This window comes from Streptomyces sp. NBC_00258, from assembly GCF_036182465.1.
GTDB lineage: Bacteria > Actinomycetota > Actinomycetes > Streptomycetales > Streptomycetaceae > Streptomyces.
This window is the reverse complement of record NZ_CP108081.1, coordinates 11,590,026-11,647,696: the sequence shown is the minus strand read 5'-3', so window position 1 is coordinate 11,647,696 and position 57,671 is coordinate 11,590,026. Positions and strand designations below refer to the sequence as shown.

At 69.0% G+C, this 57,671-nt stretch carries 38 protein-coding genes and 5 pseudogenes (1 of these 43 only partly in view); 23 read left to right on the top strand and 20 right to left on the bottom strand.

From position 1 onward, the window contains the following. Window positions 1–517, bottom strand: the 5' portion of a protein-coding gene (locus OG718_RS51655; protein ID WP_328848018.1) for a hypothetical protein. The gene continues 68 nt to the left of window position 1, outside the view; only the first 517 of its 585 coding nucleotides appear in the window; it begins with the start codon at window positions 515–517; the stop codon falls past the left edge of the window. Between the two features lie 468 nt (window positions 518–985). On the opposite strand from OG718_RS51655, the gene OG718_RS51650 reads away from it, so the two are divergent. The 5 genes from OG718_RS51650 (at window position 986) to OG718_RS51630 (ending at window position 17,721) form a co-directional block, all read left to right on the top strand. Continuing rightward, window positions 986–2,191 carry a glycosyltransferase gene (locus tag OG718_RS51650; RefSeq protein WP_328847569.1) on the top strand — a complete coding sequence of 402 codons (1,206 nt, stop codon included), beginning with the start codon at window positions 986–988 and terminating at the stop codon, window positions 2,189–2,191. A 673-nt stretch (window positions 2,192–2,864) separates the two neighbouring features. After that, window positions 2,865–6,866: a non-ribosomal peptide synthetase gene (locus tag OG718_RS51645; protein WP_328847568.1), complete on the top strand. Its 4,002-nt coding sequence runs from the start codon at window positions 2,865–2,867 to the stop codon at window positions 6,864–6,866. After that, entirely contained in the window at window positions 6,863–16,216 is a 9,354-nt protein-coding gene (locus OG718_RS51640) for a non-ribosomal peptide synthetase (RefSeq protein ID WP_328847567.1), read from the top strand. Before OG718_RS51645 ends, OG718_RS51640 begins: the two co-directional genes overlap by 4 nt. A 25-nt stretch (window positions 16,217–16,241) precedes the next feature. Beyond that, complete coding sequence (locus OG718_RS51635; protein WP_143643286.1) at window positions 16,242–17,114, top strand: TauD/TfdA dioxygenase family protein; 873 nt, start codon at window positions 16,242–16,244, stop codon at window positions 17,112–17,114. A 205-nt stretch (window positions 17,115–17,319) separates the two neighbouring features. Next, entirely contained in the window at window positions 17,320–17,721 is a 402-nt protein-coding gene (locus OG718_RS51630) for a DUF6233 domain-containing protein (protein WP_328847566.1), read from the top strand. A gap of 120 nt (window positions 17,722–17,841) precedes the next feature. Here the strand turns inward: OG718_RS51630 and OG718_RS51625 are convergent, their stop codons facing one another. From OG718_RS51625 to OG718_RS54545, 6 genes and pseudogenes are all read right to left on the bottom strand, one after another. Further along, entirely contained in the window at window positions 17,842–18,990 is a 1,149-nt protein-coding gene (locus OG718_RS51625) for an amidohydrolase family protein (RefSeq protein WP_328847565.1), read from the bottom strand. A 65-nt stretch (window positions 18,991–19,055) separates the two neighbouring features. Then, a complete protein-coding gene (locus OG718_RS51620; RefSeq protein WP_328847564.1) occupies window positions 19,056–19,316 on the bottom strand; it encodes a hypothetical protein in 261 nt (86 codons plus the stop codon). 86 nt (window positions 19,317–19,402) lie between these two features. Continuing rightward, entirely contained in the window at window positions 19,403–19,636 is a 234-nt protein-coding gene (locus tag OG718_RS51615) for an aromatic-ring hydroxylase C-terminal domain-containing protein (RefSeq protein ID WP_328847563.1), read from the bottom strand. Window positions 19,637–19,883: 247 nt separating this feature from the next. After that, window positions 19,884–20,141: pseudogene (locus tag OG718_RS54555) on the bottom strand (FAD-dependent monooxygenase); the annotation flags it as partial. After that, window positions 20,071–20,235: pseudogene (locus tag OG718_RS54550) on the bottom strand (FAD-dependent oxidoreductase); the annotation flags it as partial. The pseudogenes OG718_RS54550 and OG718_RS54555, both read right to left, overlap by 71 nt. Window positions 20,236–20,240: 5 nt before the next feature. Beyond that, window positions 20,241–20,672 carry an FAD-dependent monooxygenase gene (locus OG718_RS54545; protein ID WP_443055310.1) on the bottom strand — a complete coding sequence of 144 codons (432 nt, stop codon included), beginning with the start codon at window positions 20,670–20,672 and terminating at the stop codon, window positions 20,241–20,243. 563 nt (window positions 20,673–21,235) lie between these two features. Between OG718_RS54545 and OG718_RS51605 the strand changes: the two genes are divergently transcribed. After that, entirely contained in the window at window positions 21,236–21,601 is a 366-nt protein-coding gene (locus tag OG718_RS51605; RefSeq protein ID WP_443055309.1) for a VOC family protein, read from the top strand. Between the two features lie 148 nt (window positions 21,602–21,749). On the opposite strand, the pseudogene OG718_RS51600 reads toward OG718_RS51605, so the two are convergent. Both OG718_RS51600 and OG718_RS51595 read right to left on the bottom strand, forming a co-directional pair. After that, window positions 21,750–22,424 (bottom strand): annotated as a pseudogene (locus OG718_RS51600) (IS701 family transposase); the annotation flags it as partial. A 128-nt stretch (window positions 22,425–22,552) separates the two neighbouring features. Beyond that, on the bottom strand, window positions 22,553–23,707 hold the full coding sequence (locus OG718_RS51595; RefSeq protein ID WP_328847562.1) for a serine hydrolase domain-containing protein: 1,155 nt from the start codon (window positions 23,705–23,707) through the stop codon (window positions 22,553–22,555). A 307-nt stretch (window positions 23,708–24,014) separates the two neighbouring features. Here OG718_RS51595 and OG718_RS54540 point away from each other — a divergent pair. The 4 genes and pseudogenes from OG718_RS54540 to OG718_RS51580 form a co-directional block, all read left to right on the top strand. Further along, window positions 24,015–24,269, top strand: a pseudogene (locus OG718_RS54540) (MarR family transcriptional regulator); the annotation flags it as partial. 613 nt (window positions 24,270–24,882) lie between these two features. Further along, a complete protein-coding gene (locus tag OG718_RS51590) occupies window positions 24,883–25,839 on the top strand; it encodes an ATP-binding cassette domain-containing protein (protein ID WP_328847561.1) in 957 nt (318 codons plus the stop codon). Then, on the top strand, window positions 25,836–26,630 hold the full coding sequence (locus OG718_RS51585; protein ID WP_306942888.1) for an ABC transporter permease: 795 nt from the start codon (window positions 25,836–25,838) through the stop codon (window positions 26,628–26,630). Before OG718_RS51590 ends, OG718_RS51585 begins: the two co-directional genes overlap by 4 nt. A gap of 12 nt (window positions 26,631–26,642) precedes the next feature. Beyond that, window positions 26,643–27,476, top strand: a complete 834-nt coding sequence (locus OG718_RS51580) for a MerR family transcriptional regulator (RefSeq protein WP_328847559.1) — start codon at window positions 26,643–26,645, stop codon at window positions 27,474–27,476. A gap of 83 nt (window positions 27,477–27,559) precedes the next feature. Here the strand turns inward: OG718_RS51580 and OG718_RS51575 are convergent. Further along, window positions 27,560–27,706: pseudogene (locus OG718_RS51575) on the bottom strand (ATP-binding protein); the annotation flags it as partial. Window positions 27,707–27,852: 146 nt separating this feature from the next. Here OG718_RS51575 and OG718_RS51570 point away from each other — a divergent pair. From OG718_RS51570 to OG718_RS51555, 4 genes are all read left to right on the top strand, one after another. Then, entirely contained in the window at window positions 27,853–28,917 is a 1,065-nt protein-coding gene (locus tag OG718_RS51570) for a tyrosine-type recombinase/integrase (RefSeq protein WP_328847558.1), read from the top strand. Next, window positions 28,914–29,228 (top strand): helix-turn-helix domain-containing protein, encoded by a 315-nt coding sequence (locus OG718_RS51565; RefSeq protein WP_328847557.1) that lies wholly within the window; start codon window positions 28,914–28,916, stop codon window positions 29,226–29,228. The genes OG718_RS51570 and OG718_RS51565 overlap by 4 nt, the downstream gene beginning before the upstream one ends. Before the next feature lie 412 nt (window positions 29,229–29,640). After that, entirely contained in the window at window positions 29,641–30,888 is a 1,248-nt protein-coding gene (locus OG718_RS51560) for a tyrosine-type recombinase/integrase (protein WP_328847556.1), read from the top strand. Between the two features lies 1 nt (window position 30,889). Continuing rightward, on the top strand, window positions 30,890–31,282 hold the full coding sequence (locus OG718_RS51555) for a hypothetical protein (RefSeq protein ID WP_328847555.1): 393 nt from the start codon (window positions 30,890–30,892) through the stop codon (window positions 31,280–31,282). A 35-nt stretch (window positions 31,283–31,317) separates the two neighbouring features. Here OG718_RS51555 and OG718_RS51550 read toward each other — a convergent pair whose 3' ends face one another. From OG718_RS51550 to OG718_RS51530, 5 genes are all read right to left on the bottom strand, one after another. Beyond that, window positions 31,318–31,620: a hypothetical protein gene (locus tag OG718_RS51550; protein ID WP_328847554.1), complete on the bottom strand. Its 303-nt coding sequence runs from the start codon at window positions 31,618–31,620 to the stop codon at window positions 31,318–31,320. Window positions 31,621–31,623: 3 nt separating this feature from the next. Further along, window positions 31,624–32,160 (bottom strand): hypothetical protein, encoded by a 537-nt coding sequence (locus OG718_RS51545; RefSeq protein ID WP_328847553.1) that lies wholly within the window; start codon window positions 32,158–32,160, stop codon window positions 31,624–31,626. Then, window positions 32,157–32,954 carry an ATP-binding protein gene (locus tag OG718_RS51540; protein WP_328847552.1) on the bottom strand — a complete coding sequence of 266 codons (798 nt, stop codon included), beginning with the start codon at window positions 32,952–32,954 and terminating at the stop codon, window positions 32,157–32,159. The genes OG718_RS51545 and OG718_RS51540 overlap by 4 nt, the downstream gene beginning before the upstream one ends. Beyond that, the gene (locus tag OG718_RS51535; protein ID WP_328847551.1) at window positions 32,927–34,120 is read right to left on the bottom strand and encodes a Mu transposase domain-containing protein; all 1,194 of its coding nucleotides are present in this window, start codon (window positions 34,118–34,120) and stop codon (window positions 32,927–32,929) included. Before OG718_RS51535 ends, OG718_RS51540 begins: the two co-directional genes overlap by 28 nt. 352 nt (window positions 34,121–34,472) lie before the next feature. Then, a complete protein-coding gene (locus tag OG718_RS51530; RefSeq protein WP_230529430.1) occupies window positions 34,473–34,958 on the bottom strand; it encodes an ester cyclase in 486 nt (161 codons plus the stop codon). Between the two features lie 33 nt (window positions 34,959–34,991). On the opposite strand from OG718_RS51530, the gene OG718_RS51525 reads away from it, so the two are divergent. Together OG718_RS51525 and OG718_RS51520 are read left to right on the top strand one after the other, a co-directional pair. After that, entirely contained in the window at window positions 34,992–35,570 is a 579-nt protein-coding gene (locus tag OG718_RS51525) for a PadR family transcriptional regulator (RefSeq protein ID WP_328847550.1), read from the top strand. Between the two features lie 20 nt (window positions 35,571–35,590). Further along, complete coding sequence (locus OG718_RS51520; protein WP_328847548.1) at window positions 35,591–36,574, top strand: NADPH:quinone reductase; 984 nt, start codon at window positions 35,591–35,593, stop codon at window positions 36,572–36,574. An 856-nt stretch (window positions 36,575–37,430) separates the two neighbouring features. Here the strand turns inward: OG718_RS51520 and OG718_RS51515 are convergent. Next, entirely contained in the window at window positions 37,431–38,459 is a 1,029-nt protein-coding gene (locus OG718_RS51515) for a LacI family DNA-binding transcriptional regulator (protein WP_143643299.1), read from the bottom strand. A gap of 821 nt (window positions 38,460–39,280) precedes the next feature. Between OG718_RS51515 and OG718_RS51510 the strand changes: the two genes are divergently transcribed. The 4 genes from OG718_RS51510 to OG718_RS51495 all read left to right on the top strand — a co-directional run bounded on the left by OG718_RS51510 (window position 39,281) and on the right by OG718_RS51495 (window position 44,917). After that, a complete protein-coding gene (locus OG718_RS51510; protein WP_306942870.1) occupies window positions 39,281–40,591 on the top strand; it encodes an extracellular solute-binding protein in 1,311 nt (436 codons plus the stop codon). Further along, window positions 40,588–41,490 carry a carbohydrate ABC transporter permease gene (locus tag OG718_RS51505; protein ID WP_143643301.1) on the top strand — a complete coding sequence of 301 codons (903 nt, stop codon included), beginning with the start codon at window positions 40,588–40,590 and terminating at the stop codon, window positions 41,488–41,490. The genes OG718_RS51510 and OG718_RS51505 overlap by 4 nt, the downstream gene beginning before the upstream one ends. 1 nt (window position 41,491) lies before the next feature. After that, the gene (locus tag OG718_RS51500; protein WP_328847547.1) at window positions 41,492–42,388 is read left to right on the top strand and encodes a carbohydrate ABC transporter permease; all 897 of its coding nucleotides are present in this window, start codon (window positions 41,492–41,494) and stop codon (window positions 42,386–42,388) included. Between the two features lie 147 nt (window positions 42,389–42,535). Continuing rightward, window positions 42,536–44,917, top strand: coding sequence for a glycoside hydrolase family 3 N-terminal domain-containing protein (locus tag OG718_RS51495; protein ID WP_328847546.1), 2,382 nt, complete (start codon window positions 42,536–42,538; stop codon window positions 44,915–44,917). A gap of 349 nt (window positions 44,918–45,266) precedes the next feature. Here the strand turns inward: OG718_RS51495 and OG718_RS51490 are convergent, their stop codons facing one another. Then, on the bottom strand, window positions 45,267–46,454 hold the full coding sequence (locus OG718_RS51490) for a fumarylacetoacetate hydrolase family protein (RefSeq protein ID WP_328847545.1): 1,188 nt from the start codon (window positions 46,452–46,454) through the stop codon (window positions 45,267–45,269). Between the two features lie 44 nt (window positions 46,455–46,498). Then, on the bottom strand, window positions 46,499–48,235 hold the full coding sequence (locus tag OG718_RS51485; RefSeq protein ID WP_328847544.1) for an IlvD/Edd family dehydratase: 1,737 nt from the start codon (window positions 48,233–48,235) through the stop codon (window positions 46,499–46,501). Between the two features lie 129 nt (window positions 48,236–48,364). Here OG718_RS51485 and OG718_RS51480 point away from each other — a divergent pair, with 129 nt between their 5' ends. Continuing rightward, window positions 48,365–49,084, top strand: a complete 720-nt coding sequence (locus OG718_RS51480) for a FadR/GntR family transcriptional regulator (RefSeq protein WP_328847989.1) — start codon at window positions 48,365–48,367, stop codon at window positions 49,082–49,084. Between the two features lie 188 nt (window positions 49,085–49,272). Here the strand turns inward: OG718_RS51480 and OG718_RS51475 are convergent, their stop codons facing one another. Next, the gene (locus OG718_RS51475) at window positions 49,273–51,630 is read right to left on the bottom strand and encodes an alpha-L-fucosidase (protein WP_328847543.1); all 2,358 of its coding nucleotides are present in this window, start codon (window positions 51,628–51,630) and stop codon (window positions 49,273–49,275) included. A gap of 533 nt (window positions 51,631–52,163) precedes the next feature. Here OG718_RS51475 and OG718_RS51470 point away from each other — a divergent pair. Both OG718_RS51470 and OG718_RS51465 read left to right on the top strand, forming a co-directional pair. Continuing rightward, window positions 52,164–54,344 (top strand): protein kinase domain-containing protein, encoded by a 2,181-nt coding sequence (locus OG718_RS51470; RefSeq protein WP_328847542.1) that lies wholly within the window; start codon window positions 52,164–52,166, stop codon window positions 54,342–54,344. Window positions 54,345–54,441: 97 nt separating this feature from the next. After that, on the top strand, window positions 54,442–56,673 hold the full coding sequence (locus tag OG718_RS51465) for a protein kinase domain-containing protein (RefSeq protein WP_328847541.1): 2,232 nt from the start codon (window positions 54,442–54,444) through the stop codon (window positions 56,671–56,673). Window positions 56,674–56,898: 225 nt separating this feature from the next. On the opposite strand, the gene OG718_RS51460 is transcribed toward OG718_RS51465, so the two are convergent. Continuing rightward, window positions 56,899–57,642 (bottom strand): NADPH-dependent F420 reductase, encoded by a 744-nt coding sequence (locus tag OG718_RS51460; protein WP_328847540.1) that lies wholly within the window; start codon window positions 57,640–57,642, stop codon window positions 56,899–56,901. Window positions 57,643–57,671 lie beyond the last annotated feature (29 nt).

Below are 57,671 nucleotides of genomic sequence, written 5' to 3'. Positions count from 1 at the left end.
TGGACGTTCCCATGCCCATGACGTCGGGCAGCTTGTGTGCCTCGCTCTCAGTGACGGCCACCATCCCCCAGAACGCGTTGAAGCCCGAGGGATCCGCCGGCTTGTCGGTGGCCGCCCCCACGGTCAGGACGCCTCCCGCCTCGGCCACGGCCAACGCGCCCATCTGCCGCAGCATGTCGTGATCCCGCTCCTCGGCGGCCACTACGCTCCAGCCCGTCACCTCCACCTGCCGTAAGGCGTCGAGGAGCTTGCCTGGCGTGTCCGACCCCGCGACAACGATGTCAGGCAGCACGAGAGCCACCGGCCCCTGCGTCATCGGCAGGGCGGACCGGATCGCCCCGTCGAGACCAGGTCCGAACGATTCGCCCTGGTAGACGAAGATCATCTGGAAGGTGTCGGCATAGCGAGCGAGATAACTCACCGTGTCCAGCTTGTGTGTTCCGAACACGACGACCAGGCGCACATTGAGTCCGCTCTTGGCGAGTTCGACGACGGCTTCCAGACTGCGGTCCAGCACGGTGACCCCAGGAGCCAGACAATGCAATTCCTTCGAGTAAGGCGCACCGAAACGGGTTCCGTTTCCGGCGCAGGGCAGGATGACCGAAACATCAGGTACGGGTGTGGACGAACTCTGCATCGCGTAGCACTCCGGTTGTGTGGACGATGGGGGATCTTGCACACCTCGGCGAGCACAGACTGCCCAGAGCCGGCCGACGCCGAACCTCCGACCCCACGCGCACCGTAGCCACTGAGAGGACTGTTCCCGGTAACTCCCGAAGGATCAAGTCTGCTGCCAAATAGGCGAATTGGCCGACGCGACCAAGCGCGATGACGCAAGGCAACCGGCGCCTGCCCTGGCCGACACGCGGCCTACACTGCTGCCGATCATTCCTGACGACCGATGTATCGCCGCCGCCGGCCATCACCCCAAGCCCGGGCGGAAGCAACACAAGCGCACGGAAGACTCGACGAAAGAGGACGCTGAATGCGGGTGCTGTTGTCTACATACGGGACACGTGGCGACGTCGAACCGCTGGTGGCACTCGCGGTGCGGCTGCGGGCGCTCGGCGCGGCTGTGAGGATGTGCGCCCCGCCGGACGAGGAGTTCGCCAAGCGGCTCGCGGGTATCGGAGTGCAGTTGGTGCCGGTCGGGCCACCCGTCAGGGAGTTGATGCGCGGGAAGAGCCTGCCCTCGGCAACAGACCTCGCCCGCTACAGGAACGAGTTGGTCGAGACACAGTTCGACACCTTCCCAGCCGCGTTCGATGGATGTGACGTGGTGGTGGCCGCAGGTCTGGGGCAGGTCGCCGCGCGATCCGTGGCCGAGGCCGCGGGTATCCCCTACGTGTTCGTGAGCTACGCGGCGGTCCACCTGCCGTCGCCGCACCACGCGCCACCGCCGCGGCCGGGCTGGCCGGAGCCTGAGGTCGCGGACAATCGGACACTGTGGGAGTTGGACGCCCAGAACGTCAACGCGCAGTTCGGCGAGGCACTCAACAGTCACCGGGCAGCCCTCGGTCTGCCGCTGGTGGACAACGTGCGCGATCACATCCTCACCGACCGTCCATGGCTGGCGGCGGACCCGGTCGTGGGAGCGTGGCGGGAGACCCCCGGCCTCGACGTCGCTCAGACTGGCGCATGGACCCTCGCGGACGAACGGCCCCTCCCGACGGACCTGGCGAGGTTCCTGCACGCGGGCACCCCGCCGGTCTATGTGGGCTTTGGCAGCATGTCCCCGGCCGAAGGCATCGGCGGCATGGCCGTCGAGGCGATCCGCGCACAGGGGCACCGCGTGCTCGTGTCCCGCGGTTGGGCCGACCTGGATCTCGTCGACGACGGGGACGACTGCTTCGCCATCGGCGAGGTCAACCACCAGAACCTGTTCGGCAGGGTGGCCGCGGTGGTCCACCACGGTGGCGCGGGTACGACACTGACGGCGGCCCGGGCGGGCGCACCACAAGTGGTGATACCTCTCCAGCTGTCGGACAACCCGTACTGGGCCGGCCGGGTGGCGGCACTGGACCTCGGTGCGGCCCTCGATGCTCCGACCACGACCGTCGGATCTCTGGGCATCGCGCTCAAGACCGCCCTGTCACCCGAGACCCGGGCGCGTGCCAAGTCCCTGGGAAGCCGGCTCCGCACCGACGGGGCAGAGTTGGCCGCGCGCTGGTTGGTCGACGGGGCGCGGTGAACGACGCCCGCCCGTAGCGCTCGGGAGCGCTCGGGCCGGTCCGAGCGCAGGGGCCCCGGCCGGGGTGAACCCGTCCGGGGCTTCGGCAAGCGAGGACCGCGGCCCAGTGGTTGATGGTGCTGCGGCTGACACCGCACCCTCGGTTGCTGGCTTCGGGCTCATGGATCACGGCGTGTACGTAGGCAATGCGGGCAAGGACGGGACATTGAACCGGGGATGGCCTTCTGTCTCCGGATACGCCGTCCCCGACGGGGAGAGCGCGCCACGACCGAAGTGAACCATTGGCCCCGCGTGGTCCGTTATCTTCAGGCAAGCCCCTTAATGTCGCACGCCGAGCGCAAACAGTATTTCATCATTCAATGGGTGTGGCATTGGTCACGGTTGACCACTCAATCGAAGCGCATTTAGCATCAACGGGAATTAGCCACCATGCGGGTGGCCGAATAAACAGAAACGTCCGCAATCGCCACTCTGCAGGTACCCCGCTCAACTTTATAGAGCTTCTCCCGCACTCCTCGCCGCCCGCACGGCAGTGCAACAACAGCGTTGACCAGGCCGGATAGCCGCTCGTCTCCAGCTGAGGTCCGGCCGAAGGCCCTAGGCCTGCAGGCATTGCTTTCAGATTGCGTTTTACCCGTTTTTCGCCGCGTTCTCTTCTCGTGAAGGGTAACCCGTGTTATTACCCCGAATCGCAGTCAGTAATCATTCCGGCGAAGAGTTAAAGCCCGCGCCTTTGTCACTGGCGCAGGAGCGTCTGTGGGTCATGGCACGCATGGACGGCGACGCCAGCGCCGCCTACAACGAGCCGATGCCCTTCGACATCCGGGGACCGCTCGACCGGGACCTGCTCATCACGGCGCTGCATGTGCTCGCGGCCCGCCACGAGGCTCTGCGCACCCGGCTGGTCCCCTCCGAGGGTTCGGCTCTTCAAGTCGTCGATCCGCCGAACACGGGGTTCCCGGTGGTCTTCGAGGATCTGACGGGACTGCCGGACGGGGCGGAACGGTTCAGACGACTACGGTCGGAGGTGGAGGGCGCCCCGTTCCGCCTGGGCGAGGAACCCATGGCGCGCGGCTGCCTGATAGCGCTCCAACCGGACCATCACGTACTGGTCCTGGTGGCACATCACATCATCTTCGACGGCTGGTCCCGGTCCCTGCTGCTGAAGGAACTGGGCCTGGTCTACTCCGCGCTTCAGCGGGGGCAGGACGACTCGCTCCCCGAACTGACCTGGCAGTACAGTGATTACACGCGCTGGCAGTGGGAGTGGATGTCGGGAGACGAGCCCGCCTCGCACGCCGACTACTGGACCACCGCACTGGCCGATATCCCGGCCGTGATCTCCCTTCCCACCGATCGGCCCCGCCCGCCCGAGCAGGGCTTCCACGGCGATCGGTTGCCCGTGACCGTCGACGAGGACCTGACACGAGCCCTGCGCGCGCTGGCCGCAGACAACGATGTCTCCCTCTACGCGACCGTCCTCACCGGCTGGTCCGTGCTGCTGTCCCTGCTCTCCGGGCAGGACGACATCGTTGTCGGCGCCCCCACGTCGAACCGCCGACGCGGCGACATCGAGGGCCTGATCGGCTTCTTCGTCAACACCCTCGCCCTGCGCGCGGACCTCTCCGGCTCCCTCAGCGTCAAGGACGCCCTGAAGCAGGTGAACCAGCGGATCCGTGACGCCCTCAAACACGTCGACCTCCCCTTCGAGCGAGTCGTCGAACTGGTCAACCCACCGCGGAGCCCCGCCTACACGGCCCTGTTCCAGACCATGTTCGCCTGGGTCCCCTCCATGCGGCAGGAACTCGAACTCCCCGGACTGGAGGTCGAGTTACGGAAAGACGCCGCCCACGTACCCGCGAAGTTCGACATGGTCCTGGCCCTGGCCGACGAGGGCCGGCACCTCACCGGGGAGATCGACTACGCGGTGGCGCTCTTCGACCGGACGACGGTCGAACGGTACATACGTCAGTTCCTGCGCGTGCTGCGTCTGATGACCGAACAGCCCGATGCCGAGATCGCCGACCTGACGCTGCTCGACGAGGACGAGCAGCGGGCACTCCTCGCCACCTTCAGCACAGGACCCACTGTGACGGACCCGGCATCAGAGGGCGTGCTGGAGCGCTTCGCCGCGCAGGTCCGCCAACGGCCCGGGCAGTGTGCGGTGGTGGCCGACTACGCAGAACTGGACTACGCAACCCTCGACCGGCGGGCCAACCGTCTCGCCCATGCGCTGATCGCCCGTGGTGCCGGTCCCGATCAAGTGGTGGGTCTGCATGTCGGACGTACGGCCGAACTCGTCATCGGTGTGCTCGGCATCCTCAAGTCCGGAGCCGCCTACCTGCCCCTCGACCCCGGCCAGCCCCCGGAGCGCCTCACCGCCATGGTGAACGACGCCGCACCGGTCCTCGTGCTGACCGACCAGCAGGACACCTCGGGCCACGACGGACAGTTGTGGAAGCACCTGGCGAAGGTCGAGGCAGAGGGGACCCACGACGAGGCGCCGGCCATCGACGCGGACCTGACTCGGCTCGCCTACGTCATCTACACCTCGGGATCGACCGGCCGGCCCAAGGGCGTGGCGGTGACGCACGGCAGCGTCGTCAATCTCCTCGACCACTGGCGCGAACTCATGGGGGACTCTCCCGGCGAGGCGTCATCGGCCTGGTCGAGCATCGGCTTCGACGCATCGGTGCATGAACTCCTCGTCCCGTTGACCACCGGCGCCGTCCTCCACCTGGTCCCCGACGAACTCCGTACAGACCCCGCGGCATTGCTGGACTGGATGCGCGAACGCAAGGTCACCCAGGCGTTTCTGCCCCCCTCCTACGTCCTGTGGATCGGCGAGGATCCGGTTACACGCCTGGCCGGATCAAGCCTGCGTCAGCTCCTCACCGGGGTGGAATCCCTGCCTGAGAGCACCCTGCACCGCATGCGTGAGCTGCTGCCCGGCCTGCGCATCTGCTTCGGCTACGGCCCGACCGAGGCCACCCTCTATGCCACGGCCTACACCGACCCACAGCCGTACGAGAGGTCCTGTCCCATCGGGCGGCCACTGCGCAACACACGCCTGTACCTGCTCGACGACCGAATGCGCCCGGTGCCCGTGGGAGTCACCGGAGAGGTCTACCTCGGCGGAGCGAGTCTGGCGCGTGGATATCTGAACCGCCCCGACCTCACCGACGAACTCTTCGTGCCCGACCCGTTCGTCCCCGGTGAACGCCTTTACCGCACCGGCGACTTGGCACGCTGGCTGCCGGACGGCAACGCCGAGTACGTCGGCCGCCGGGACGACCAGCTCAAGCTGCGCGGCTTCCGCATCGAACCCGGCGAGGTCGAGGCGGCGCTGCTGGCGGTCCCCGGGGTCCGGGAGGCCGTCGTCCTGGCCGATCGCGACACACCCGGTGGCCCCCGTCTGGTGGCCGGCGTGGGATGTGACGCCGATGCCACGCGGATGCCGTACGAGTGGCGTGCGGCCTTGGGGGGCCGTCTGCCGGACTACATGATTCCCGCCGTGGTGGTCGAGTTCCCGCGGCTGCCGTTGAACCGTAGCGGCAAGGTGGACCGGACAGAGGTGCTGCGCGCCGCGGCAGGAACCCGTGCGGGGCCGGTCAACACGGCCGCGCCCCGCGACCATGTGGAGATGGCGCTGTACCGGGTCTGGCGCGGGGTGCTGCTGCACCCGGACATCGGTATCAGTGACAACTTCTTCGAGCTGGGCGGCACTTCGATATCGGCGATCAAGATGGCGTCCGCCGTCCAGGAGGAACTCGGCGTCGCCCTCCCCGTCCGGGACGTCATGCTGCACCCCACCATCGAGGCGCTCGCCGAGCGGGTGCGCGGCAACGTCGGCGATGCCGCGCAGTCCGCGGAACTCGGCAGCCTGGTCGAGTTCCGTGCGGGCGGCGACCGGCAGCGCGTGGTGTGTGTGCATCCCGCCGGCGGCACCGCGTTCTGCTACCTGCCGCTGTCCGCCGAACTGGCCGACGACATCGGTGTGGTGGGACTTCAGGCGCCCGGCATCAATCCCGGCGAGTCCACCCTGCCGGGTGTCGAGGCGATGGCCGAGGAGTATCTGCGGCTCGTCGGTCCCCGTGCGGACGAGGCACTGGTGTTGTGCGGGCTCTCCTACGGCGGTCTGATCGCGTACGAGATGGGCCGCCGTCTGGTGGCGGCCGGACACGAGAAGGTGAGTGTGGTCCTCCTCGACACCCACGGTGCCGAGGACGACGAACAGCGCGCCGCGATCGCGCCGGTCGGCATGGAGGAGTTCCGGGAGAAGCTGGTGCGCTTCAACGGCATGTACCCGGGCATCGACGACGACCAGGTGGCCCGGTACCTGAACGTCTACAACCACCATCGCGAGACAGGGCGCGACTACGCTGTGCCCGAATCACCCGCCCGTGTCGTGCTGATGCAGGCGACGGCAGTGGAGGACGAGGACGCCGCGGACGTCGAAGGTGCTGCCGCTCGTCTACGCGCCTTCTGGCGGCAGCGCGTCGGCGGTGAGTTCGTGGTCGAGCCGGTTGCCTGTGGTCACTGGGACATGTTGGAGAGCGACGAACTGCCCCGCGTCGCCGCTGTCCTGAGCGCCGAACTGCACCGGCTGACATCCGCCCCCGGCCAGGGCGAGACGGAGCGCACAGCGCCTTCAGGAACGTCGGAGGCACGATGAAACCGCGCGTCGGAGCGTCGCACACCGACGTGGCCGAGGACTTGAGCGCCCCGGCCGGGATAGCCATTGAGATTCACCACCGGGCCCTGCGCACGCCACACGCCCAGGCGGTCGTCGACGGCGAAGTCGGTCTCGATTATGCGACGTTGAACGTGGCAGCCGCGACCGTCGCCCAGGAGCTGGGGCGCCGGGGCGTCACCGCGGGGCAGGCGGTGGCGGTGGCGATGCCGCGGTCGTGGCGGCTGGTCGGCGTGATGCTGGGCATCCTGCGGCTGGGGGCGCAGGTCGTGCCCCTTGACACACAGAGCCCCGCCGAACGCCGTCACTTCATCCTCCGGGACTCCGCCGCGGTCGCCCTGGTGCACGAGACGATCGAGAGCGTCACCGACCTCCCGCAGGACATGCCGGCGCTCGCCGCAGACGCCCTTCTGCCAGAGATTCCCGAACGTCCGGACACCGCTGCCGCCGTGGAGGCACCCTCCGCCCCCGGCGAGGTGTCCTTCCTCTTCTACACCTCCGGAACGACGGGGCAGCCCAAGGGAGTCGAGGTCCGTGACGCAGGAGTCCGACGACTGGCACAGCCCGGCTACATCCGCGTCGAGCCCGGTCTGCGCTATGCCTGCATGGCCAATCCGGCGTTCGACGCGCTGAGTTTCGAAGTCTGGGTGCCCCTGCTGACCGGTGGCTGCTGCGTGGTCCTGAGCGACGAGGAAGCGCAGACTCCCGAGCGGCTCGCCGCGGCACTGCGGCACAAGCGTGTGGACACCGTCTTCATCACCACGGCGCTGTTCAACGCGATGGTCGCGGCCGTGCCGGACTGCTTCGCCTCGGCGGGCGAGGTTCTTGTGGGCGGTGAGCAGCTCAACCCCCACGTGATGCGCCGCTGGTACCGGGACAATGCCGACAGCGGCACCCGTCTGTTCAACATCTACGGGCCGACAGAGTCCACCACCTTCGCCCTGTGCCATCCGATTCCACGCGACTTCGACGGGGACGTGGTGCCGATCGGCCGGCCCCTGCCGCAGACCGGTGCGGTACTGGTCGTACCGGGCCAGGAGCGTGTCGCCGCGCCCGGCGAGGTCGGCGAACTCCTGTTGAGCGGAGCCGGACTAGCCGTCGGATACCGCAACCTTCCTGAGGAGACCGAGCGGCGTTTCGTACGGCTGCCATGGCTCGACGGCGGCGAGGAGCCGTACTACCGCACCGGCGATCTCGTACGGGCCAGCGACGAGGGCCTGATGGAGTACGTCGGACGAACCGACCGCCAGGTCAAGGTCCGTGGCTTCAGGATCGAGCCCGGCGAGGTGGAACGGCACGTTCTCAGCCACCCGGCGGTCCAGCGGGCCCACGTGTGCACGAGCCGCGCGATCCAGGAGGGGCCCAACGAACTACTGGCGTTCGTCGTCCTCGGCCAGGAGCTGTCCTACGAGGAGTTCGACAGCCATCTGGCGGCCCATCTGCCCGCCTACATGCGCCCCCACCAGATCCATCTGGTGGCTGAGCTGCCGCTCAACGCCAACGGCAAGGTCGACCAGGCCGCCCTGCTGCGGCGGGCCGACCGCCCTTGGCGAGCCGCCACCGCCGAATCCGGCGGACCGGCGACGACGGAGACGGAGCGCCGGGTCGTCGAACTGGCCGAGGAGATTCTCGGCACCACCGGCCTCGGGCTCGGCGACCGGTGGATCGCCAGCGGTGGTGACTCGTTGAAGGCGCTTCGGTTCTGCTTCGCCGTACGACGGCGATGGGGCCGTGAGCTGACTCAGGCGGCCGTCCTCCAGGGCGACCTGGCCGCTGTCGCCCGGTCGCTCGCCACGGTCCGTCCCGGCGAGGAGAGCGCCTTGCCGGCACCGGTGGTCTCCGGTGCCCGTTCGGCGCCCGCCACCAGCGAACAGCAGCGGCTGTGGCTGATGGAGCGCCGCACCCCGGGCTCCCGGGCCTACTCCGTCAACCAGGCCTTCCGCTTGGACGGACCGGTCGACCCCGCTGCCCTCCGGCGAGCGCTTCGCAGCCTGGTGGCACGCCACGAGGCGCTGCGGACGAGCTTCCGTCTCGGGCCGGACGGCCTGGAGCAGACCGTCGGTGAGCCGTACGACCCCTGGCACGAGCCGGGCCGCCGGCAGGTCTGGGACGAGGAAGAAGCACACGTCTTCGCCGACACCTTCTTCGCCGAGCCCTTCGACCTCGCCGTCCCCCGCATGCTCCGGGCCTGCTGGCTGCCGCGTGACGGCGGCGGCACGCTCCTTCTGCACCTGCACCACATCGCCGTGGACGGCTGGTCGTTGAGCATCCTGCTGCACGACCTGTCGGCCGCCTACGCCGGAAGCGGCGGGCACGAGGCACCCGCTCCGACCCCGCTGGACTTCGCTGTCTGGCAGAGCGACCGGTTCGCGAGCACGGCCTACCGGGCGCAGCGCGATGAACTCCTCGCGTTCTACCAGGGGTTGGCGGAGCCGCAGGAGCCGCTGCCTGCCCAGGACGCGGGTCCGCCGCCGCGGGCGCGCCTGCTGCATACGTCGCTCGACGTCGTTCGGCGGGCCCAGGTGGACCAGCTGTGCGCCGAGTTCGGACTGACTCGGTTCCAGGTCCTGCTGAGCGTGTTCTCCTGGTGCCTGTACGGCGTGACCGGTCTGGTCCGCCCGCGCATCGCCGCCCCGGCCGCGGGCCGCCCGGTGCGCGAGTTCGAGAACAGCGTGGGCATGATGGCGAACACCGTGCTGCTGCCCCTGACCGTCGCGCCCGGTGAGGACCTTCGTTCGCTCCTCGCCCGCACGAAGAGCGACACAGGGCGGGTACTGGGACGCCAGGACGTGGCGCTCACAGACGTCCTGACCGGCTGGGAGGCCGTCGGCGACAGCACACCGTTCGATTTCCTGTTCGTCTTGGAGAACACCGACTTCGGGGCGCTGCGGCTGCCCGGCTGCGCCCATCGCCCCCTGTGGTGGGCGGCGCCGGAGGCCAAGTGCCCGATGACGGTCTCCGTGGTGGAGCATGCGGACGGACTCGACGTGCTGTGGGAGTACGCCGAGGACCGGTTCACCGGCGAGGACGTCGAGGCGATGGCGGAACTGTTCCGGCGGGGCGTGGACGCGCTCGCGGCCGGTGGCCGCTGCACCGCTCGTGAACTCGTCGTTCCGTACCGGCGGTCCCTCCCGGAGCACGGGCGCGGACCCGCCCCGGAACCCGGCTTCACCACGATCGCCGAAGGCTTCGGCCTGCAGGTCGCCCGCACTCCGGACTCCCCCGCCGTGGTCACGGCCGACGGCGACACCCTGAGCTACGCGGCCCTCGACGCCCGTGCCGCGGCCCTCGCCACGGAACTGGCCGACCGCTACCGGATCCCGGCCGACGGCAGCCCCTGCCGGGCGGCCCTGTATCTGGATCCCTCCGCCGAACACGTGGTGGCGCTCCTGGCACTGGCCCGGCTGAACGTCACCGCCGTCCCTCTCGACCCCTCCTACCCGGCCGACGTGCTGCGCCGCGTCCTGGAACAGATCGACCCGCTGTGCGTCCTGGCCACGCGGGACAGCTCGCCGACACTGGACACGCTGCTCCCGGACGGTGTGGTGCGCCACCTCGTCGTACCGGAGGCGGACCGCACGCCCCAGAAGGGCGACGGCACGAGTGCGTCGTACGACGGGCACACGCATGACCGGGGCACGGTCGGCGCGTCGGCACACGTGGGTGCACGCCCCCTGTACACACTGTTCACCTCCGGCTCCACCGGCGTCCCCAAGGGCGTGCAGATCCACGACCGCACACTGTGCGACCTGATCAGATGGCAGTCCGGTCCCGGCGGCCTGACCGCCCCCGCGGCCACCCAGCAGTTCTCGATGCTGGCGTTCGACGTGTCCTTCCAGGAGATCTTCGGGACCCTGTGCACAGGTGGCAGCCTCCAGCTCATACGTCCCGAGTGGCGTCAGGACGCGCCCGCGCTCCTGGACCGGTTGGAGTCCGCGGGCACCGAGCGGATCTTCATGCCCTATGTGGCCCTGCACCTGCTCGCCGAGTACGCCGTCCGCCTGAACAGTTATCCCTCCCGGCTGCGCGAAGTGATCACCGCGGGTGAGCAGTTGGTGTGCACCGACAGCATCCGGCGCTGGTTCGCCGGACTCCCCGGCGTGCGCCTGTTCAATCACTACGGGCCGACAGAGACCCATGTGGTCAGCGCCCTGTGTCTGGAGGGAGATCCCGGGCAATGGCCCGAACGGCCCGCCATCGGGCGCCCGGTGGCCGGCGCCGACCTGCGGGTGGTGGACGCCCAGGGCGACCCGGCCCCGACCGGATGCACCGGCGAGCTGCTGATCGGCGGCACCATGACCACCCGCTGTTACCTCGACGAACCGACCCTCGATGACGCCCGCTTCGTCGAGCTCCCCGGCGCGGGCCTGTTCTACCGCAGCGGTGACCGGGCGTTCTTCGACCGTGCGGGCCTGTTGCACTACGCGGGCCGCGACGACCAGCAGATCAAAGTGAGCGGGCACCGGCTTGAACTCGGCTCCGTCGAGGCGGCCCTGCTGCGTCATCCGGCGGTGGTCAACGCGGTCGTCACCCGGGACGGGGGCCGGCTGACGGCCGGCCTGGAAGTCCGTGGTGAAGCACCGTCCGCCGACGACCTGACCGCGCATCTGTCCGCCCTTCTGCCCTCCTACGCACGTGTGGACCGCTTCCGCAGGCTGGAGAGACTGCCCCGCACGCCCAGCGGCAAGCTGGACCGGCAGGCGGTCGTCCGGGCACCGGGGGAAGAGATACGTCGTTCGGCGATCGCCCCCTCGGATCTGTCGGCCGAGGAGGAACGCCTCACTGCTGTCTTCGAGGAGGTCACCGGCTCGACGATCGCACCAAACCAGACCTTCTTCGAGGCGGGTGCCTCCAGTCTCGCCCTGATGCGCTTCCACCTGCGCTGCACCACGGCACTCGGTCTGCGCTTCGGCGTCGCGGACCTCTTCGAGCACGTCACCGTCCGCTCGCTGGCCCACCACCTCACCACCCCGCGGCCACTCGCCCCATCGGCAGCGACGAATGACGGGGCCCCCGAACCCGGCGAGCCGATCGCGGTCGTCGGCATGGCAGTACGGGTGCCCGGCGCCCCGGACCTGGCCGCCTTCTGGGAGCTGGTGGTCTCCGGCGGCACCGGAATCCGCCGTATCGACGCGCCGGAAGGAGTCGTCGGCGCGCACAGCACGCTCGACGGCATGCTCGACTTCGACCCGGGCCACTTCGGCATCAGCCCTCAAGAGGCACGTCTGATGGACCCCCAGCAGCGTCACCTGCTGATGGCCGGCGTGCAGGCCCTGGCGCACGCCGGAGTGGCGGACACCTCGTCCACCCGGGTGGGCCTGGTGGCCGGTGCCGGGGAGAACACCTACTTCCAGTCCCTGCTGCGCGAGGCGGACCCCGGCCGACTGCCTGACGGTTTTCAGCTCGCCCTGCACCATGAGAAGGACTTCCTGGCCACCAAGGTGGCGTACCACCTCGGGCTGACCGGCCCCGCCTTCAGCGCCCAGACGGCCTGCTCCAGCTCTCTGGTCGCCGTGCACCTCGCCGCCGGTCTCCTCCGGCAGGGCGAGGCCGACGTGATGCTCGCCGGAGGAGTACTCGTCGACCCCGGGCTGACCGGCGGCTACCGCTACCGCCCGCAGCACATCTTCTCCGCGGACGGCGACTGCCGGCCCTTCAGCGACGACGCCACCGGCACGGTCGGTGCCAGCGGCGTCGGCGTCGTGGTCCTCAAGACGCTGCGGCAGGCACGGCGCGACGGTGACACCGTCCACGCACTCATCACAGGCTCCGCGATCAACAACGACGGTGCGGCGAAGATGAGTTACACCGCGCCGTCCCTGGCCGGACAGCGGGAGGTGATCCGAACCGCCCTGTCCCGCGCCGGACGCACAGGAGCCGACCTCGGCTATGTGGAGGCCCACGGCACCGGCACCCGGCTGGGCGACCCGATCGAAGTGGGGGCGTTGCGGCAGGCGTTCGACGTGAGTGAGTCCGGCCGCTGCGCTCTGAGCTCCGTCAAGAGTCAGCTCGGCCATCTGGGCGCGGCCGCCGGTGTGGTGGGACTCGTACGCGCGGTCCTCGCCGTGCAGCACGGGACGCTCCCGCCCAACCTCAACTTCCGTGCCTTCAACTCGGAGATCGGCCCTGATCCCACTCCCTTCCACGTTCCGGTCCGAGCCACGCCCTGGCCCGAGGGACGCGAACGGGTGGCCGCGGTCAGCAGCTTCGGGATCGGCGGGACCAACGCCCACGTCATCGTGGAGCAGGACGCTCCGCCCGGACCGGTGGCAACCCGCGAAGTGCCCAAGTGCCTTGTGCTGTCGGCCTCCAGCGCGGACGCCCTGGCCGCCGACGCCGCTCGGATCGCCGGCTACCTCCAACTGCACCCGGAGCGCTTCGGGTTCGTGCTGCGCCATCTCCAGGCCGGTCGGGTCGCTCGCCGCCTGCGGGCCGCGGCAGCCGTGCCGGACGCCGTCGGGGCCGAGCATTGGCTGCGCACGGTGGCCACTGGAGCGGTGCAACCCGGTAGCGGCGACCCGGACGCCGTAACGGTCTCCGCGGCCGGTCGCACGGCCCGCGACCTCGCCGAGGCCTGGGCCGCCGGACACCCTGTCGACTGGGGGGCAGGCTCCGCTCCGGCGCCCTGGGACTTCCCGCCCCCGTCGTTCTCCCTCGCGGAGTACGACTTCGACCGGCTGCCCGAGGACCCGCGCGAGGCCCCGGCCGCCACGCCCCGGCGGCTGCCCCGGGAGAACTGGCTGCACCAGCCGCACTGGGTCCGGCTGCGCCGTGCCGCCGCCGCGGAGGTCACCGCGCCGTCCGGCCGCGCGTCCACCGTGGTCGTCGTAGCCTCCGAGGACACTCCGCGGACAGCGCTCGTCCCCTTCGAGGCGGTGGCGTCGCGCGTGATACGGGTGCACCCGGCCGGCGCCTTCGCCCGCAGAGGACCGGACTCCTACGACGTGGACCCCGCCGATCCGGCGTCCGTGCGACGGCTGCTCGATGCACTGTCCGAGGACGGTGCCCCGGCCTCCAGCGACACGGAGTGGGTGCACGCCCTGCCCCTCGACGTGACAGGGCCGGTCGGTCCCGACACCCTGGAACACGCCCGTCACACCTGCCTGGACAGCACGGCAGCCCTGGCACAGGCGCTGACCGGGCGAAACGGCTCCCCACGTGTGTGGTGGCTGTCGTACGGCGCCCGGCCCGCGACGGGAACGGTGGACAGACCTGAACTGGCGCTCCTCGCCGGGCCGGTCGAGGCCGCCCATCAGGAGTCCGCCCTGAACGGCCATTGGCTCGACCTCCCCGACGGCGACCTCACCCGCTGGGCCGGACATGTGGCCTCGGTCGTCGCCGGAGCACGTGGGGCCGGTCGTCCCGGCGAACCGGCCCTGCCCCGCCAGCTCGCTCTGCGGCAGGGCTACTGGTGGCGGCCGGGCACGGTACCCGTACCGGAGCCGGAGGGTACGCGGTCCCTCGTACCGGCCGGAGCGGACACCGTCCACCTGGTGCTCGGCGGCACGGGCGGCATGGGCCGCGCCATCGCCGCCTGGCTGCTCGAACACACCCGCGGTCGGGTGCTGTTGCTGTCGCGAAACCCGCGGCTGCCCGAGGAGTTGAACGGATGGGCCGACCGCATCGGCCTCGTCCCGGCGGATCTCGCGACCATGCCCGTTCACGAAGTGGCGGCGGCCATCGCCGAACACACGTCACGGCTGGACGGCGTCATCCACGCAGCCGGTCTCGGACACGGCGGGCTGCTCGTACGACGTGACGCCACTGCGATGCGCGACGCCGCCGCGGTCCGCGAGCGTGGCGCACTCGTCGTCGAGCACCTGATCGGAGCCTTCCGCCCGGAGATCGCGGTCTACTGCTCCTCGATGTCCGGCTTGCTCGGCGGCGTCGGCCAGAGCGACTACGCGGCCGGCGCGGGCCTCCTCGACGGCTTCGCCCACCACCGGGCCACCGAGACGGAGACAACCACCCGGATCGGCATCGACTGGGATATATGGAGCGAGACCGGAATGGCGACCCGAGTGCTGAACACGGACAGCCGCCATCAGGCCCACCTCGCGGTCGGCCTGACCGTCGAGGAGGGGAAAGCGGTCTTCGCCCATGCCCTGGCTCTGCAACTGCCGCAACTCCTCGTGTCCACAACGGACATCGAGGTCTCCCGGGCCTTCTACGCTCCTGCCGGCACTCCTGCCGGGATCGCGGATCGGCCCTCGGGCTCCGGACCCACGCACCCGACGCACCCGACGCACCCAACGGACGGAGAGGAGGAAGCCTCCGCCGGCAGTACCGAAGAGCGGGCGGACGCCATGGCCCGGGTGATCCGGGATCTGCTGGGCGTGGACGAACTGGACCCCGAGGACTCCCTCTACGACCTGGGCGCCGACTCGCTGACCCTGATCAGCGTGATCGCCCAGATCGAGGACGACTACGGCGTCGAGTTCGACCTGGCCTCCTTCAGCCACCGCGTCAGCCTCACGGAGATCCTGAAGCACATAGAGGCGGCCCTCGCCTCCACCGCCGAGCCCACCACCGAGGCGGCCAAAAGCACCTCCCGGGTCGTCCTCGACATCTGGCAGGAGGGAACCGGTTCGGCCGTCCTGTGCCTGGTGCACCCGGTGGGTGGGGACATCCAGGCCTACCGCTCCCTGGTGGCGGCCCTCGGACCCGCGCCGACGGTGTGCCTCATCGCCGACCCGGCACTCCGCGACACCGGGATGCCCGCATGGTCACTGGCTGAGCGGGCCCATCACTACGACGCGGCGCTAAGTGAGCGCTTCGGCGGACCTGACCACCGGCTTCATCTGGCCGGGTGGTCCTACGGCGCCCGTGTGGCGATGGAGATGGCGGGTCTCGCCGAGTCGGCCGGCCGGGCACTGGAAGCGCTCTACCTTCTGGATCCGCCACCGCCCCGGGCCAAGGCGCTGGTCGCCGCCTACGACGAGACTCACCTGGAAAGGGTGTTCGCCGCCGAACTCGGGACCGGAGCCTCCTCACTGCCGAGCGAGCACGCACAGGCGTACGCCGAGCGGCTGGCCCGCTGCTGCCGCGCCAACCTGCGCAGCCTCGGGGAACATCGCGTACAGCCACTCGTCTCCGTCCCTACGTATCTGTGGCTGGCCGAACACCCCACGGCGGACATGCCCACCCCCGCGGACCCGCGGGAGTCGGACCGGCAGTGGAACGCCTGCCTGCCTTCCTCCGCCGTGCTCAGGTATCTGCCCACGGACCACTACGGCATCGTCGCGGCACCCCACGTGGACACGGTGGCCGGGACCATCAGGGCGACGCTGGCGTCCCCGGGTGCCGGTACCCACGAAGTCGCTGACCTGTAAACCCCACCCCCCTCTGGAGGTTGACATGGAGTCATACGAACGCGAAGCACTGGAAGCGGTGACCACGCGCCCCGTGTACTCCTACCGCACGCTCACGGTCGAACGGATCACCCCTGTTCTGGGGGCGGAGATCTCGGGCGTCGACCTGTCGCGGGACATTCCGGCGGAGCAACTGGAGGAGATCCGGGTCGCCTTCCGCGACCACCATGTCCTCGTCTTCCGGGATCAGACGATCACCGCCGAGCACCACAAGCGCTTCGCCGCCGCCTTCGGCGAACCGCGCCCCGTCAACCCGCCGCCGCCCGAGGGCGATCCGTGCATTCTGGAGATCCGCACGACGTCGGCCGCGGCGGACGTGGCGGGCAACGGCTGGCACGCGGACGGCACAGCCGACGCCGAACCGTCACTGGGGTCGATGCTCTACATCACCGAGATACCCGAGCCGGGATGCGGCGGCGACACCCTGTTCGCCAACATGCACCTCGCCTACGGCATGCTCTCACCGGCCATGCGTGCCCTGCTGGACCCGCTGACCGCGATACACGACGGCGCGCAGGCCCTGGCGGGATACACACCGCCCGCGGACTACGTCATCCCCAAGAGCGAACACCCGCTCATCGCCCGGCACCCCGAGACCGACCGCAAACTGCTGTACGTCAACAAGGCCTACACCAGCCGCATCCCACAGCTTTCCGCCGACGAGAGCCGGGCCGTGCTCGACGTGCTCTTCGACATCATCGCGCGCAGGCCCGTCCTGCACTGCCGCGTCCGCTGGACCCCGGGCACGCTGGTCTTCTGGGACAACCGGTGCGTCCAGCACCACGCGACGTACGACTACTACCCCTACGCCCGCTACGGCCAGCGCGTCGCCATCAACGGCGGCCCCGTCAAGGGCTGATGTCCTGAACAGGCAAGGCGTCGTACACAAACCCCCGTCCCGCGTACGACGCCTCACCGCGCTGCCTGAGGTGTGCCGTTCCGGATCGAACTCCAGGACCCGCTGGAGCCGGACGTTCTTGCCCGAGCGGTCCCGGAAGTTCCGCATGAACGCCTTCCCTTCAACATCGCAGCTGTGACCGGGCCCCGGACGAGAGCCGAAGCAGATGCTCGCCATCGGTAGGGCGCTGATGGCCGGGCCCCGGATATCGGTGCCGGTCGAGCCGTCCATGAGCCTGTCGCCCAGAGGGTCATGGCATCGCCATGGAGAAAGGCCGGGTCTCGACGCGCGGAGCCTCCGCACGGCTCAGTCACGGCTCCCAGGTGCGGGAGATCCATCCGGGCCTGTGCCGCGAGCTCCCTGGACCGGGCCAGCCACCCGGCCAGCACCTCGAACAGTTCCCTGCCCGTCGAGTGTCCACGTGGGTGGCTGCTACGCCGCGGCCAAACAACGGCGTCCGGTGGGCCGTGACGAAGCCCGCCGGCTCCGCGCCTCAGGAGCGCGGGCCTGTAGCCAGGGCCTGCCCGACACCGCCCTGGGTACTAGCGCGACACTTCGATCTCTCTAGAAGAGCATGCGATCCGCCGTTGTATGAAGACCGCGTGATGCGGCAGCCGCGCATCGCATACTTTGGCTGCACTCTCGCCTTACAGCCAAAGCATTCTCCACTTCTGCCGACGCTGGCGTATCACTTCACGGGCACTTTCATTCTGAACAGTTTCTCTGCATTTCGGAACGCAATCTTTTCCTTGTCTTCGCGTGGCAAATCGACTCCGCGGAACCAGTCGGTCTGCTCCTTTATGTCCGCGAACGGGTAGTCGGTTGCGAACATCACTCGATCCACGCTTATGTACTTCAGCAGGAGATCGAGCAGTTCGGTCTGGGGGAATGCGCTGGTTGTGACCCAGAAGTTGTCCTGGAAGTATTGCTCGATGGGCTTCTCGAGCGACTCTTTGGTCGGCTCGCCCATGTCATTGGCGATCCGCTTGTAGTAGAAAGGAAGACCTTCGCCCATGTGGCCGATGATGATTTTTAGTTTGGGGAATCTGTCGAAAACCCCGTACGCGATCATCCGAATGCATTGGGTCAGCACTTCCTGGTGCCAGCCATATCCAGACCCACTGAAAATGTAGTCTTGGTACTCTTCCGTGTATTTAGACCGTGTGGTGCTGTAGTAGATCTTGAAGACCTCGTCAGCTGGATAGCCGGGATGCAGGTAGATCGGCACATCGAGAGCAACGGCACGTGCCAGCAGAGGCTCGAAATCGGGATGATCGAGATACTTCTTCGCAATGTGTCCGTTGGTCAGTGCGCCCAAAAAGCCATCTTCCCGAACCGAGCGTTCCAGTTCGTCCGCCGCCGCCTCCGGGCTCTGCAAGGGCAAGGTGGCGAAAGCCTTGAAGCGGCCCGGATATTTGGCGATTGGCCCGTCTACAAGTTGCCGGTTAAGACGATAGGCAAGGTCGATGCCCCTTTGCCCAGGGACATTTTGTACGGAGGGTGTATGAGCAGAGAGGATTTGAACGTTGAGTCCCCCTGCATCCATATCGTCGATGCGGCGTTGGCCTAGATCCGAAAGACCAGTTTCCTCAAGGAACGCTATGTGATCCTGATTGATGGAGTTCAGCTTCAACAACGTGGGAGTCGAAAAGGTCTCCTCCGTGCCGATGAAGGGCAGGTCCTGGTCCCGCCGTGAAATCTCCGAAGTCTTGTCCGAAGTCTTGTCCGAAGTCTCGTTCTCGCTCGCTTCCGAGACAATGGCGTACGTGGACAAGCCGGCACCAATGCCAAGTGCCGTGCTGGCGGTTAGAAAGCCGCGGCGTCCCATGGGCTTCATGTCAGTCCCTCTCTTCAGGCGTTTGTGTGGTGAGGTATCCGTACGGCATCCGTCTGCGAGATGCTTCAGGTGGTCTTCGCGTCCTGCTCGCGCACCGCGGCAGCGCTCAGGTCGAGGAACCGCTCGCCGGTGCGCAGCGGCTGTCGTGGAGCTGACGACCGCCCGCGTACGCGCTGTGCGGGCCGGCCGCGGCGGACCCCGCACTGTTGTCGGCGTGTGACCCCGCATGCGGCGACAGGGAACGCCGCCGCCAGCGCCCTGGTGGCCGCCTCGAACCGCAACCGGCCGGGCTGCGCTTTCCCCGATGGTGCTGCGTCGACTGCCATCACTGGCCTCCTGCATACGGGTTGCATCGCTTATCTGGACGCTTACTTCCTACCGAGCGAACCTGAGACGACTGTTAATGCGGTGCTCAGGCCGGTTGGCCGAACCATGTGCCCGGCGCACGCACCAGCGTGGTGGCGGCGAAGTCCTGCCCGGTAGGCAAGGCCCGGGCGACACAGCCGTCGGGCCGGATGAGCAACGCGTCGACGTCCACCCGGTCCGTGCGGGCGGTGACGGTGTCGACCCGTCCGATCCACGCGGCCGCGGCGTCGCGGACCTCCGCGCGGTCGACGAGGTCGAGCAGGAGCCCAACGCCCCTCACGCAGCAGGTCCGCCGACCGGGTCACCGCGGTGACGACGTCCGGGTCGGACCGCTCCAGCGTCACCTTCATGTCCGGGCACAGGGTGCCGACGAACCGGTGGTCGTCGCCCCGGTCGTACCGGACGTCCATGCCGGCGACGTACCGGCGGGCGTCGTCGACGTCCATCAGGTCGGAGAACACCTCCCACAGCGCCCTCGTCTGCGGGTCGGGGCGCATCAGGGCGATCTGGGCCCGGGTGTTCTGCAGCAGGCGCGCCGCGAACGGATGCCGTTCGGTGGTGTACGTGTCGAGGATGTCCTCGCCGACCCAGCCGCACACCACGGCCGCGAGCTTCCAGCCGAGGTTGCCGCGTCGACGATAACGACGTTGAGGCCTGGCCGCCGACCGGTGCGTACACGTGGGCCGCGTCCCCGGCCAGCAGGACCCGGCCTGTCCGGTACGTGGTCGCCTGCCGCGGGGTGTCGATCCAGCGGGTGCCGGACGACATCGTGGTGATCGTGACAGCGGTGCCGCTCACCCGCCGGATGCCGTCCTGCAATTCCTCGACGGTGAGCGGCTCGACCTGCCGCGGCGGGCCGTCGAACTCCACTGTGGACATCCGGCTCACCCCCGAGCCCGTGCACGTACACGCCGTGCGCGCGTAGTGAAATCCTGGCCGCGGCTTCTCCTGGTCCACCATGTCGACCACTGCCATCCGACCGGTGACGGTCGCGTCGGTGCCGGCAGAGTCGAAGCCCGCGAGCCCGCGGCGTTGCTGCCCGCGCCGTCGCAGCCGACGAGGTACCGTGCGCCGAGTTCCCGCACGCCGCCGGTGGTCCGGACCTCGACGGTGACCGCGTGGTCGTCCTGCCGGATCCCGACCACCTCCTGCTCGCGGCGCACCTCGACGCGAGCCCGGTGGCGTGCCGGTGCAGGATCGCCTCCAGGTCGGGCTGCTCGATCCGGACCCGTCGCCGGTCCGGATCGGTGCGCCGGGTCGGGTCGAGCCCAGCGTCGAAAGCCCTGATGGGGGAGCGACTGAGCGGTCCGTAGCATCGCGCGCAGCCTGCGGCGTCGTTAGAGGTCTCACCCATTGGGGTGGGACAGAGGGAGTGCCGAGCCCCCGAATTCAGGGTGAAGGCCATGGAAGCGGTGTAGCACCTGGATTGCAGCCGTGAAGAACTCCCCGGCGTATGGGGCGCGGAACGTTCAGATAGTGGTGGCGGGAACTGGAGAGACCCTCCCCGGCCCGGTGTGCTGCGGATGCGCGCCGGAGCGTCGAGTCCTATAACCGGTCAACCCGGGAAGGGGACGTGACCGTCGTGCCGGGAGGGAGTCGGAGGCGGCCGTAGTACCGGTTGAGCCGAGCGGACAATATAACCGCCGGTGAGTGAAGGGCCGCTGCTTCGTCGATGCGAACTGCTGATGAAGGGGTGCCCGGTGAGTGCCGTTTCGGCTAGAGGGCGTGTACCGAAAGCGCCGGTCACAGCCACCCGTTGCTCTGAGGCAGGGGTAAACCGCTACTTCAGCGGTGGATGTGGCGAGTACGGTGTGGCTGCGGCCGGTGATCGCGTGCAGCGGCGGCTCACGGAGACAGACGCGCGGACGCGAAGGAGCGGATGGTGCCGGGCGCTGTACTGCGAGGGGTGACTCTGGACTGTGCCGACCCGCGGACGCTGGCGGGCTTCTACGGTGCACTGACCGGGATGCGCGAACTCTTCAGTGCGGACGAGTTCGTCGCTCTGACGGACGACTCCGGCTGTGATCTGGGATTCCAGAGGGTTGACGGATACCGGGCTCCGCAGTGGCCGGGTCAGGACGTGCCACAACAGTTCCACCTGGATTTCCGCGCTGACAACCTCGATGCGATGGAAGAGCTGGCTCTGGAACTCGGCGCGGCCAAACCGGACCATCAGCCCGGCGGCGGACGCTGGCGGGTACTCCTGGATCCGGCTGGCCACCCCTTCTGCCTGACGTCTTCCTGACATCACCGGCGTTGACAGGTATCCCCCATCAGACGCCGTAGCGCTCAGGCTTGGGCGAGCAGTTCATCAGCTGCGGCCGTCTCGGAGTGGGCATGGCGTCAGATGTGCTGGTCACAGCCATGGTTGCCTCGTAGCGGACCGCGAGTCTGGCGAGCATGGCCAGGGTGACCCAGCGAGACCACGAGGTGAAGAGGCGGAGTTGGTGCTCGTCCAGTCCGGCCAAACCCTTTCCTGACTGGAAGGTCTCTTCCACCCGCCATCTTGATCCGGCGACGCGCACCAGGGTGGCCAGGGCCGGCATCCAGGAACCGGCCGATCATGCGGGCGGCCAGGTCCGGCTCGGTCGCGAAGACGGTGTCCTCGCCCAGGCCCGCGGCCCGGCAGCGGTCCGGGTCCGCGGTCCACGAGCGCGGGATGTACAACTCACGGTCCACCGCGTGCCCGCGCCCTCCCGGCGACCTGCGCGTTCTCGATCCTCCCGGCGGTTCCGGTGTGCTGGCGCTGGAGCCGGACGGTGTGCGTGCCCTTCTTCACGTCCCCGGTTTCGTCGACCACCAGCACCGCATCTCTCGTCGTGCGGATGCTCCAGCACGTACTCACGCACGTCATCACGTACACGGTCGGCATCCCCCCGGGCCCGGCCGAGCAGTTGCTGCACGCCCTCCGGGCTCGCCTCCCTGGCCTATTCGGTGATCGACCAGCACCTCTTGCGCGGCCGGTCCGAGAGCAGCCCCAACACCAAGTCCTTCACCCGGCGCCGGGGCTCAACCCTCGCGAACCGCCCGCTATCCGGCCCATCAGGGCCTCGAACGCCTCCTGCCAGCGGGCAGGGTCTACGCTGCGACCTGCGGTCACAACATGATCTTCAGTCTTCACGCACCGATGATCGGCGGTGGCCGCGACCTTTCCACGGTCGGTCCACGAGCGCGATCAATGTCTACGGCTGGGGCGCTAAGAACGGGTACGGCACAGTTCCTGACCCACGAGTGTGATCATGGCCTGCTGGGTGTCCTGTCCGCCCTCACTGGTGACGTACACCACGGCGGTCCGGGTCCCGTCTCGGGTGGCGCCGCCCCAGGTGACATAGCCGAGGAGTTCGCCCCGGTGGCCGAAGTAGCTGCCGCCACAGGGCAACGGGATCTCGGCCAGACCGAGTCCATACCTCACGCCCAGTTCGGGCGCGAGCTTGGTGGTCGTCATCTCGTCGAGCTGCGCCGGAGCCAGCAGACGGCCCCCGAGCAGCGCGGCGTAGAACCGGTTCAGGTCGTGCGCGGTGCTGATGACCGAGCCGGAGCCAACGGCCATACTGGAGTTGAGCACCGTGACGTCGATGCCGGTGCCGGTGCCGGTGCCGAACGTGGCGTAGCCCTGGGCGTGCCGGCCCAGGATGAACGGGAAGGGGCCGGGCGTACTGGTGTCCCTCAGGCCCAGCGGGCGGATGATCCGGTCCTTCACCTCCCGTGCCCAACTCCGGCCGGTGACCTTGTGGATGATCATCGCGGCGAGAATGTAGTTGGTGTTGGAGTACGACCAGCCGGCGCCCGGGGAGAACTTGGCAGGGTGCCGCATCGCCAGACCCACCAACTCCTCTGGGGTGTACGTGCGGAACCGCTCGGCCCGATAGCCGTCCGCGCTTTTCAACGCGGATATCTCCTGCCCGACATCAGGGATGCCGCTGGTGTGCTGCAGCAGCTGCCGCACGGTGATCTGGCTGCCGTCGTTGTCGTTGCCCCGGACCACTCCCGGCAGCCACTGCTCGACGGTGTCTTCCAGGGACATTCGCCCCTCACCGATGAGTTGCAGCACAACCGTGGCGGTGAAGGTCTTGGTGGCACTGCCGATCCGGAACCTGCCGTCCCGCGGCATCGGCCTCCTTGTGTTCATCGCGGCCGTCCCAGCGTACGCGCTGTCGCGTGCGTCCCGTGACGTCACCTCGGCGTGCACACCGACCACCCCAGTGTCGTGGATCGCCTCCACCTGCCGTTGAAGCGGATCGGCCGGCGGCGGCTTCGCCGCCGCCGTGGACACCGTCGATACGGCGAGGACGGCTGTAGTCAGGCTGGTCAGGACGAGCAGGCCTCGCCGACGCCTTCTTAACCCATGCATGACGACCCCTTCTCTGCTGAGGTTGTACGCGAGTTCAGGGACCGCTCAGGCTGTGGCCTGCGACTGTGTCGCCCCCGGGGCCGGCGGTCGACAACCATCCCACCAGCGGAGGGGGGATCGCCCCATCCGGCTTTCCCCCTGGCGTACCGATGCGCTGTCCTCAGGGCGGTGACGGGGGTTACCCCCCTTAAGACGCCGCTTCCTATGGCGTGATCAACCGTCGCTGGCGTATGAGGGAACTCGTGGAGTGGTGCCCTGCCAGGGGTCACTGGGCGGTCCACAACCACTATCAAGTCATGCATGCTGCATGGCATCGTGCAGTATGCATGATGAGCAGCGTCTAGCTAACCTGCTCGGAGCCACAGCTCTAGCCTTGGTTGATCTGACACTGGGCGAGGCGACCAAAGCAGCCGGCGTGAGTAGCAGTAGTGCGGCGGCTCTCGTGAGTTTGGCCGCGCACCCGGGCGTCAGTGTGACTGAGTTGGGGAGACGCGTTGGACTGACACAACCCGCTGCGGCGCGGATGGTGGATTCACTGGAAGCGGACGGTTTGGTGGAGCGGCGCCCGCGCTCGGTCAGTAGCCGCTTGATGGCCGTTCAACCGACTCCGGTAGGCGTGCGCCAGGCAGAGCGGATTCTCCATGCCCGTGGGGGCCCGCTGACTGACCTACTCGCCGACCTCGACGACGACCGGCGTCACCTCGACCGTCTGCTCACCAACCTGCTCACCCGCTTGTATGGGCAGATTGGTCGTGCCCACTACATCTACCGACTGTGTGGCCGCAAGAGTTGCACCACCGGCGCGGAGTGCCCGGTCGGCGAGGCAGAGTGGCTGTGCACCTCCTCAGCGAGTGTCGTTTGCCGATGAGTTCGGATGTCAGTTGAGGGTCGACGCGCTTCTGATTGTCGGTGAGTTTCGATGTCACTCGGGTGTGAGGCAAGGGCAGTGGTAGGTCGTTGGAGAGCGGTCCAGAGTCGGTGACCGCCCTGCAGCAGGTCGAGGCCATCGCGGGGTGGTCGTGCTCTTTGGCGGCATGTTTGACCAGGTACTTGGCGCGCTCGTACGACAGTCGGCCGTGGCCGGTGTGAGGCAGAGGCCGACGTCCCGAGGGTGCGAGGCCGCGTAGCGGCAACAGTTGACCCTGACGCAGGGGCAACCTCTCAGCATGGTGGGCATGACGACGAGAACCAGTGCGATCGAGGTCGCCGGGCTACGCAAGTCGTACGGCGACCACGAGGTAGTCGCCGGAGTCGACCTGACCGTCCCCGCAGGCACCGTCTACGCCCTGCTCGGACCCAACGGGGCCGGCAAGACCACCACAGTCCGGATCCTGTCCACATTGCTGCCCTCAGACGCCGGTGAGGCTCGGGTCGCCGGGTACGACATACGCCGCGAGGCCGACCAGGTGCGTGCGTCGATCGGGGTGACCGGGCAGTTCTCCGCCGTGGACGAGTTACTGACCGGGCGGGAAAATCTGCGGCTGATGGCCGACCTCGGCCACCTCGACCGGCGCCGTGCGGAGAGCGTAGTAGAGCAACTGCTGGAGCGGTTCCACCTGGCTGATGCCGCCGACCGGCGCGCGGGGACGTACTCCGGCGGTATGAAGCGGCGGCTGGACCTGGCGATGACCCTGGTTGCCGGGCCGCGGCTGATCTTTCTCGACGAGCCGACCACCGGCCTGGACCCGCGCAGCCGCCGCGAGCTGTGGGGGATCGTGCGGGAGCTGGTGGCCGACGGGGTCACCGTCTTCCTCACCACCCAGTACCTGGAGGAGGCCGACCAGCTCGCCGACCGGATCGGTGTGCTCGACGGAGGCCGACTGGTCGCCGAGGGCACCGCGGCCGAGCTGAAGCGGCTGGTCCCCGGCGGTCATGTCGAACTTCAGGCCGCCGACAGTGAACGGCTGGCCGAGTTGGCGCGCCGGTTCCCCGAGGCGAACCCGAACGCCGCGGCGCTCACCCTGACCCTGCCGCACGACGGCAGCCTCACCACGCTGCGGCGGCTGTTGGCCGGGATCGACGACGACGCGGTCACCGGGCTCGCCGTGCACACCGCCGGCCTGGATGACGTGTTCCTGGCTCTCACCGACCACTCCACCGCCTACGAATCTCCCGAGGAGGTGCCGGCATGAATACCGCGACGTATGCCGTCCGCGATTCGGCGACCATGCTGCGCCGCAACCTGAAACACATGGCCCGGTACCCGTCGCAGACGCTGATGCTGATCGGCCTGCCGCTGCTGTTCCTGCTGCTGTTCGTCTACGTCTTCGGCGCCACCATGGGCGCCGGTCTGCCCGGAGCCCCGGCGGGGGACCGCGGCGACTACCTGACGTTCATCACTCCCGGGATCTTGGTGATGGCGGTGGCCAGCGTGTCCATCAGCACCGCGGTCTCGGTCGCCACCGACATGACTGGCGGAATCATCGACCGGTTCCGAACCATGGCCATCGCCAAGGTCTCGGTGCTCACCGGCCACGTGCTGGGCGCGATGGTCCAGACTGCGCTGGCACTCGCAACGGTCTTTGGCGTCGCGTTCCTGCTCGGTCTGGAGACCGCCGCCTCGGCGATGCAGTGGTTGGGCCTGATCGGTCTGCTCGCGCTGCTGTCGTTCGCGATGACCTGGTTCACCGTGGCGCTCGGGCTGGCCAGCCCGAACCCGGAGGCCGCGAGCAACTGGCCGATGATCTTCATCATTCTGCCGTTCGTGGGCAGCGGGTTCGTGCCGGTCGAGTCGATGCCGACCGGGCTGCGGTGGTTCGCCGAGTACCAGCCGTTCACGCCGATCATGAACGCTTTCCGCGGTCTGCTGGCCGGATCGCCCGATGGTTCGGACATGCTCTGGGCCCTCGGCTGGTGTGTGGTGATCGGGCTGGTCGGCTACCTCTGGTCGCGGCGTCTCTACCGGACCCGGGCTGCGAACTAGGAGACTGCTCTGATGCTGACCATCGGCGAGCTGGCGTCGTACGCCGGAGTGACGGTGCGCGCGGTGCGGCACTATCACGCCAAGGGGCTGCTGCCGGAACCGGAGCGGGACCACTCCGGCTATCGGAGGTATGGCGCCGACGCCGTGGTCGAGTTGGTCAAGATCCGGACCCTCGCCGAGGCCGGGGTCCCTCTGGCGCGCGTGCGGGAGCTGCTCCAGGCAAACGAGGAGGAGTTCGCCGCGGCAGTCGCAGATATCGACAAGCGGCTGCGGGCGGAGATCCGGGAGCGGCAGCGGCACCGCGAGCGGATCGCCCGCCTCGCCGCCGGGGACAGCCTGGCACTGCCCCAGGAGGTGGTCGAGTACCTTGACCGGCTGCGGGCGCTCGGAGTCGACGAACGGATCGTCCAGGTCGAGCGCGACGGCTGGATCCCGCTGGCCGCGCGTTCACCCGAGCGAGTTTCGGAGTGGATGGCACGCAAGCGGGAGCAGATCACCGACCCGCAGATCATCGACTTCTATCTCACCTTGAGCCAGGCTCTCGACCGCAGCGACGACGACCTGCGGCTGGTCGAACTGGCCGACAAGCTGGCCACCTACATCACACAGGTGGCCGACGAGCAGGGCGAGTTCTACGTCGACGACACCGGCATCGAGCCACCGTTCGCCGAGTTGCTGGATACACATGTGTTCGACACTCTGCCGCCGGCCCGTCGGCTGATCGAGCTGCTCAAGAATCGAGGCTGGACCGGCTGGACCAAGCTTGAGCGCGTGAACCCAGCACGGGGTATGGCCGGAACGCGGCAGGCAGACGCTGCGGTGCGGCGATTCCAGGGTGAGTTGTGACCGCGGGCGGGGTTCTGCTGGGCAAGGGCGCCAGCGACGGCGGGTCCGTCAGAGCGGTCGTCTGGTGGTTCTCGAGTGTGGGGTCAGAGTGTGACAACCTGCCCGGCGCGGGCTTTGGTATGGGCAAGGCGGTAGGAGTCCGTGCCGGTCTCGATGATGGCCGCGTCGAAGGAGGGCCGGTCGACGATGGCCGTGCAGAGCCGTGGATCTGTGAACGTCTTCGTCCATCCAAATGGGGCTGGCACTTGTTCCCCGCGAGGAGTCTGCCCTGTCACCTGGCCGTAGGCGGGTCCTGGGCGTCTCTTTGATTGTCTCGCTGACAGCATGCTTTTGAAGGCGCTACCTTCATTCATCAGGTGCGAGGAAGGTGTGCCCGATGGTGGAGTCGCGTCTGCGGGTGATCGGGGGCCGAGCAGTCCCTGACCTGCCAGCTGCCCTGGACCCGTGGGAGTTCCAGGCGTTATGTGTGGAAGCGTTCGTGGCCTCCTGGCGGGCCCGCGGGTTCAGCCCGGTGACCATCGAGAACGACACCGGCCTGCTGGAGCGGACGCTGCAAGCCCTGGGCCGGCCCGCTTGGGACGTCACTCCTGAGGACATCGACCGCGTGGTCGGCGGCTTGGCGGTGGACGGGCGTGCCCCGTCCACCCGCCGTGGCTATGTCCAGATCTTCAAGGGCTTCCACCGGTTCCTGCAGGCCCGCAAGGCCGTGGAGATCGAGGCCGCGTTCGGGATCCGGCTGGTCTGCCCGGTCGACGAGTTCAACGCCTCGCGCCATGTCGGCGACGACTCGCCAGCTCTGCTGCCGCCACCGACCCCGGAGCGCGTCGAGGAGTTCTTCGCCTTCCTCAAGGCCCGCATCGCCACCGCCCGCAAGTACGCACCCGCCGCCCGCGACTATGCGCTGTTCCGGACGCTGTATCACGCCGGCCTGCGCTCGGACGAGGCAGCGCGCCTGGACCGCCCCGATGTCCACTTCGACCGCGGCCCGTTCGGGAAACTGCACGTGCGCTTCGGCAAGGGCGCCCGCACCTCCGAGCCGCGGCCGCGTTGGGTGCCCATGCTCGACCAGTTGGACCTGGTCCTGCACTGGTTCCTGGACGACGTGCGCGGCAAGTTCCCCGACTCGCCCGCGCTGTTCGCCGACGAGTCCGGCGGCCACCTCCACCAGGGCACCGTCCGCAACCGGCTGCGCTATCTGATGGAACTCGAAGGCCGCCCGTCCGCAGTCCGCTTCAGCCCACATGCCCTGCGCCGGGCCTGCGCGACCCACAACTACGAACGCGGCGTGGACCTGGTGGCCATCCAGCAACTCCTCGGTCACTGGACCGTCAGTTCAACCATGCGATACGTCCGGCCCTCGGCCACGTTCATCGAGGACGCCTATCGCCGTGCGGTGACCAGCACCCTCAGCGAGCTCACCGGAGAGGATCCCGCGTCGTGAACATCAAGTGGAAGCTGCGGATCGCCGCCGCCCAGCGCGAGGTCTGGACCGGCGCCCAACTGCGGCGGCTCCTGGCCGAACGGGCCGGCCTGGAGCTGTCCTCAGCATCGGTGTCGGCGCTGTTCACCAAGGAGCCCTCGCAGGTGAAGATGTCGACCCTGGCCGCGCTGTGCACCGCGCTCGAATGCTCCCCCAACGACCTGATCGAAGTCGACACCACCCCCGTCCAACGCCCCGCCACCCCCGCCCGACCAGCAGCTGAGCTGCCCCGGGCCGCCTCAGCCACCGGCCGGTCCATGCCTCCGATCTGACGCGAACGGGGACGGAGCGACGATGGGCATGCGACAGCGGGATTGCGTCGGCTGCGGGGCGTCGGTCGGGATCATCGGCCGGGACTACTGCTGCCGCTGCACCGCCCGGCTCAAGGACGAAGCCACCCGAACACCCTGCCCGACCTGCCGAAAGTCACGGGTCCTGCAGAAAGACACCGGACGGTGCATCAACTGCTCGCGGACCTGCACCACCTGCGGCCGGCCGGTGCGCTCTCCGGCCGCCACCAGCTGCGGGGCCTGTCGGCGGGAAGCCGAGCGAGTCGCCGCCAAACGGACCTGCCCGCGCTGCCAGCGGCCCGGCTTCCTGCAGACCGCCACCGGCTGGTGCGGCCACTGCTCACGCGTCCGCCAGCCCAAGCAGCCACCGCGTGCGTGCGCCGGGTGCGGCCAGGTGCGACGCCATGCCGGACTGGGACTGTGCTCGGCCTGCTGGCAGAAGCACCCCGACCGGCCGTTCATCACCGCCGCCAACCTGCAAGAACGACTCACCGACCCGCCGCCGTGGCTGGGCGACTTCGCCGGCCACCTCGCCGCCCGGCACTGCGCCAGCTGGGCCTGCACCATGATCAGCGCTCTCGGTCGGCTCCTGGAGGACGAACACCCCAATCATCCGCAGGCTCTCCTGGAGCGTGCTCGTCGCCCCGGCCGCTCGATGGGCTCCCTCGCCCGCGCGCTGGAGGACTTCTTCACCCAGCGCGCCCTGGCGCTGCCGACCGACCACGCCGACCAGCTAGCGGCCGGCCGCCGCCGACGCCGCATCGAAGCCGCCCCGCTGCCGCTGCGGCCCCAGATCCAGGCGTTCTCCGACGCACTGCTGCGAGCACGTGAACGTGCCCTGCGCGCCGGGACCCTGCCGCGCGCCGACATCACCATCGAGGCGACCCTGGCCATCGTCCGCGACCTCGCCCGCTTCCTGGCCGACCAGAGCGGCAAACTCGACTGGGCCCTGGCCGACGTCCACGACATCGAAGCGTTCCTGGCCACCCGGCCCAAGGCCCGCCAGCGCCGACTGACCGTACTGCGGCAGTACTTCCGCTTCGCCCGCTCTGGCAAAGTCGTCCTCGTCGACCCCACCCGCGGTCTGAAGGCGAAAGGCCCGTCCGGGTTCAGCGGCGCCACCGTCGCCGTCGACCAGCAGCGCCAGCTGTTCCGCCGCTGGACCACCACCACCGACGCCCACCCCCACGAGGCCTTCCTCGGAATGCTGGCCCTCCTGCACGCGGCCTCCAGCAGCGAAGTGCGAAACCTGCGCGTGGACGACATCGAGCCGATCAACCGCACCGTCCAACTGGGCAAACGCCCGCATCCGGTGCCGATGGACCCGGCCAGCTGGTCGGTATTACAACGCTGTCTGGCCCACCGCGAGAGCCAGCGCACCGACAACCCCCACGTGATCGTCACGAAGATCACCAAATCCGGCCGGTCCGCGGCATCGACTGCCTATGTCAGTCACATCATGGACCCCTGCGGTGTTCCGCCCCGGACGCTGCGGTGCACCCGTCTGGCCGACCTGGTGAACACCCTCGACCCGAAGCTCGTCGCCGCGGTCCTTGGCATGGACCCCGAAGGCGTCATGATCTACCTTGCCGACCATGTCGAGGCTGGACGCCTCCCCGAACAGCGTGAACGGAGACACTGAGGTGCGACACCTGACGTACGTGTTCGCCCTTGGAGCACTGCACCGAGGGAAGGAGATCGAGCAGTTCCTCGGCGGCATCGAGCGCGACGGCCGCCAAGGCGTTCGCTGGATTGCCATCAGCCCCGACCGCTCGGGCGTCACCGTCTATCTCAGCGAAGTCGTGGACGCCGGCACCGACACGTTCCACGACGTCACCGAGTTCCCGCCCCTGGACCCGGACGAAGAGAGCTGGGGACGGGAAATCGCCGTCCTGGCGACTCCCGAGGAAGCCCTCCAGGTGGCCGTTCAGGAGCTCGGAGCGGATCCCGGACGCTGGGTCAATCAGGGCATTGTGTGCGACGAATACCGTGACTTCCGGATCGCTCGTAAAGCCCAGAGTCCGATGCAACCGTGACCTCGCGTCAGGCTCGGCATTGCCTCGGAATGTGGTCAGGCCTGGTCGACCTCGTCGAGCGCCACGAGCAGTTCGTCGACAAGTGCGTGGTGCTGTTCCCGTTCGCCATTGCGCGCCGGAGTGGCGAGGACCAGCGTCTTTGCCAGACCAAGGTCTCCCGACCCAGCGCCCAGCAGTTCGCGGGTGACAACGATGGAGTCCATCACGCCGATGCCACGCGCGCTGAGCATCGACTGGATCGCTGACATCTCCGTGCCTGTCGCCAGCAGGGGGCGGAGCTCGTCGGTCAAGGCCGAGAGCCGGATGGCCCGTTCGGCGTCGAGTCCAGAGAGTGCCATCGCTCAGCTCCCGTCCTTTGCCGGTACGGGTTCGTCCGCAGTGTCGGCCATGACGAGGCCAGCGCTGACGGCCTGCCTGTCGTCGATCCCGACATGCCGCAGGAAGGCCCAACGGTCCAGCTGAGTGCATGCCCAGTTGGGATCGTATGCCGCGGTGGGCAGCTGGGGGATGCGCTTGCGGCCCGTTTCGTCCAACCGATACGGCTCCTCGAATGCGGTGTTCCACGCTTGGACAGCGGGGGTGTACCGCTCTCGGGCCTCTTCAGCACTGATATCCAGGTAGGCCGCGACCTGTGCCCAGGAGCTGCCGCGTTCGACTTCGTAGACGACGGCCGAGTTCAGAGTCCGCTCAGCTAGTTCGATGAGCTGTTGGGCTTGGCTGACGCGACCGGCGAGTCCGGTATCAACATCGTTTCGAGTACCCACCAGCCCGGCGGCGCTGTCCGCCACCTCTGTGGCGTGGTCGGCAAGTACGAGCCGGGCCAGTCCTTCACGGGAGTACGCGGATCGGTCATGGTCGTAGGGGGTCGGCTCGCTCATGAGGGACAGAGTTCCATGTCCACGTGTTCTGCGGGTACTGAGTATTCACGGCCGACTACCCCATGAACGGGCCGATTCACCACAAGGCGGGAACCTGCCTTGTTTCGGCGCTGCCTGGCACAGGTTCGGCGGAACATGTGCGCTTTTCCGAAACTCTCGTTGGAGGCGATGGCGACGCTGTTCTTCTCCCCGCGTTCGGTCAGGACCTGGAACAGCAGCTCAGCGCCCCGGCGGTCAAGTTCCATAGACCCTAATTCGTCAGTACAGAGGAGATCGACGCGTCTGTAGCGGGCGATCGTCTTGGTCAGCAGCCTCTCGTCGGCCGCCTCGACGAACTCGTTCACGAGCTTGGTGGCGAGGGTGTAGCGGACCCGGTAGCCCTTCATCGCGGCCTCCGTGCCCAGCGCAATCAGGAGATGCGATTTCCCGGTGCCCGAGTCGCCGATCAGGCAGAGAGCCTTTCCTTTCCTGACCCACTCACAGGTGGCGAGCGTGTTTATCGTTGCAGCGTCAACGTTGGGGTTGGCGTCGAAGTCGAAGGCCCGCAGTGACTTCTCGCGGGGGAAGGCCGCGGCCTTGATGCGCCGTTCCGAGCGCCTGCGGGCCTGGTCGTCGCACTCGGCCAGCAGCAGCTCGGCGAGGAAGCCCTTGTAGGACATCTGTTCCCGAGACGCGGCATCGGCGAGGTCAGAGAACTGGCTCCGGATGGTGGGCAGCCGCAGCATCCGGCATGCCTGGTCGATGGCGGTGTCGGCGCCTTGTTCGCTCAAGCCGCGATGGTGTTGGGCACCCACGAGGCTTCTCCCTGGCTGGCGGTGTCACCGACCTGGCGGCGGTGTCGTAACAGCTGGTCGTAGGGGGCCACCGAGGGCCGCGGCCGGGTATCGGGCGGCAGATGGGACACCCGCCAGTCGGCCAGAAGGGTGACCGCCGCCCGCGGTGACCTGGTCCGCTCGGGCAGACCTGGGGAGGGCGGAGGTGCGTCGGCCTCCGCTGCCTTGCGGGCCTCCAGAGCAACCGCGTCCGCAGTGAAGGCGCTGGCCCGCAGGGCCGTGGCCAGTCCGGCGACGATGTGCTCGTGGCTCCTGTGGCGGCCCAGCAGCAGGACATCGCTCAGGGCTATGGTGCCGCCCTTGTCGCCGTGGGCTGCCCGGGCCGCGTCCCACCAGTCGTCGTGCACCGGGGTGAACTTGTCTGCGGACTTGGCCTGTTCGAGGGCGGTGGCTCCGAGGAAGACGCCGGGCTTGCGGATCAGTGCCTCCAGGTAGTGGTCCAGCTCCAGGCGCGAGCCGGCCTTGGCACTCAGCCGCTCGTGGCAGGCGACCTCTATGCCCTGGTCGTAGACGATGAGGTGATTGGCGTGCAGCATCACCCGAACCGTCCAGCCGATCAGCCGGACCGGAACCGAGTAGCGGTTGGTCTGGACGGCGATCTGGCTGTAGCGGTCCACCCGCGGAGTGAAGAGCCGGCCCGTCTCGAACAGCTCGGTCGGCAGCGGCTTGAGCAACGGCGCCTCGGCGGCAAGGTACTCGCCGACTGTCCTCGCCCGCGAGCGGATCCTTCGGCCTTCGTCTTCCAGGTCCCACCGGTCGACCATCTCGTTGAGCTCGGCCAGCGAGGCGACCTCGGGAACGAGCACGAAGTGGTTGCGCCGGAAGTACCCGATCTGGCCCTCGACACCGCCCTTATCGTGGGCGCCTTCGAGTCCTGGCCTGCAGTAGAAGCTCTCGATGCCCCAGTAGGTGCGAAACGCAGTCCACCGTTCGCTCTCCTTGCAGTGCCGGGCGAACCCGAGCACCTTGGCGACCGCGGCCTCCACGACCAGACCCGGGACCGTGGTGCTGTACGTGTCCCCCGAGCTCGTGCACCCCTTGGCGCGGAGGGTCGGCGGCCGCGAGATGAGCGGCGATCTGCTCAGCCAACCGTGCCTTGAGCGCCTGCGATAGGGCGGTGCACCCATTCGGGAGGCGAACGGCCAGAGTCCGCGGCCGCGCCTGTGGCCCGGTGTAGCTGACGACCTCCGCGTGGCACTGGTGGACTGTCGGTATTCGAGGGTTGCAGTATTCGCCGTAGAGCGAGCAGTTCCGTACCCGGCTCGGTCACGTCAGCGGTGACAAGGTGCAAAGCTCTCGCCGCAACGGGCGCTGTCCGCGCGAAGACGCCGGATCAAGAAGAAGACCGACCTCTTGCGGTGAACCCGCGCCGGCCGCCCGCGCTCCGGTGCGGGCCTTCGCCTTCTGTCACCGCGCCGAACGCCCCCTCCCGGCAGCGGCAATCCCGCGCGGCAGAAGGCTCATCCGGCGCTACGAGGTTCACGGCGCCGGTACGGCACCGATCTGCTGCATCACCCCGAGGAGATCGGGCTGGCCCCGTTCGCCGACGATCCGGCCGTCGGCCAGGTAGTAGAAGTTCATGGCCTGCACCGAGATCTTGTTGCCGCTCGCCGGGATCCCGAAGAATTCACCGTCGTGGGTTCCCCGCATGGTGAAACGCGCGGCCACAGTGTCGCCTTCGGTGACCGTCTCCTCCAGCGTCCACTGAACGTCGGGGAAGGCGCTGCGCATCATCCCGATGACTTCCATGTACCCATCGGGCCCCCGCAGTGGTTCCGGGTGGCTTGGCGCGTGGAACACCGCGTCCGGAGAAATGACCTCGCGGGCGAGATCCTCGTTGCCCGTGTTGATGAACTCGACGAAACGGTTCATCACTGACTCGGTGGACTGCGACGGCATCTTGCTGTGCCTCTCCAGAGACGTTTGGGCGGGTACCTGCGAGCGTAACATCGAATCGATGTTCACATCGATTCGATGTTCGCGTGCGAAGATGGACTCATGCTGGAACTCGCGATACTCGGCTTCCTCGCCGAGGGACCCCTGCCTGGACACGAGCTGCGGCGCCGCATCTCACAGCTGACCGGCTATACGCGGCCGGTCAGTGACGGCAGCCTGTATCCGGCGATCAATCGTCTGACCAAGGCGGGCTTGATCGAGCGGCGCGCCGACCCGGCCGCGGGGGCGGCCCGGTACGTGCTCAGCCTGACCGCGGCCGGACGGGCCGAAATGCTTCAGCGCCTGCGCAGGCCCGCCGACCACGAGATCACCGACTTCACCCGGTTCTACGTCGTCCTGGCGTTCCTCTCCCACCTGCCCGACGTGGCCGAACAGCACGCGGTGCTGCGCAGACGGCTGGAGTTCCTGGAAGAACCGGCGAGCTTCTTCTACGACAACGAGCGGCCCCTGCGTGCCGAGGAGATCGCCGACCCCTACCGGCGGGGCATGCTGCTCACCGCCCGCGCCACCAGCCGCGCCGAACGGACCTGGCTGCGCGAGACCCTCGGGGAGGAACCGCCCGCATTCGACACCGCATGCACCGACAGCGATCCACATGCGCCCGCCGCTCCCGCGAGCTGATTGTCCACGGAGGTACCCCCATGCTTGCATCCTGGTACGACGACCAGGGACCCGCCGCCGATGTCCTGCACGTCGGTGAACTCCCTGATCCCGTCCCCGGCCCCGGCGAGGTCCGCCTCCGCGTCACCGTCTCGGGCGTCAACCCCGGCGACACCAAGAAGCGGCGCGGCTGGCTCGGCTCGTCCATGCCCTACCCGCGAGTGATCCCGCACAGCGACGCCGCCGGAGTCATCGACGCCGTGGGCGCCCAAGTCGACAACCGCCGCGTCGGACAACGGGTCTGGGTATACGGCGCCCAGTCCTACCGCCCCTTCGGCACCGCCGCCCAGTACACCGTCGTACCCGACCACCAGGCCGTATTCCTGCCCGACCACCTCAGTGACGAGCTGGGCGCGAGCCTCGGCATCCCCGGCATCACCGCTCACCGCACCGTCTTCGCCGACGGCCCGGTCGACGGCCAACTGGTCCTGGTCCACGGAGTTCTCGGCGGCGTCGGCTCCCTGGCCGCCCAGCTCGCCCACTGGGCCGGCGCCACCGTGCTCGCCACCGTCCGCCGCACCGCCGACCTCGACCGCGTCGACCCGACCGTGGTCTCCCACGCCATCGCCCTGGACACCGGCGACCCCGCCGCAGCCATCCGCGCGTACGTGCCGCGGGGCGTCGACCGGATCATCGAGGTCGCGCTGTCCGACAACGCCGATCTCGACAACGCCGTCGCCGCCAACAACGCCGTCATCGCCGCCTACGCCACCCGCTCGGACCGCACCGAGATCCCCTTCTGGCCCCTGCTGTTCAACAACGTCACCCTGCGGCTGCTCGGCAGCGACGACTTCCCCGCCGAGGCCAAGCGCCAGGCCGCCCGCGACCTCACCTCCGCCGCCGCCGTCGGCGCCCTCACCGTCGCCGTCGGCGACCGTTACCCGCTGGACGACATCGCCAAGGCCCACGACCACGTCGACGCCGGCGGTGGCCACGGCCGCATCCTGCTCACCATCCCCCAATAGCGCAGCCCCTGCTCAACTGCTAGCGCTGTGGAGCGGCCCGTCGCGCTGCCAAGTAATCGGACCAGTTCCCGCTGGCGAGGGTGGCTCAGCGTTCGGCTGTCTTGGGGTGGATGCCGAGTAGGTCGGCGATGACCATGGGCGGCAGGTCTACCAAGGCGTCCATCATGGCGGTGTTCCGTGCAGCGCGGGCAGGCAGACCGTGGTGTCTCAAGGTGTCGGCGAGGCCGAGGGGGTTGCGCGGGCCTCCAGGGCTGTGACCGGGCAAGAGGTATCTGCACCCGGCCGTGTTGCTGTGCCGGGCTGTGCTGCAGCTGATCGTCGATGAGGCGGGCGAGCTTCAGCGGGAGCACGAAGGGGTGGTGGTTGACCGTCAGGTAGGTATGCCCCTGGTCGTGGCGAATGTGGTCGTCGCTGACTTCGACGATGCGGGTCAGGGGGAGGGCGTAGAGGCGGACGAGAGCAACCGCGACGCGGACCTCCAGGGGCAACGCGGTGTCGTTGAAGCTGGTGCCTCCGGCATCCTGCGCACGAAGTCGGGTTGCCGGAGGCGTCGTTGCGCTCCAGGCAACCCGGCACGGTCGGCACCCGCTGTAGTCAATGGGGCAGGTCCTTCGAGTTGCTGCCTCCGTATCGCGAGCGAAGACTTCTCGCGGCGGCAACGGGCCAGGCACAGGTAGCGGGCGAACGACTCTTGATACACGCGGACTTCACCCTGCGCCGTCCGCTCGGAGAGCACAGGGGCCAAAACCTTCCGTGCACCGTCGGTCCGGTGCCCCTGTCCGGGGCGACATGCACGAGTTGCTCATGGGAGACGCCTCCGGCCGTCCAGTCCGGCCCGAAAACCTCTCACCTGCGATTACCTACGCGCCGAAGTCGCTTCCCGCGGTGGCGCCGTTGAGGCGCGTACCACCAGTTCCGTGGCGAGTTCGATGTGGTGGGACTCGACCTTTTCGCCGTTGGCCAGTCGGAGGGCGGTGCGCAGAGCGGCACCCCCCATCTCCCGTAGTGGTTGGCGCACGGTGGTCAGTGGCGGTGACGCCATCTGGGCGAGGCTTGTGTCGTCGAAGCCGACCACGCTCAGGTCCTCGGGGATACGCAGGCCTCGGGCGCGGGCGGCCTCGATGACACCGACGGCGATCTCGTCGTTGCCTGCGAAGATCGCCGTCGGTGGCTCTTGCAGGGCCAGTAGCGCTGTGGCGCCGAGCAACCCGGTCTCGTACGTGAACTCCCCTGGCCGGACGTAGGTTTCGGGTACCTGCGCTCCTTCCGCCTCCATGGCGGCGCGGTAGCCGTGCATGCGAGCCTGGTTGCATACGGCCATGGCCGGTCCGCCGATATAGGCGACGCGGCGGTGACCCAGGGAGAGCAGGTGCCGGGTCGCGGCCAGGCCGCCGGCGAAGTTGGTCGCCCCGACGCTGTTGACGCGGCTGTCCGGCAGGTGCAGTGGGTCCAGCACGACCAGCGGCAGCCCGGACCGGGCCAGTTCGTTCAGGTGTGCTGTGGTGTACACGCTGGTGACCGCGATGACGGCGCGGCGCCCGGCTGAGACCAGGTCCCGGGCCCAGTGCGGGGCACTGGACGCCTTGCTGATCACCACCGAGGCCCCCGATTCGGCGGCGGAGTCGATGATGCCTTCCAGGGTCTCGGCCACGTACGACTTGAGGCCGCCCTTGAACTGCACCTCGATGGTCGGGCTTTCGACGACCTCGGTGTGGCGGAACACGGGCGCGAGGTAGTCGTGCTGATGCAGCAGTTCCTGCACCCGGCTGCGGGTGTGCGGCGCCACGTCACCGCGACCGTTGACCACTTTGGACACGGTTGCGACGGAGACTCCCGCCGCTTGGGCGATGTCCGCCAAAGTGGTGCGCCTGTCGTTCGGTCGCATCGGTTCCTCCCAGCTGTACGTCCACCGGTGTGGTGAGCCGACGGTCGGGCCGGCAACGCGGGTGGAACCGGTCAACCGTACGGTAACCCGGCACCGAGCTCGTCCGGAGAGGTGCCGACGAGCCCCTGAGCCTCGACACGTCTGACAATCTGCGTGAGATCGCGTCCGGTGAACACGGTCCGGGGCATGCACGCCCATGGGACACCGGTCCGGGACTCCTCCGGGACCGCGTGCTGCGACTCGACAAGCACTGCGGCTCTCTCCACCGCGGTCACCGGCGGCTGCCGTACACCCGGGTGAGGTGACCTGGACCATGTCGGGCGGCCTCTGCCGGCGGAACGCTCCCGGGTTCCCGCGAACACATCGTCCGGAGGCGCCACTTGTGGACTCTCCGCCTGTCCGTCGCCGCCTTCGGCCACACGCCCGGGCAGTTGCCAACCCAACGGTTGCCAAGCTGCGCGATCTTGTCCACCCCGGTCGTCTCAGCCAGGAGGGCATCGACCCGGTCCGGCATGGGTGGCACCGGGCTCTGTCGGCGCGGCATGACCTGCACCGACAGCGTGTCAGCCGCGGCCATCGCATCGCCTCTCCGTCCCCAACCAGCCGATTTCGAAACAGTTTCGGTCCCTGCCAAGGTCTCTCGAGGGCCGTTCCTGCCTGATATTACGCAGCTGGTTGCAGTCCGACAACGCGCCTGCACGCACCTTGACAGGGCGTCAGCCCGAAACCTAATTTGCACGAACAGAGCTAGGAGAAGGCACTTTCGAAAACCTTTCACCATGACTCACGAGAAGCCGATGGCTCTCGAGTGCGGAGAAAACATGGCGCTCTCCCGACGTACCCTCCTCGGCCTGGCCGCCGGCGTGCCGGCCTCCGCGGCACTGGCGGCCTGCGGCTCGTCCGGCCCCGGCAAGAACGACGGTGGGGCCACGTACTGGTATCTGAACGGCCAGCCGCAGGAAGGCGTCAGAGCCGGTGCGGTGGACGCGTTCAACAAGGCCCACCCCAAAGAGCAGATCAAGGACACCACCTTCGAGAACGACGCGTACAAGACGAAGATCAAGACCGCCATCGGTGCCGGGCAGGCGCCCACCATCATCTGGGGCTGGGGCGGCGGAACGCTGCGCACCTACGCGGAAGCGGGCCAGGTCGAGGACCTCACCTCGTGGTTCGACGAGCACTCCGAGGTCAAGAAGGGGCTGTTCCCGTCCTCGTTCGCCGCGGCAACCGTCGACGGCAAGATATACGCGATGCCGTGCGAGGTCGTGCAGCCGATCATCCTCTACTACAACAAGAAGGTCTTCGACCAGGTCGGCGTGGAACCGCCGGAGTCCTGGGACGACATCATGGCGCTGGTGCCCAAGTTCAAGGCGAAGGACATAGCACCGTTCGCCCTCGGTGGCCAGTCCCGGTGGACGAACATGATGTGGCTGGAGTTCCTGTTCGACCGCATCGGCGGTCCCGAGGTGTTCCAGGCCATCATGGAAGGCGAGAAGAACGCCTGGTCCAACCCGGCCGCCATCACCGCGCTGACCAAGGTGCAGGAGCTGGTCGAAGCCGACGGGTTCGTCAAGGGCTTCTCCTCGATCACCGCGGACTCCAACGCCGACCAGGCGCTGCTGTACACCGGCAAGGCCGCGATGATGCTGCACGGCGCCTGGTCGTACGGCATCCAGCAGACCGAGGGCGGGGACTTCGTCTCCAGCGGTTCGCTGGGCTTCATGACCTTCCCACCCGTGGAAGGCGGCAAGGGCGATCCGAGTGACACCGTCGGCAACCCCGCCCAATACCTGTCCATCTCCTCGAAGGCCAGCGCCGAGCAGAAGAAGATCGCCAAGGACTTCTTCGCCACAGGCGCCCTCCAGGACGATGAGGTGAAGAAGTGGATCGGCAACGGGGCGGTTCCGATCCGGCTGGGCACGGAGAAGCTGCTGGCCGCCGCCAAGGGCGCCGATTTCCTGCAGTTCACCTACGACATCGCCAGCAAGGCCAAGGTGTTCGGCCAGTCCTGGGACCAAGCGCTCAGTCCCACGGCCGCCGAGACCCTGCTGGACAACATCGTCAAGCTGTTCCAGCTGTCCCTCTCACCGAAGCAGTTCGCCGGCAACCTCAATGCGGTCATCGGCAAATGAGCTCACTCACCGGCCGTCCGCCGCGTCGCGAACCGCGCAGCATCCTGCCGTGGCTCGCGGCGCCGGCGCTGGTGCTCTTCGTCGGCTTCGCCGTGCTTCCGCTCGTCGGTGCCTTCGCGCTGAGCTTCACCACGTGGGACGGGATCGGCGCCATCCACCCGTCGGGGCTGACCAGTTGGCGTGCGGTGCTCACCGACCCCGGGCTGCCGCACGCCCTCTGGGTGACGTTTCTGGTGATGGCCGTGTCCTGGGCCGTTCAGACGCCGCTGAGTATCCTGCTCGGCACATTCATGGCAGGCCGCCAGCGCTACCGTGCGGTGCTGGGCGTGGTGTATTTCGTCCCGCTGATGCTCAGTTCCGCGGCGATCGCGATCGCCTACAAGGCGCTGCTGGACCCCAACTTCGGGCTCGGTGCCGGGCTGAAGATCGAGGCGCTCAGCCAGGACTGGCTGGGGCGGCCCGGGCTCGCGTTCGGGGTCGTCGTCTTCGTCGTCTCCTGGCAGTTCATCCCGTTCCACTCCCTGATCTACCAGGGTGGTGTCCAGCAGATCCCGAAGTCCCTGTACGAGGCTGCGCAGTTGGACGGAGCCGGACGGATCCGGCAGTTCTTCAGCATCACGCTGCCGCAGCTGAAATACACCATCATCACCTCGTCCACGCTGATGGTGGTCGGGTCGCTGACCTTCTTCGACCTCATCTTCGTGCTGACCGAGGGCGGCCCCGGCGACGCCACCCGGGTCCTCGCGCTGGACATGTACAAGCGGGGATTCCAGGCCAGCCTGATGGGACCGGCCAGCGCCATCGCGGTCATCCTGGTCCTGGTGGGGCTGGCCCTCGCCCTGCTGCTGCGCCGGCTCGGTGGCCGGGACGCCGGCGCGAGCCAACTCGAGGGGGCCTGACGTGACCACCACGCTGACCGAGCCGCAAAGACCACAGAAGACCACCCACCGCGAGCGGCGACGCCGTTCCCGTCCGGCGGCCCGCCGCCGCAACTGGGCCGGCGGCCTGGCCGGCTGGATCTGGCTCGTCATCGTCGCCGTACCCCTGTACTGGACCCTCATCACCAGCCTCAAGGCCCAGAGCCGCTACTACGCGAGTAACCCGCTGGTCCCTTCGAGCGACCCGACTCTGGACAACTACCGACTGGTCATCGAGTCCGACTTCCTCCGCTACCTCCTGAACAGCGTCGTGGTCACCGCCGGCGCCGTGGTGCCGGCGGTCCTGTTCTCCTTCATGGCCGCTTACGCGATCGTTCGCGGCTGGCGCATGCGGGTCCTTCGCGCGACGAACGGGCTGTTCCTCATGGGCCTGGCCATCCCGCTGCAGGCGACGGTGATCCCGGTCTACCTGATCATCATAAAACTGCATCTGTACGACAATCTGCTGGCGCTGATCCTTCCGTCGATCGCCTTCGCCATCCCGCTGTCCGTGCTGGTACTCGCCAACTTCGTCCGTGACGTACCCAAAGAACTGTTCGACTCGATGCGGGTCGACGGCGCCACCGAATGGACGACGCTGTGGCGGCTGGCGGCACCGCTCACCCGACCGGCCATCCTCACCGTGACCATCTTCAACGCACTGACCATCTGGAACGGATTCCTGCTGCCGCTGGTCCTCACCCAGAGCCCCGACCGCCGGACCCTGCCGCTCGCACTGTGGACCTTCCAGAGCCAGTACGGGGTCAACATTCCTGCCGTTCTCGCCGCCGTCGTCCTCACCACACTGCCCCTCCTGGTGCTGTACGCGTTCGGCCGCCGCCAACTGCTGAGTGGTCTGACCGCCGGATTCAGCCGTTGACCGACGCCGACGCCATGGCCGGTGGGCGGGTGAGGCGGATCCGGGCCGGGCCCGAGCCCGGACGCGATCTGCCCCGCCTTGAGTCCTGCTCGTCTACCTGTTCGCCCATCGCGCCCTGGCCAAGGGGCTGACGGGCGTGGGAGGAAAGTGAACGCCAACGTGGCTGTAGACAACACCCCCGCGATCTCCCTCTGGAACGACCCCACCCTCTCCGTCACCGCAAGAGTCGACGCCCTGATCGACGCGATGACCCTTCAGGAGAAGACCGCCCAGCTGTACGGAGTGTGGGTGGGCGCCTCCGATCAGGGCGGTGAAGTGGCCCCCCACCAGCACGACATGGAGGAGGCCATCGATCTCGACGCACTCCTGCCCACCGGACTGGGCCAGCTGACCCGGCCCTTCGGCACGGTCCCGGTCGACCCCGCCCTGGGTGCACTCTCCCTGGCCCGCACCCAGACCCGTATCGCCGCCACGAACCGGTTCGGCATCCCCGCTCTCGCGCATGACGAGTGTCTGGCCGGCTTCGCCGCCTGGGGGGCGACGGCCTACCCCGTTCCGCTGTCCTGGGGCGCCACCTTCGATCCGGACACGGTGCGGCGCATGGCCGCCGCCATCGGCCGCGACATGCGTGCCGTCGGCGTCCACCAGGGACTCGCGCCCGTCCTGGATGTGGTGCGCGACGCCCGCTGGGGCCGGGTCGAGGAAACCATCGGCGAGGACCCGTACCTCGTCGGCACCATCGGGACGGCATACGTGCAGGGCCTGGAGTCCGCCGGGATCGTCGCCACCCTCAAGCACTTCGCCGGCTACTCGGCCTCTCGCGCCGGCCGTAACCTCGCTCCCTCCTCCATGGGCCCGCGTGAACGCGCCGACATCCTGCTGCCTCCTTTCGAGATGGCGATCCGTGAAGGCGGCGCCCGGTCGGTGATGAACGCCTACACCGACACCGACGGCATGCCCTCCGCGGCCGACGAGGATCTGCTCACCGGGCTGCTGCGCGACACGTGGGGCTTCGACGGCACCGTCGTCGCCGACTACTTCGCCATCGCCTTCCTCAAGACGCTGCACGGCATCGCAGCCGACTGGGCCGACGCCGCCGGCACGGCGCTGCGCGCGGGCATCGACGTCGAACTGCCCAACGTCAAGACATACGGCGCGCCCTTGGCCGAGGCCGTCGCCGACGGCCGCGTACCGGAGGCGCTGGTCGATCGCGCCCTGCGCCGGACACTCACCCAGAAGGCGATACTCGGCCTGCTCGACCCGGACTGGAACCCCGTGCCTGCCGCGCTCGACGGGGCGGACCTGGACAACCCGGCCGCCCTGCGCGGCCGAGTCGACCTGGACGGTCCGGAGAATCGCGCGCTGGCCCGCACGATCGCCGAGGAAGCGGTCGTGCTGCTGAGCAACGACGGCACCCTGCCGCTCAAGCGGCCGCGCCGCATCGCCCTGCTCGGTCCCAACGCCGACGAGCCCATCGCCGTACTGGGCTGCTACTCCTTCCCCCAGCACATCGGCGTCCGCCACCCCGGTACCCCACTCGGCATCGAGCTGCCCACGCTGCGCGACACTCTCGCCGCCGAGTTCCCCGACGCCGAGATCACGGTCGCCCGCGGCACCGGAATCGACGACGGAGATCTCTCCGGCATCCGAGAGGCCGCCCGGGTGGCACGCGAGGCCGACATCGCCCTGGTCGTGCTCGGCGACCGCGCCGGGCTCTTCGGGCGGGGCACCAGCGGCGAGGGATGTGACGTCGACTCGCTGCTGCTGCCCGGCGCGCAGCAGCAACTGCTCGACACCCTGCTCGACCTGGAGACACCCCTGGTCACCGTCCTGCTCGCGGGACGACCGTACGCTCTCGGCCGCGCCGTGGAGGAGTCCGCTGCGATCGTGCAGTCCTTCTTCCCGGGTGAGGAGGGCACTCACGCGATCGCCGGGGTGCTCAGTGGCCGTACCAATCCCTCCGGACGTCTCCCGGTCAGCGTGCCGCGCGGGCCGGGCTCCCAGCCGACCACGTACCTCGGGGCGCGGCTCGCTCACGTCAGCGAGGTGTCCACCATCGACCCGACCCCCGCGTTCGCCTTCGGCCACGGTCTGTCCTACACGCGGTTCGACTGGACAGACCTGACCGTGGACGTCCAGGACGCTCCGACCGACGGCGAGTTCGCCCTGACCTTCACCGTCCGCAACACAGGCGAGCGGTCCGGAACCGAGGTCGTCCAGCTCTATCTGCACGACCCGGTCGCCTCGGTCGTCCAGCCGGTGCAGCGCCTCGTCGGCTACACCCGGGTCGAACTGAAGCCGGGCGAGGCCCGGCGCCTCCGTGCCACGGTCCCGGCCGACGTCGCCTCCTTCACCGGACGCGACGGTCGGCGCGTCGTCGAACCGGGCGAGCTGGAAGTGCGGTTGGCCGCCTCCAGCGCGGATCCGCGCCTGACGGCCAGGGTCACGTTGACCGGAGCGGAGCGCCATGTGGATCACACGCGGCGCTTGCACGCCACGATCGGGCAGGAGCCGGTTGCCCGCGCCTGAAGGGGAAAGCTCCCTCCGCCGTCGCCGTGCTCAGCACCGGCGTGACGACTGCGGCGCCGGTCCGGTGCGAAGGCCGTCCCGGCGATCGGCTGTGGCTGTGCGACGCCGGGGGGCCTCGGGGCGTGCGGGTGAACTACCAGGTAATCGGCCCCTGCACGCCGCCCCCCATGGAGCACAGGCAGGTGCTCTTCGCACCCAACCACATCGGTATCGCCCGAGCGCACGACCAACACCACGCTCTGCCACCGCTCGGGCCCACTGACCAGGTCAGCACTCCATGACAACGTGCCGCCCCCTACGCCAAGCACCCCACCCCGAACCGGTGGTGGCCGTAGGAGTCTTCGTCGTCTCACAGCACGCCGCGCCGGGCGAGGTTGCGCATCAGCGCTCCTGCGCCGAACGTCCACGGCGCGGCCTGCTCGCTGGGGACGACGGTGTTGACCAGAGCGCCGAGTCGCGGGCTGGAGATCCGCACGATGTCGCCGTACTCGTGGGTGAAGCCGGCGCCGGGTGCCTGTCGGTCCTCGGTGGGGGCGAACAGCGTTCCTGTGAACAACACGAAGCCGTCCGGGTATTGATGGTGCGGACCGTGCGTGGCGGCCACCAGGTCCAGTACGTCGCGGCTGATCTCGCGCATGGAACTGCTGCCACGCAGTACGTAGCCGTCCGTGCCGTCGATCCGGAGGTCGATGTCGATCCCGCGTACGGTGTCGAGGTCGAAGTCCTCGTCGAGCAGGCGGACGAACGGGCCGATCGCGCATGAGGCGTTGTTGTCCTTCGCACGGGACAGCAGCAGAGCGCTGCGTCCCTCGATGTCGCGGAGGTTGACGTCGTTACCGAGCGTCGCGCCGCGTACCCGGCCGCGCGAGTCCACGACGAGGACGGCCTCGGGCTCGGGGTTGTTCCACACCGAGGCGCCGAGCACGCCGATGTCGGCGCCGGTGCCGACCGCGGACAGTACGGGGGCCTTGGTGAACACTTCCGGGTCCGGCCCGATCCCGACCTCCAGGTACTGCGACCACAGTCCTTCGGAGACGAGCAGTTCCTTGGCCTTGTCGGCTTCCGGTGATCCGGGACGGATGCCGTCGAGCGTGCCACCCACCATCTGCCCGACGCGGGCCCGTATCCGCGCGGCCTGCGCCGGATCGCCGCCCGTGCGCTCTTCGATGACGCGTTCCAGCAGACTCCGGGCGAAGGTGACGCCCGCGGCCTTGATCACTTGCAGGTCGATGGGGGCGAGCAGATGCGGAACGTCACGGCGGTCGGCCGGTGCGTCGAGCAGTTCGTCCAGGCGCCAGACGTGTCCGCCGTCGGCCTCGCGGACGACTGTTGCCGCGTCGTCGCGTTCCATGAGGTCGGAGACGGTGGGTGCGATGGCCGTCAGGTCGACGACCTGCTCGCCGCGGACCGCCGCCACACACGGTCCGTCCCATTCCGGGTTGTGGACGCGCGCGACGAGGGCGGCTCGGTCGGCGTCCGCCGGCAGGACGGAGCCGGCTGTAAGGACCGGGCGAGGGCGCGCTGCTGCCGATTCCACGATCGATGCTCTCCTGGGTTCGAGGGGGTGCGGTCACCTGGGACTCAGTGGGAGTCGCGGGGGACCTCGTGTCCACGGCTTCCGCGCAGGAAACCGAAGTCGGCGCCCTGATCGGCCTGTTCCACGTTCTGGGTGTAAAGCCAGGCGTAGCCGCTGGTGTGCCGCTCAGCGGGTGCCTTCCATGTCTGCCGGCGTCGTGTGAGCTCGGCGTCGTCCACGTCCAGGTGCAGGGAGCGGTTCGGGACGTCGAGGACGACCGGGTCCCCGTCGTGCACCAGGGCGAGAGGTCCGCCGACCGCGGCCTCGGGCGCTATGTGCAGGACCACTGTCCCGTACCCGGTGCCACTCATCCGGCCGTCGCAGACGCGCACCATGTCCTTGACGCCGGCCTTCAGCAGCTTGGCGGGCAGCGGGACGTTGGCGACCTCGGGCATGCCGGGGTAGCCCTTGGGGCCGGCGTTGCGGATGACGATGACGGTGTTCTCGTCGATGTCGAGTTCCGGGTCGTCGACCACCTCGTGATAGGCCTCGGGGGAATCGAAGACACGCGCGGGGCCGCGGTGGGTGAGCAGGTGCGGTGACGCGGCGGACTGCTTGATCACAGCGCCGTCCGGGCACAGGTTGCCGCGGAGGACGGCGATACCGGTGCCGGCCGGCTGGAAGGGGGCGTCGAGGCCGGTGATGACGTCGGAGTCGACGCGTTCGGCATTCTCGGTGTTCTCGGCGATGGTGCGTCCGGTGACCGTGATCTGTTCGCCGTGCAGCATCTCGCCGCCGAGCAGCTCGGCCAGGACGGCGGGCAGACCGCCCGCGTAGCAGAAGTCCTCCATGAGGTACGTGCCGCTGGGCATCAGGTTGACCAGGGTCGGCACCGTGCGGACCAGGTCGTCGAAGTCCTTCAGGCTCAGCTCGACGCCGACGCGTCCGGCGATGGCGGTGAGATGGATGATGGCGTTCGTGGAGCCGCCGATGGCCGCGTTGACCCGGATGGCGTTCTCGAACGCCTCCCGGGTCAGGATCTGCGAGGGGCGCAGCTCCTCCCCCACCATCGCTACGATGCGCTGCCCCGCCGCCTGCGCGACTTCCATCCGCCGGGAGTCGACCGCGGGCCAGGCCGCCGAGCCCGGCAGTTGCATGCCGAGCGCCTCGGCCACGCAGGCCATCGTCGAGGCGGTTCCCATCGTCATGCAGTGCCCGTTGGAACGGGCCATGCACCCTTCCGCGAAGAAGCACTCCTCCTCGGTCATCCGGCCGGTCTTCAGGTCCTCCTCGAACTTCCACACGTGGGTGCCGGATCCCACGTCCTGGCCCCGGTACTTGCCGTTGAGCATCGGCCCGCCGGTGACCATGACGGCGGGCAGGTCGACGCTGGCAGCGCCCATGAGCATGGCGGGGGTCGTCTTGTCGCAGCCGGACAGCAGCACGACACCGTCGAGCGGATTGGCCCGGATCAGCTCCTCGACCTCCATGGCCATGAGGTTGCGGTACAGCATGGCGGTGGGGCGCATCAGGGTCTCGCCGGTGGCCATGGTGGGGAACTGGAGCGGTAGGCCGCCCGCCTGCCACACGCCGCGCTTGACGGCCTCGGCGACGCGTGTCAGATGGGCGTTGCACGGGGCGAGTTCGGAGGCACTGGTCGCGATACCGATGACGGGACGCCCGTCGAACACCTCGTGCCCGAATCCCTGGTTGCGCATCCAGGAGCGGTACACCATCCCGCTGCGGCCCCGTGCGCCGAACCATGCCTGGCTGCGGCGGCTCGTCTTCTGACCGTCGGTCATGCAGTCACTCCCGTGGCTCTGGCGTCGTCCGCTTCGCGATGGGGCGTTGTCGGGTGAGGACCCGCAGGCCGTACCCTGTACCACAATCATTAAATGATTCGATGAATGACGTCCAGGGGGTGAGCAGAGATCGTGGTGCACTTCCTGACCACACATCAGCGCGTGGTCGACGGGCTCGGGCGACGCATCGTGGGTGGTGCGTGGGAGCCCGGGGATGCGTTGCCGGTCGAGGACGCGCTCGCGGCCGAGATCGGCGTCAGCCGAGGGGTGGTGCGGGAAGCGGTCAAGGCACTGGTGGCCAAGGGGATGCTGCACGTACGCCCGCGCACCGGCACGCGCGTGCTGCCCCCGGAGCACTGGAACCACCTGGACCGTGACGTGCTGCGCTGGAAACAGGCCGGGGACGCCGCGACTCTGCTCCGCGACACCGGTGAACTGCGCCGGATCGTCGAGCCCGAGGCGGCCCGGCTCGCTGCCGGCCGGGCCGGCCCCGACGATGTACGAGTCCTGTACGACTGCCTGGCGGCCATGGAGGCCGCGGCGGCGGAACCCGGCCGCAGCGGCTACGTCGAGGCCGACATCGCCTTCCACCGGGCCCTGCTCGACGCCAGCGGCAACCGTCTCCTCGGCTCACTGGGCCGCGCTGTCGACATCGCGCTGGAACACAGCTTCCTCGTCAGCACCCAGACCCCCGGCGCGGTGGAAGCCTCGCTGCCGGGTCACCGCGCCATCGTGCAAGCCGTCGAGGCCCGCGATCCCGCGGCCGCGGCGGCCGCCGTACTGGCCATCATCGAAGCCGCCGAACATGAGATCGCCCAGTCACCTGGCATGCCCAGCGATGCCGTTTAACCTGTCGCGGCTGCGACAGGGCAGTGCCACGGGCAAGGACACGGAAGCGGTCGACGCCGACGAGATCCTCGTCCCGCCCACCGGGCAAGCCGACCGCAGTCCGCGCTGCGGGGCTGCCGGACGACCGGTGTCGCGAGCGGAGTCATGCCGTCGCGACCACCGGTCGTGCTCAGGGTGTTCCTCGAGTCTCAGGCGCGCCAGTGCACTTTGAAGACCCACGCGTGCTGCCCTGCCTTGCGCGCGGCTTCGGGGACGTCGATCACCAGCGCCCCGTTGCTGAGGGTCCAGGTCAGGGGTCGGCCGTGGCCGAGCATCGTCACCTTGTCACCGCTGCGGATCGGGATCGGTGCTTCGACGGTGAGTTTGGCGCCCGGCTTGGCCAGGGAGTGGATGTAGAAGGCCTCGTCCGGGCGGACGGTGAACCGCAGGTCCTCGCCCAGTTCGGCCATCCGGGACCAGTACGTGGTGTCGTAGATCGCCTCTCCGTTGGTGCGCAGCCAGCGGCCTGTCTCGCGCAGACGGGTCTGCATGATCTCGGGGATGGTGCCGTCGGCACGCGGGCCGATGTCGAGGAGGAAGTTTCCGTTCTTGGAGACGATGTCGACGAGGCTGTGTACCACTTCCTCGGTCGTCATGTAGGCGTCGTCCGGAGTCGCCTGGTTGTAGCCGTAACTGAACGGGTCCAGGCCTCGGCTGGACTCCCACTTGGCGACGACCGTGTTGTCGTACGTCGTGTATTCGGGCGTCGTGAAGTCGTGGAAGGCAATGCCGGCCCGGTCGTTGACGGTGACCTCGATGGGCCGGGCCCGGTTCTTCGCCTGGTTGAAGTACTCGGCCAGTACATGGAGGCTGTCGTTGGCACCGCCGATGTCGCACCAGATGAGCTCCGGGTCGTAGCCCTGGATCAGCTCCAGCATCTGCGGGGCCTGGTAGTCCTTCACGAAGTCCTTGTTCCCGGTGTAACCCGTGTAGGGCAACGGCTCCTGGGTGTACGGATTGCGCGGGGCGTGACCCATCCAGGGGTTGTCCGGGTTGAACCATTCGGGCATGGAGAAGTAGAGCCCGCGGTGGAGTTCGGGTGTGTAGCGGCGGGACGCATCGAAGAGTTCCTTGATGAGGTCCCGTTTCGGGCCCATCTTCACGGAGTTGCGGCCGGAGACCTTCGTGTCCCACAGGGCGAAGCCTTCGTGGTGCTTCGAGGTCAGCACGTGGTACTCCGCGCCCGCGTCCCGGAACAGTTCGACCCAGGCACGCGGATCGAACTTCTCCGCCGTGAACATCGGGATGAAGTCGTCGTAGGCGAAGTCCTCGCCGTACTTTTCGCGGTGGTACGCGAAGACTGCGTTCCCGGGGTCCTGCATGTGGTTCCAGTACCACTCGGCGTACTGCTTTCCGACGGGCGACCAGGCGGGCACCGAGTAGACGCCCCAGTGGATGAAGATGCCGAACTTGGCGCCCTGGAACCAGTACGGCGCCTGGTGGCCGGAGAGAGAAGACACAGTGGGCTGGTAGTCGGCGACGCCGAGGGTCAACCGGCCTTTCTGCGCGGCGACTTGGGTTCCTCGTCCGGTGACGGTCACCGAGCCGTCGCGGACCGTGCCGGCGGCTGTGCCCGCACGGTTGCGGATGCCCACGCGTACGCGTGCCTGCTCACCGGGGTCCAGGCGGCGGACACGTGCGGCCTCGACGGTGCGGGCTCCCGGAACCTCGACGCCCACCGACACGCCGTCCGCGGCCAGGACGGAGACTGTCCCCGCGTTGACGACGGTGGCTTCGATGCTCTGGGCGCCGGACGACTCCAGCAGCGAGTTCGTGGACCGGGCCCCGCGCAGGGCCAGCGCGCGTCCCTGAGCGGCAGGTTGGAGGGACAGCGCGAACAGGTGGAGCGACGCCTTGTTCGCCTGCGCCGGGTTGGTTACCGGGAGCGTGATGGCTACGGCGTCGCGCTGCGGGTCGAGCCACAGCTCGGACGTGCCGATCCCTACGCGGTGTTCGTCCTTGGTGCCGTCCGGTCCGTAGCGGTACGGCACCGACAGGGATCCGCCCGCGGAGTACCAGTCGGATCCGCCGAGGGTGGCGGTCGTGGTCGAACCGTCCGCGTAGTGGACCGTGGCTTTGCCGGAGGCGTTGCCATAGCTGCCCGCGGCGAGGAAGACGGCCGAGAGGTAGCGGCCTTCGGGCAGTTCTACGCGCTGTCCGAGTGCGACGACATTGTTCTTCGCGTCGGCATCCGAGGCCGGGAAGACGAAGGGCACGCCATCGACTTCGACACGGCCCGTGGGAAGTTCCTCGCCCGGGAACGTGTAGCCCGAGCCGTCGAAGTCGCCGCCCCGTGCGGAGGCGGTGTCGATGCCGTCGTTGTCGTAGAGGGAGTCGAGCGGGACTGGGACGGGGTCGGGGACGGGAGCCCACGGCCCGGCGCGCTCGGCGAGTGGGGCGAGTGGTTCGGCGGCGTGTGCGGCGGTGGCTGAGGTGAGGGGAACGGCTGCGGTGGCGGCGACTCCCGCCGCGGCGCCCAGGACCTGACGTCTTGGATACGTACCCATGAGCGGCTCCAAATCATCGGATGTCTGATGATCGAGGGGAGTCGCCGCACTGTCAACGGGACGAGCAATGAGGGTCATTGGGGAGATAGGTAGGACGACCAGAGGGCAACCCGGGCGTCTATACCGTTTGACCAGTTTCTGGTGGATCCCAGTCGCACCACCGCCGGGACTATCAGGACCGGCAGGACAGCGGACCGGCTTCAACTCACCCGGACGCGGAACCTTTCCGCCATGGCACAGGTTCTTGCCGCGCACGCACTTCCGCAACCGCCACCAGTACGCACGCCGGGGCCCGCGGCCCGCACCCGACTGGCGCCGTCCCTCTGGGCGGGGGCCGCAGGCGCATCGGGCGTGATGGCCAGCGAGTACGTCGCGGCCCCCTCCCTCCCTCTCCCCCTGTGCCCGCCTCTGCGCCTACGCGACGTACCGCCGCCGGATCCGTCCGTTGCGCGGTTCGGATTCCCGGGAACCTCTGGCGCCGTACAGACGTCGCATGAATCATCGGCGCGCGGGGCGTACAGGCAGGGGGGCCGATGGGCCGGTTCGAGTTCGGGGAGTACCGGACGCTCGCGCTGCTCGGGGCGGGTGGCATGGGCCGTGCGTATCTGGCCCGTTCGGGGTCGGGGCGGCTCGTCGTGGTCAAGGTGATGCACGCGCACCTCGCCGCCGAGCCGCTGTTCCGGGAGCGGTTGCGGCGTGAGGTGCAGGCGGCGCGTGCCGTGACCGGCCCGTTCACCGCGGCCGTGCTCGACGCGGCGCCGCAGGCCCCGCTGCCATGGCTGGCCGTCGAGTACTGCGCGGGCCCCACCCTGTCGGAGGCCGTGGCCGGGTGCGGGCCACTGGCATCCGACGACCTCGCCTCGCTCGGTGCCGCCCTCGCCGAGGCGCTCACCGCGATCCACGCGGCGGGCCTGGCGCACCGCGACCTGAAGCCGGCGAACGTCCTGGTCACCGGCCAGGGCCCGCGCGTCATCGACTTCGGCATCGCGAAGGCACTCGGTGACGGACCCGCCTCGGCACCGTCGGACGAGGCTCTGACGGGGAGCGGCGAGATGCTGGGCTCCACCGGCTTCATGGCACCCGAGCAGATGACGTACGCCACCGAACCCGCGGCCGCCTGCGACGTGTTCGCGCTCGGGGCGCTGCTCGCACTGGCGGCGACGGGCCGCAGACCGCACGGCGGGGGTACGACCCCGCAGATCGTGTACCGGACGTTGCACGAGGAGCCGGACCTCGCCGGTGTGCCGGATGGGGAGTGGGGCGCCTTCCTGACCCGCTGTCTGTCGAAGCGGCCGGACGGGCGCCCCACCGCGGCGGAGGCCCTGGACTGGTGCGCCGCCCGCGCGGGCGAACGGCCGTGGTGGGAACGGCCGGAGGTGACCGCCCTGATCGACGGTCACGAGGAGGCGGTCGCGCGCCGGATCGCCGTGTCGGCCGACGCCGACGGGGAAGGCGCCACCCGCGTCGGCCCGCCGCCGGCCCCCGCGGGTCCGTCGCGCAGACGCGTGTTCGCGTGGGCGGGGGCCGCCGTCACGGCTGCGGCAGGGGTGACGGCGGCGGTCGCCCTCCTGGGGGACGAGCCGGGCACGCGGCGGCAGCCGGTCACCTCCTCCTGGCGCACCGGCACCCCGCTGTGGACCCGCGAGGTGGGCGACCTCGAATACGGCGGCGCGCTGACCCGTACGGCCGACGCCCTCTACGTACGCCTCGACGGCACGGCCCGCCGACTCGACCCGAACACCGGTGCCGTGGCCTGGGAGTTCGAGGGCGCGGCCGATGTCCTGCCTTCCGGCAAGACGGTGTACGTCACCTACAGCCGGTCGGGCAGTTCCTCCCCCGAGGTCGTGGCGCTCGACGCGGCCAACGGCACGGAGCGGTGGCGTACGGGCGCCCTGGAGTCGAACCCGTACCGGCCCTACGGTTTCTATTCGCCCGACGGCCCCTCGACGCTGCTAGCCGTCACGCGGCGCACGGCATGTCTGGTCACGTTCGCCGAGTACGACACGTCGTGGGCCCGGCGCACGAACCAGGGACAGCGCTGGCGGGCGTACGGCTTCGACCTGCCGACGGGCGCCCCGCTGTGGTTCAGGAGCGGTACAGCGGCACAGGTGACAGCACTGAACGCGGCGGGCGGCCGGTTCGCCCTGGCCTCGGCCGCCGCGACATTCGGTCCCCTGTACGTACTCCATGAGCGCACAGGTGAGGAGGAGTCCAGCATCCCCGACGGCTCGGCCACGCCCGAGGTGCATCCGGGAGCCCGAGGAACCCGCTACTACACGACGCGGACATCGGTACGCCGGGTGAACCTGGCCACCGGGAAGGCGAGTTGGACCCGGCCCCTGGAAGAAGCGAGGGTGGTATCTCCGGCCGGCGACGAACTCGTCGTGGCCTCCACGGCCGACGGCCTGAGCGCACTGGACGCGGCCGACGGCGACCGGCGTTGGTGGCGCGACGACGTCCGCGCGCTCACCACCCCCGACGGCCACCCACTGGCGGACGCCACAGCGATCTACGCGACCGGCCCCCGACCGGGCGTCTCCGCTACGTCCGCGGGCGTGTCCACGTGGGGCATCCACGTCCTGGCGGCCGCCACCGGCAGGCTGCGCTGGGCCGTCCCGGTGGACGGCCTGACCACGATGTCGTACGCGGCGGCGGGCGACGGCCTGATCCATGTGTGCACCAGCACGACGCTGCAGACGTTCCGCGGCCCGTGAGCCAGCCGACCGGCACGAGCAGGCACAACGGGAGGAGAACCCGCCCACCGACGATCACCCCCGACGGCGAAGGAAAGGCTCACAGGAGGCCCCGCGCATGACCACCGCCCTTCACCCCGAGGACCCCAGGCAGCTGGGCCGGCACCACCTGATCGCCCGGCTCGGCGCCGGCGGCATGGGCCAGGTCTACCTCGCCCGCTCGCCGGGTGGCCGTCTCACCGCCGTCAAGACCATCCACGAGCACCTGGCCGCGGACCCGCATTACAGGGAGCGGTTCCGCCGCGAGGCGACCGCCGCCCGCAGGGTCACCGGCGCATACACGGCCCCCGTCCTGGACGCCGACCCCGACGCCCTGCTCCCCTGGCTGGCCACCACATTTCTGCCCGGAGTGACTCTGAGCCGCGCCGTCGCGAAGACCGGCCCCCTGTCCGCACCGGCCGTGTGCGCCCTCGCCGCCGCCCTCGCCGAGGCGTTGCGCGACATCCACGCGGCCGGCCTCGTCCACCGTGATCTGAAGCCGTCGAACATCCTGGTCACCCGGGACGGCCCCCGTGTCATCGACTTCGGCATCGCCCGCGCCCAGGACGACCGGGCCCTGACGGAGACCGGCGGGATGATCGGCACCCCCGGGTACATGTCCCCGGAGCAGATTCTCGACGGCCCGACGGTCACCGCGGCGACGGACATCTTCGCGCTGGGCGCGGTGCTCACGTTCGCGGCGACGGGCCGGAACGCGTTCGGCGCGGCCTCCGTGCCCGCGCTGCTCTACCAGATCGTCCACGAAGAGCCCGAACTCGACGACGTACCCGTGGAACTGGGCCTGAAGGACCTGATCGACGCCTGCCTCGACAAGTCGCCCGACAACCGCCCCGATGCCTCCGCGATAATCCACCGCCTTGTCACGCCCGCCCCATCGGCCTGGTGGCGTGAGGAACCGCTGCGTTCCCTGGTGGCCGACGCGGAGGTGACGCCGCACCCCAGACCGGAGCCGATGCCCGCCCCCACCGTCCTGCTGCCGGGCCCGGCCCCCTCCCGGCGGGGCGAGTTGTCCCGCCGCGCCGCTCTCGCGGCCGGCAGCGCCGCCCTCGTCGGCCTGTTCGGCTATGCGGTGGCGCAGGGCGGCGGCGCCGACGACCAGGACGACGATCCGGACGCCTGGAAGGTGACCGGGGGAACAGCCGCCCGCGGCGCGATCCGCTGGCGGCTGAGCGCCGGAGCAGGCCGCGTGGACGCCCTGCTCTCCACCCCGGCCGGGCTCGTCCTGCACGGGCTCGAAGGCACAATCACCAGCGCCGGATCGACCCAGTTGCGTACCGCCTCGACGGGCGGCCTGCGCTGGACGGCCGAGACTCATGGCGACGTCCCGGACGACTGGGGCGTCACCGACGACGGGCTGCTCCTCGCGGGCGGCATCGGCCTCGCCCCCACCGCCACCAGCACCGGCAAGACCCTTTCCAAGGCGGCGATGCCGGAGTCCACCCAGCAGTGGTACGCACTCGCCGGCACCGTCATGGTCATCCGCGAGATGGACGTGCTGCGAGCCGTCTCGCTCACCTCCGGCACCGAACTGTGGCGCCGCGAACAGCTCACCGAGTGGCGCCGACCCGCCGTCGTCGGCGACGCACTCCTGCTCACCGACGAGGTCGCCCATCCGACCTGCGTGGACGCCAGGGAAGGCCAAGAGCTGTGGACCTACCGGGAGTTGAGCAAGGGCGACACAGTGACGGCTGTGGGCGCACTCCCCCCGGACCGGTTCGCTCTGCTCACCGAGAAGGGCACGCTGCATGTCATCGACGCCCGCAGCGGAGACCGGACGGCCGCCCGCGCTCTCAAAACCGAGATCGCCCGCGGTGCCACGGCTCTCGCCCGCACCGGCACCGCCGGCCTCCTCCTGACCGGCTCCACCCTGCACGGCTTCGGCCTCGACGACGCACGCCTGACCTGGAGCACGCCCGCGGTCGGCCTCGACGCCTGCTGGACCCGGCTCCCCGGCGGCGTCCACGTCCCCGTCGTCGCCGACGGACTGCTGCTGCACTGGAAAGACGGCCATACGCTCACCGCTCTCGATCCGCGCACCGGCCAATCCCACGGCCGGGCAAAACAGTTCGAGGACACCGGCCCCGCCCAGTGCCCGCCCGCCGTCGCACCGGACGGCACCACGGTGTACGCGGCAGCGGGCCGCGCCTGCGCGGCACTGCGGACGACCGCGAAGGACCTGACCGAAACACACACCCGCACAGCCCCCGCTCCCGTCACCTCCCTCACGGCCGACACCCGCGGCTGGTACGCCTGCGCGGGCCGCAAGACCGTGATAGCGGTCAACGGATAACCCTCAGCCAACCAGCCATCGCCGCCGATACGCCCCGAAACCACCGGACGTTCCCCACCTTCAGGCTCATGGTGTTGAGTGAGTACGTCGCGCAAAATCCAGCCTTCCTGGGCCACTTCGATGCCGCAGGCGGAGCGCGGGTCGTGCGGGCCGGGCATGGCGTCGGCGAGCTGGGGCGAGATTCCCGGGCCTCTGACGGGTCACCGCGTCAGCCCCCGTCCCTCCTCACATCGAGATTGCGCGGTTCAGGCGGACAAGGTATTCCGCGTCTGGTTGCACGCCGGCCCCGAAGCGTTCCTGGATCACGGCGAGCCCGAGGTCGCGACGCTTCGGTGATCGCGCCGCGTCGGCCGCCGCCAGTGCGTCCGGCAGCTCCTGACGGGTGAGATCCGTGCAGTAGGCGGGTGTGCCGGGCTGCTGCCGCCACGATTCCGCGAGCGGCCCCGCATCAAAGGCGTCGAACCCGGTGTCCTCAACGAGTGCCATTGCCAGGTCACGCTCTCGCGGACTGTCGGCCGCGACGGGGAGCGAGATGCGGTCCGCACTTCCCGCCGCCTTGTTCCTGTGCACGAACGACTCGGCTCCGATCGAGTTCCACGCCTTGACGACGGGCCGGCCCAGGGCCTTGGCAGCCCACACGCTCTCGGCCTGGCCGGCCTCGATCGCCGCGATTCCGTTGCCCCGATGCGGGAAGTAGTTCGACGTGTCGATGACAACCGTGTCAGCCGGCACCTTGGCGATCAGTGGTGCGACCTGCGAAATGCGGGCGAAGGGAATGGAGAGGATCACGGCGTCGACGTCCACTACCGCTTCCGCCGCTGTCACCGCTCGTCCGCCCGAGGCCAGCACGTCCGCCTCGATCGTCTCCGGGCCACGCGAATTGGCCGCCTTCACCTCGTGCCCGGCCGCGCTCAACCGCCTGGTCAACGTCTTGCCGATGTTCCCGGTGCCGAGAATGCCGATCTTCATGGTGAGACTCCTTGTCCGGAACGGAACCC

Coding starts and splice junctions, on each gene's coding strand:
- OG718_RS51650 (WP_328847569.1), top strand. CDS start 986: ATGCGGGTGCTGTTGTCTACATACGGGACACGTGGCGACGTCGAACCG.
- OG718_RS51640 (WP_328847567.1), top strand. CDS start 6,863: ATGAAACCGCGCGTCGGAGCGTCGCACACCGACGTGGCCGAGGACTTG.
- OG718_RS51635 (WP_143643286.1), top strand. CDS start 16,242: ATGGAGTCATACGAACGCGAAGCACTGGAAGCGGTGACCACGCGCCCC.
- OG718_RS51630 (WP_328847566.1), top strand. CDS start 17,320: ATGCTCGCCATCGGTAGGGCGCTGATGGCCGGGCCCCGGATATCGGTG.
- OG718_RS51625 (WP_328847565.1), bottom strand. CDS start 18,990: ATGAAGCCCATGGGACGCCGCGGCTTTCTAACCGCCAGCACGGCACTT.
- OG718_RS51620 (WP_328847564.1), bottom strand. CDS start 19,316: ATGGCAGTCGACGCAGCACCATCGGGGAAAGCGCAGCCCGGCCGGTTG.
- OG718_RS54545 (WP_443055310.1), bottom strand. CDS start 20,672: ATGCTACGGACCGCTCAGTCGCTCCCCCATCAGGGCTTTCGACGCTGG.
- OG718_RS51605 (WP_443055309.1), top strand. CDS start 21,236: ATGGTGCCGGGCGCTGTACTGCGAGGGGTGACTCTGGACTGTGCCGAC.
- OG718_RS51595 (WP_328847562.1), bottom strand. CDS start 23,707: ATGCATGGGTTAAGAAGGCGTCGGCGAGGCCTGCTCGTCCTGACCAGC.
- OG718_RS51590 (WP_328847561.1), top strand. CDS start 24,883: ATGACGACGAGAACCAGTGCGATCGAGGTCGCCGGGCTACGCAAGTCG.
- OG718_RS51585 (WP_306942888.1), top strand. CDS start 25,836: ATGAATACCGCGACGTATGCCGTCCGCGATTCGGCGACCATGCTGCGC.
- OG718_RS51580 (WP_328847559.1), top strand. CDS start 26,643: ATGCTGACCATCGGCGAGCTGGCGTCGTACGCCGGAGTGACGGTGCGC.
- OG718_RS51570 (WP_328847558.1), top strand. CDS start 27,853: ATGGTGGAGTCGCGTCTGCGGGTGATCGGGGGCCGAGCAGTCCCTGAC.
- OG718_RS51550 (WP_328847554.1), bottom strand. CDS start 31,620: ATGGCACTCTCTGGACTCGACGCCGAACGGGCCATCCGGCTCTCGGCC.
- OG718_RS51545 (WP_328847553.1), bottom strand. CDS start 32,160: ATGAGCGAGCCGACCCCCTACGACCATGACCGATCCGCGTACTCCCGT.
- OG718_RS51535 (WP_328847551.1), bottom strand. CDS start 34,120: ATGGGTGCACCGCCCTATCGCAGGCGCTCAAGGCACGGTTGGCTGAGC.
- OG718_RS51525 (WP_328847550.1), top strand. CDS start 34,992: ATGCTGGAACTCGCGATACTCGGCTTCCTCGCCGAGGGACCCCTGCCT.
- OG718_RS51520 (WP_328847548.1), top strand. CDS start 35,591: ATGCTTGCATCCTGGTACGACGACCAGGGACCCGCCGCCGATGTCCTG.
- OG718_RS51515 (WP_143643299.1), bottom strand. CDS start 38,459: ATGCGACCGAACGACAGGCGCACCACTTTGGCGGACATCGCCCAAGCG.
- OG718_RS51510 (WP_306942870.1), top strand. CDS start 39,281: ATGGCGCTCTCCCGACGTACCCTCCTCGGCCTGGCCGCCGGCGTGCCG.
- OG718_RS51505 (WP_143643301.1), top strand. CDS start 40,588: ATGAGCTCACTCACCGGCCGTCCGCCGCGTCGCGAACCGCGCAGCATC.
- OG718_RS51485 (WP_328847544.1), bottom strand. CDS start 48,235: ATGACCGACGGTCAGAAGACGAGCCGCCGCAGCCAGGCATGGTTCGGC.
- OG718_RS51475 (WP_328847543.1), bottom strand. CDS start 51,630: ATGGGTACGTATCCAAGACGTCAGGTCCTGGGCGCCGCGGCGGGAGTC.
- OG718_RS51470 (WP_328847542.1), top strand. CDS start 52,164: ATGGGCCGGTTCGAGTTCGGGGAGTACCGGACGCTCGCGCTGCTCGGG.
- OG718_RS51465 (WP_328847541.1), top strand. CDS start 54,442: ATGACCACCGCCCTTCACCCCGAGGACCCCAGGCAGCTGGGCCGGCAC.
- OG718_RS51460 (WP_328847540.1), bottom strand. CDS start 57,642: ATGAAGATCGGCATTCTCGGCACCGGGAACATCGGCAAGACGTTGACC.